General features: G+C 56.1%; 51 protein-coding genes, 1 tRNA gene and 1 pseudogene (2 of these 53 cut by a window edge). 32 read left to right on the top strand and 21 right to left on the bottom strand.

The window, feature by feature from the left end; translation table 11 throughout:
* Positions 1 to 197 carry the 3' portion of a phage virion morphogenesis protein gene (locus C7123_RS12665; protein ID WP_069175302.1) on the top strand. 304 nt of this gene lie to the left of the window's left edge, so only the last 197 of its 501 coding nucleotides appear in the window; its start codon lies beyond the left edge, outside the window; the stop codon is at positions 195 to 197.
* Positions 198 to 215: 18 nt separating this feature from the next.
* Positions 216 to 662: a hypothetical protein gene (locus C7123_RS12660; RefSeq protein ID WP_038001089.1), complete on the top strand. Its 447-nt coding sequence runs from the start codon at positions 216 to 218 to the stop codon at positions 660 to 662.
* A 130-nt stretch (positions 663 to 792) separates the two neighbouring features.
* Here the strand turns inward: C7123_RS12660 and C7123_RS12655 are convergent.
* Both C7123_RS12655 and C7123_RS12650 read right to left on the bottom strand, forming a co-directional pair.
* Positions 793 to 969: pseudogene (locus tag C7123_RS12655) on the bottom strand (DNA-binding protein); the annotation flags it as partial.
* Positions 970 to 971: 2 nt separating this feature from the next.
* Positions 972 to 1,262, bottom strand: a complete 291-nt coding sequence (locus tag C7123_RS12650; RefSeq protein ID WP_037979350.1) for a helix-turn-helix domain-containing protein — start codon at positions 1,260 to 1,262, stop codon at positions 972 to 974.
* A 392-nt stretch (positions 1,263 to 1,654) separates the two neighbouring features.
* On the opposite strand from C7123_RS12650, the gene C7123_RS12645 reads away from it, so the two are divergent.
* The 11 genes from C7123_RS12645 to C7123_RS13065 all read left to right on the top strand — a co-directional run bounded on the left by C7123_RS12645 (position 1,655) and on the right by C7123_RS13065 (position 12,016).
* On the top strand, positions 1,655 to 2,908 hold the full coding sequence (locus C7123_RS12645; RefSeq protein WP_069175301.1) for a VapE domain-containing protein: 1,254 nt from the start codon (positions 1,655 to 1,657) through the stop codon (positions 2,906 to 2,908).
* Positions 2,909 to 3,079: 171 nt separating this feature from the next.
* Positions 3,080 to 4,024, top strand: coding sequence for a toprim domain-containing protein (locus tag C7123_RS12640; RefSeq protein ID WP_069175300.1), 945 nt, complete (start codon positions 3,080 to 3,082; stop codon positions 4,022 to 4,024).
* Entirely contained in the window at positions 3,994 to 4,395 is a 402-nt protein-coding gene (locus C7123_RS12635; RefSeq protein WP_394365943.1) for a DUF3408 domain-containing protein, read from the top strand. The genes C7123_RS12640 and C7123_RS12635 overlap by 31 nt, the downstream gene beginning before the upstream one ends.
* Before the next feature lie 264 nt (positions 4,396 to 4,659).
* Positions 4,660 to 5,064, top strand: coding sequence for a plasmid mobilization protein (locus C7123_RS12630; RefSeq protein WP_069175298.1), 405 nt, complete (start codon positions 4,660 to 4,662; stop codon positions 5,062 to 5,064).
* The gene (locus C7123_RS12625) at positions 5,048 to 6,031 is read left to right on the top strand and encodes a relaxase/mobilization nuclease domain-containing protein (RefSeq protein ID WP_069175297.1); all 984 of its coding nucleotides are present in this window, start codon (positions 5,048 to 5,050) and stop codon (positions 6,029 to 6,031) included. The genes C7123_RS12630 and C7123_RS12625 overlap by 17 nt, the downstream gene beginning before the upstream one ends.
* A gap of 529 nt (positions 6,032 to 6,560) precedes the next feature.
* On the top strand, positions 6,561 to 8,276 hold the full coding sequence (locus C7123_RS12620) for a glutamine--tRNA ligase/YqeY domain fusion protein (RefSeq protein ID WP_069175296.1): 1,716 nt from the start codon (positions 6,561 to 6,563) through the stop codon (positions 8,274 to 8,276).
* Positions 8,273 to 9,418, top strand: a complete 1,146-nt coding sequence (locus tag C7123_RS12615) for a tetratricopeptide repeat protein (protein ID WP_069175295.1) — start codon at positions 8,273 to 8,275, stop codon at positions 9,416 to 9,418. The genes C7123_RS12620 and C7123_RS12615 overlap by 4 nt, the downstream gene beginning before the upstream one ends.
* Before the next feature lie 6 nt (positions 9,419 to 9,424).
* On the top strand, positions 9,425 to 10,345 hold the full coding sequence (locus C7123_RS12610) for a DUF368 domain-containing protein (RefSeq protein ID WP_038012185.1): 921 nt from the start codon (positions 9,425 to 9,427) through the stop codon (positions 10,343 to 10,345).
* 106 nt (positions 10,346 to 10,451) lie between these two features.
* A complete protein-coding gene (locus tag C7123_RS13070) occupies positions 10,452 to 11,027 on the top strand; it encodes a CD225/dispanin family protein (RefSeq protein WP_159049945.1) in 576 nt (191 codons plus the stop codon).
* A 97-nt stretch (positions 11,028 to 11,124) separates the two neighbouring features.
* On the top strand, positions 11,125 to 11,517 hold the full coding sequence (locus C7123_RS12600; protein ID WP_069175294.1) for a DUF2752 domain-containing protein: 393 nt from the start codon (positions 11,125 to 11,127) through the stop codon (positions 11,515 to 11,517).
* 133 nt (positions 11,518 to 11,650) lie between these two features.
* On the top strand, positions 11,651 to 12,016 hold the full coding sequence (locus tag C7123_RS13065) for a hypothetical protein (protein WP_159049944.1): 366 nt from the start codon (positions 11,651 to 11,653) through the stop codon (positions 12,014 to 12,016).
* A 91-nt stretch (positions 12,017 to 12,107) separates the two neighbouring features.
* Here C7123_RS13065 and C7123_RS12595 read toward each other — a convergent pair whose 3' ends face one another.
* The gene (locus tag C7123_RS12595) at positions 12,108 to 12,395 is read right to left on the bottom strand and encodes a DUF4834 family protein (protein WP_069175293.1); all 288 of its coding nucleotides are present in this window, start codon (positions 12,393 to 12,395) and stop codon (positions 12,108 to 12,110) included.
* Positions 12,396 to 12,507: 112 nt separating this feature from the next.
* Between C7123_RS12595 and C7123_RS12590 the strand changes: the two genes are divergently transcribed.
* Entirely contained in the window at positions 12,508 to 13,203 is a 696-nt protein-coding gene (locus tag C7123_RS12590) for an MIP/aquaporin family protein (RefSeq protein ID WP_037983640.1), read from the top strand.
* Positions 13,204 to 13,294: 91 nt separating this feature from the next.
* On the opposite strand, the gene C7123_RS12585 is transcribed toward C7123_RS12590, so the two are convergent.
* The 3 genes from C7123_RS12585 to C7123_RS12575 all read right to left on the bottom strand — a co-directional run bounded on the left by C7123_RS12585 (position 13,295) and on the right by C7123_RS12575 (position 17,562).
* Complete coding sequence (locus C7123_RS12585; protein WP_069175292.1) at positions 13,295 to 14,776, bottom strand: leucine-rich repeat domain-containing protein; 1,482 nt, start codon at positions 14,774 to 14,776, stop codon at positions 13,295 to 13,297.
* 12 nt (positions 14,777 to 14,788) lie between these two features.
* Positions 14,789 to 16,831 (bottom strand): M13 family metallopeptidase, encoded by a 2,043-nt coding sequence (locus C7123_RS12580; protein WP_069175291.1) that lies wholly within the window; start codon positions 16,829 to 16,831, stop codon positions 14,789 to 14,791.
* A 68-nt stretch (positions 16,832 to 16,899) separates the two neighbouring features.
* Positions 16,900 to 17,562: a DUF3256 family protein gene (locus tag C7123_RS12575; protein ID WP_159049943.1), complete on the bottom strand. Its 663-nt coding sequence runs from the start codon at positions 17,560 to 17,562 to the stop codon at positions 16,900 to 16,902.
* Positions 17,563 to 17,620: 58 nt separating this feature from the next.
* Here C7123_RS12575 and C7123_RS13060 point away from each other — a divergent pair, with 58 nt between their 5' ends.
* The 5 genes from C7123_RS13060 to C7123_RS12560 all read left to right on the top strand — a co-directional run bounded on the left by C7123_RS13060 (position 17,621) and on the right by C7123_RS12560 (position 22,906).
* On the top strand, positions 17,621 to 17,863 hold the full coding sequence (locus C7123_RS13060; protein WP_159049942.1) for a hypothetical protein: 243 nt from the start codon (positions 17,621 to 17,623) through the stop codon (positions 17,861 to 17,863).
* Between the two features lie 765 nt (positions 17,864 to 18,628).
* Positions 18,629 to 18,701 (top strand) — tRNA-Phe (locus C7123_RS12570).
* A 161-nt stretch (positions 18,702 to 18,862) separates the two neighbouring features.
* The gene (gene tgt / locus C7123_RS13235) at positions 18,863 to 19,993 is read left to right on the top strand and encodes a tRNA guanosine(34) transglycosylase Tgt (protein ID WP_069175290.1); all 1,131 of its coding nucleotides are present in this window, start codon (positions 18,863 to 18,865) and stop codon (positions 19,991 to 19,993) included.
* A complete protein-coding gene (locus C7123_RS13230) occupies positions 19,994 to 21,097 on the top strand; it encodes an LptF/LptG family permease (protein WP_037983647.1) in 1,104 nt (367 codons plus the stop codon).
* A gap of 21 nt (positions 21,098 to 21,118) precedes the next feature.
* The gene (locus C7123_RS12560) at positions 21,119 to 22,906 is read left to right on the top strand and encodes an ArnT family glycosyltransferase (RefSeq protein WP_069175289.1); all 1,788 of its coding nucleotides are present in this window, start codon (positions 21,119 to 21,121) and stop codon (positions 22,904 to 22,906) included.
* A 144-nt stretch (positions 22,907 to 23,050) separates the two neighbouring features.
* On the opposite strand, the gene C7123_RS12555 is transcribed toward C7123_RS12560, so the two are convergent.
* Together C7123_RS12555 and C7123_RS12550 are read right to left on the bottom strand one after the other, a co-directional pair.
* Positions 23,051 to 23,689 carry an RloB family protein gene (locus C7123_RS12555; RefSeq protein WP_069175288.1) on the bottom strand — a complete coding sequence of 213 codons (639 nt, stop codon included), beginning with the start codon at positions 23,687 to 23,689 and terminating at the stop codon, positions 23,051 to 23,053.
* Complete coding sequence (locus tag C7123_RS12550; protein WP_069175287.1) at positions 23,676 to 24,998, bottom strand: ATP-binding protein; 1,323 nt, start codon at positions 24,996 to 24,998, stop codon at positions 23,676 to 23,678. The genes C7123_RS12555 and C7123_RS12550 overlap by 14 nt, the downstream gene beginning before the upstream one ends.
* A gap of 694 nt (positions 24,999 to 25,692) precedes the next feature.
* Between C7123_RS12550 and C7123_RS12540 the strand changes: the two genes are divergently transcribed.
* From C7123_RS12540 to C7123_RS12515, 6 genes are all read left to right on the top strand, one after another.
* The gene (locus tag C7123_RS12540) at positions 25,693 to 26,526 is read left to right on the top strand and encodes a DUF6261 family protein (protein ID WP_159049941.1); all 834 of its coding nucleotides are present in this window, start codon (positions 25,693 to 25,695) and stop codon (positions 26,524 to 26,526) included.
* Between the two features lie 97 nt (positions 26,527 to 26,623).
* On the top strand, positions 26,624 to 28,684 hold the full coding sequence (uvrB, locus tag C7123_RS12535; protein WP_069175285.1) for an excinuclease ABC subunit UvrB: 2,061 nt from the start codon (positions 26,624 to 26,626) through the stop codon (positions 28,682 to 28,684).
* Entirely contained in the window at positions 28,681 to 29,544 is an 864-nt protein-coding gene (locus C7123_RS12530) for an N-acetylmuramoyl-L-alanine amidase-like domain-containing protein (RefSeq protein ID WP_069175284.1), read from the top strand. The genes uvrB and C7123_RS12530 overlap by 4 nt, the downstream gene beginning before the upstream one ends.
* A gap of 261 nt (positions 29,545 to 29,805) precedes the next feature.
* Positions 29,806 to 30,249 carry a MoaF-related domain-containing protein gene (locus C7123_RS12525; protein WP_069175283.1) on the top strand — a complete coding sequence of 148 codons (444 nt, stop codon included), beginning with the start codon at positions 29,806 to 29,808 and terminating at the stop codon, positions 30,247 to 30,249.
* 276 nt (positions 30,250 to 30,525) lie between these two features.
* On the top strand, positions 30,526 to 31,677 hold the full coding sequence (locus tag C7123_RS12520; RefSeq protein WP_069175282.1) for a glycoside hydrolase family 5 protein: 1,152 nt from the start codon (positions 30,526 to 30,528) through the stop codon (positions 31,675 to 31,677).
* A gap of 69 nt (positions 31,678 to 31,746) precedes the next feature.
* Entirely contained in the window at positions 31,747 to 33,081 is a 1,335-nt protein-coding gene (locus C7123_RS12515) for an MATE family efflux transporter (RefSeq protein ID WP_069175281.1), read from the top strand.
* 14 nt (positions 33,082 to 33,095) lie between these two features.
* Here C7123_RS12515 and C7123_RS12510 read toward each other — a convergent pair whose 3' ends face one another.
* The 7 genes from C7123_RS12510 to C7123_RS12480 all read right to left on the bottom strand — a co-directional run bounded on the left by C7123_RS12510 (position 33,096) and on the right by C7123_RS12480 (position 39,686).
* Complete coding sequence (locus C7123_RS12510) at positions 33,096 to 33,872, bottom strand: DUF6261 family protein (protein ID WP_159049940.1); 777 nt, start codon at positions 33,870 to 33,872, stop codon at positions 33,096 to 33,098.
* A 605-nt stretch (positions 33,873 to 34,477) separates the two neighbouring features.
* Positions 34,478 to 35,143 carry a lipoyl(octanoyl) transferase LipB gene (gene lipB, locus C7123_RS12505; RefSeq protein ID WP_069175279.1) on the bottom strand — a complete coding sequence of 222 codons (666 nt, stop codon included), beginning with the start codon at positions 35,141 to 35,143 and terminating at the stop codon, positions 34,478 to 34,480.
* A gap of 265 nt (positions 35,144 to 35,408) precedes the next feature.
* Positions 35,409 to 36,254, bottom strand: coding sequence for a monofunctional biosynthetic peptidoglycan transglycosylase (gene mtgA / locus C7123_RS12500; RefSeq protein WP_083206864.1), 846 nt, complete (start codon positions 36,252 to 36,254; stop codon positions 35,409 to 35,411).
* 34 nt (positions 36,255 to 36,288) lie between these two features.
* The gene (locus C7123_RS12495; RefSeq protein WP_037984858.1) at positions 36,289 to 36,753 is read right to left on the bottom strand and encodes a DUF4293 domain-containing protein; all 465 of its coding nucleotides are present in this window, start codon (positions 36,751 to 36,753) and stop codon (positions 36,289 to 36,291) included.
* An 18-nt stretch (positions 36,754 to 36,771) separates the two neighbouring features.
* Positions 36,772 to 37,104, bottom strand: a complete 333-nt coding sequence (locus C7123_RS12490; protein ID WP_037983664.1) for a DNA-directed RNA polymerase subunit omega — start codon at positions 37,102 to 37,104, stop codon at positions 36,772 to 36,774.
* 33 nt (positions 37,105 to 37,137) lie between these two features.
* Complete coding sequence (locus tag C7123_RS12485; RefSeq protein WP_037983666.1) at positions 37,138 to 37,944, bottom strand: outer membrane protein assembly factor BamD; 807 nt, start codon at positions 37,942 to 37,944, stop codon at positions 37,138 to 37,140.
* A 77-nt stretch (positions 37,945 to 38,021) separates the two neighbouring features.
* Positions 38,022 to 39,686: a putative transporter gene (locus C7123_RS12480; RefSeq protein WP_069175278.1), complete on the bottom strand. Its 1,665-nt coding sequence runs from the start codon at positions 39,684 to 39,686 to the stop codon at positions 38,022 to 38,024.
* 233 nt (positions 39,687 to 39,919) lie between these two features.
* Between C7123_RS12480 and C7123_RS12475 the strand changes: the two genes are divergently transcribed.
* The 7 genes from C7123_RS12475 to C7123_RS12445 all read left to right on the top strand — a co-directional run bounded on the left by C7123_RS12475 (position 39,920) and on the right by C7123_RS12445 (position 49,778).
* Entirely contained in the window at positions 39,920 to 42,493 is a 2,574-nt protein-coding gene (locus C7123_RS12475; protein WP_069175277.1) for a DUF5686 and carboxypeptidase-like regulatory domain-containing protein, read from the top strand.
* 40 nt (positions 42,494 to 42,533) lie between these two features.
* Entirely contained in the window at positions 42,534 to 43,112 is a 579-nt protein-coding gene (locus C7123_RS12470; protein ID WP_069175276.1) for a hypothetical protein, read from the top strand.
* A gap of 143 nt (positions 43,113 to 43,255) precedes the next feature.
* Entirely contained in the window at positions 43,256 to 46,720 is a 3,465-nt protein-coding gene (gene ileS, locus C7123_RS12465) for an isoleucine--tRNA ligase (RefSeq protein WP_069175275.1), read from the top strand.
* Positions 46,721 to 46,791: 71 nt separating this feature from the next.
* Positions 46,792 to 47,172 (top strand): TraR/DksA family transcriptional regulator, encoded by a 381-nt coding sequence (locus C7123_RS12460; RefSeq protein WP_037984848.1) that lies wholly within the window; start codon positions 46,792 to 46,794, stop codon positions 47,170 to 47,172.
* On the top strand, positions 47,169 to 47,819 hold the full coding sequence (locus tag C7123_RS12455) for a lipoprotein signal peptidase (RefSeq protein ID WP_069175274.1): 651 nt from the start codon (positions 47,169 to 47,171) through the stop codon (positions 47,817 to 47,819). The genes C7123_RS12460 and C7123_RS12455 overlap by 4 nt, the downstream gene beginning before the upstream one ends.
* Positions 47,820 to 47,839: 20 nt before the next feature.
* Positions 47,840 to 48,640 (top strand): DUF4296 domain-containing protein, encoded by an 801-nt coding sequence (locus C7123_RS12450; RefSeq protein ID WP_037997677.1) that lies wholly within the window; start codon positions 47,840 to 47,842, stop codon positions 48,638 to 48,640.
* A 433-nt stretch (positions 48,641 to 49,073) separates the two neighbouring features.
* Positions 49,074 to 49,778: a nitroreductase gene (locus C7123_RS12445; RefSeq protein WP_069175273.1), complete on the top strand. Its 705-nt coding sequence runs from the start codon at positions 49,074 to 49,076 to the stop codon at positions 49,776 to 49,778.
* Positions 49,779 to 49,872: 94 nt separating this feature from the next.
* Here C7123_RS12445 and C7123_RS12440 read toward each other — a convergent pair whose 3' ends face one another.
* The 6 genes from C7123_RS12440 to C7123_RS12415 form a co-directional block, all read right to left on the bottom strand.
* Positions 49,873 to 51,321 carry a flotillin family protein gene (locus C7123_RS12440; protein ID WP_069175272.1) on the bottom strand — a complete coding sequence of 483 codons (1,449 nt, stop codon included), beginning with the start codon at positions 51,319 to 51,321 and terminating at the stop codon, positions 49,873 to 49,875.
* 49 nt (positions 51,322 to 51,370) lie between these two features.
* Positions 51,371 to 51,718 (bottom strand): VOC family protein, encoded by a 348-nt coding sequence (locus C7123_RS12435; RefSeq protein ID WP_069175271.1) that lies wholly within the window; start codon positions 51,716 to 51,718, stop codon positions 51,371 to 51,373.
* 20 nt (positions 51,719 to 51,738) lie between these two features.
* A complete protein-coding gene (locus tag C7123_RS12430; RefSeq protein ID WP_069175270.1) occupies positions 51,739 to 52,320 on the bottom strand; it encodes a hypothetical protein in 582 nt (193 codons plus the stop codon).
* Positions 52,321 to 52,902: 582 nt separating this feature from the next.
* The gene (locus C7123_RS12425) at positions 52,903 to 55,101 is read right to left on the bottom strand and encodes a S9 family peptidase (RefSeq protein WP_069175269.1); all 2,199 of its coding nucleotides are present in this window, start codon (positions 55,099 to 55,101) and stop codon (positions 52,903 to 52,905) included.
* 139 nt (positions 55,102 to 55,240) lie between these two features.
* Positions 55,241 to 57,511: a TonB-dependent receptor gene (locus C7123_RS12420; RefSeq protein WP_069175268.1), complete on the bottom strand. Its 2,271-nt coding sequence runs from the start codon at positions 57,509 to 57,511 to the stop codon at positions 55,241 to 55,243.
* A 128-nt stretch (positions 57,512 to 57,639) separates the two neighbouring features.
* Positions 57,640 to 57,671, bottom strand: the end of a protein-coding gene (locus C7123_RS12415) for a M64 family metallopeptidase (protein ID WP_069175267.1). Its footprint extends 1,240 nt past the window's final position; the window shows 32 of its 1,272 coding nt (coding positions 1,241-1,272); its start codon lies off the right edge, out of view — the gene reads right to left on this strand; the stop codon is at positions 57,640 to 57,642.

Genomic DNA, 57,671 nt, shown 5'->3' with positions numbered 1-57,671 from the left:
TGGCTATACAGTCCTACGTGCGCAGCACGAAGGGCAAAGCGAATAAGAAAAAGGTGGATGCCGGCGACGCCCCGGGCACGGTAAAGGCGCACACGCGTCACATGAATATCCCCAAGCGGCAATTCATGGGCTATTCTCGAGACATGGCCGACCGCATCAAAAAGCGTCTCGATGAGGCCATCGATGGCATACTGTAATCAAATAGAATAGAGGCAATGAATAAGGAACTGTTTATCGCTTTATGCGACCGAATCGGGCAGTGTGTGCCCGAGATTCGTTTTATAGACTTCGACCGCGGGCAGCTGAGCGCATCCAGCGAACGCCCGCCCGTGGAATGGCCTTGCTGTCTGCTGAGCATCGACTACACGAATTGCCGTGACCTTGCCGTGGAGGTGAATACGCAATTGGTAATGGCTGACATCACCCTACGCGTGGCCTTTCCACCGGCTGGCGAAACGCACAACCACGCCCCTGAAAAGGTGCGCGACATGGCCCTGCAAATGCTCGATACGGTGGAAAAGCTACATGATGCCCTCCAAGGTGAGACGCTGGGCGATACGGTTTCCGCCCTCAGCCGCAGCCGTGCCACAATGCAGACGCGCAGCAATAAGATCGTCGTGTTCAATCTGATCTACTCGACAACCTTCCAAGAAGTAAAGTAGACGATCAAAAGGGGCGAAAATGCCCCCTTTCGAGGTGTGAAAGGGATACAAAAAACGGGGCGCGAAAAACACGTCCCGTTTTTGTACTTTTTGATTGGAAACCTTGTACTTTTTGATTGGCGGATTATATACGGGGGCTGATGTAGAGTCGTTCACATACTTCTTTACCCGTGAGGAAATGCTCTCCACAGAAGAGTGGCCGGTGTGTCTCGGACACTTCCCGAATCCTTCCTCTTACTCGTTGCAAGGCTGAGATGACCACCTGCATCTCGCCTGCCTCTAAACTCAACTCTTGAATCGCTTCCATCATCATGCTTTCGTGTTTGTCGTTTTGTCAGACTTCACGCAGAGTAGTCGCTCCACGTCCTCCCGCTTGTAATAGCACTTATGCCCGATCTGCGCAAAAGGTAGCACGTTCGTATCCCGGTAATGTTGCAGAGTGCGTTTGCTGATGCCGAGCAGTCGGCAGACGTCCCCGTTGTGTAGCCAGTCCGTGTGTTTGGATGGTTCTCCGAAAGCCTTCAGGCAACATGCGGCAAGGCTCAGCACTTCATCTCGCAGGCTCAGCCAATCGGCTTCTGTAATAATCAAATACTTCATGGTCTCACGTATTCGTTTTCTGGTTAGTATTTTAGGTTTTACTGTTTTCGGCGGCAAACGTAGTCGTACAAAAAACGCTGCCTATGCAATCGGGAACAGGAGGGATGCAAATGGAACAGTAAGGAAACAGCCGGTGTAGCATGGACTCCGCTTCCGTCCATTCGGAAAACTGCCGCAAGTGAAAGCAGATAGCAGCCTGCGAATTGTCCCCGGCCTCCTTTCCTTTCACGGCCGTTTTGTCTTATCGGAGGGGCGAATCACTCCCTTGTAAAGCCTATTCTCTGAAGAAATCGGCCGCAAACGGATGCAACATTATGCCGGACAACGTTGCATGCTTGGATGCCGGGGATGCTCATCACACTTTCACCCCCGAAAACTCATCCCAGCCAGCCATGAAGAAACAGGCAGATAGAAGCAACATAAACACCGATAAAACACCGGACAACGGCGGGCGTTCATCAAAGAACGGGGAGATCGAGGCCTACCTCGCCCGGCATTACACGTTCCGATACAATACCGTTTGGGGACGGGCGGAATATCGCGGCCGCGGGGAGGAGCGATTCGTGAAGGTCAGTCGCTATGAGATCAACACGCTGCGCCGCGAACTCGATAGCGAAGCCGGGATCATGACCTCCCCAGACAATCTCTACTCGATCATCGAAAGCAGTTTTTCGCCCCGCGTCAATCCCATACAGGAATATTTCAAAGCCCTGCCCACCGCTGCATTGGATGACCCAAACGCGCACGCCATCCGTGAATTGGCTGACTGCGTCGTCGTCCGTAACCCGGAGAAATGGCTGCTGTACCTGACAAAATGGCTTGTAGCTGTAGTCGCCAACGCGATGGACGACCGCGAGTGTCGCAACCACACCTGCCTGGTCTTAACCGGTGAACAAGGGCGATTCAAGACGACGTTTCTCGACCTGCTTTGCCCGCCTAAACTGCAGGGCTACAGCTATACCGGCAAGATCTATCCGCAGGAAAAAGACACGCTGACCTACATCGGGCAGAATCTCATTATCAACATCGACGACCAGCTCAAGGCGCTCAACAAGCGAGACGAAAACGAGTTGAAGAACCTGATCACCTGTTCAATGGTCAAGTATCGCATGCCTTACGATAAGCACATGGAGGAGCACCCCCACATGGCGAGCTTCGTGGCCTCAGTGAATGGCAACGACTTCCTCACCGACCCCACCGGCAGCAGGCGTTTCCTGCCCTTCGAGGTGCTCTCCATCGACATCAATCGGGCAAGGGCCGTCTCGATGGACGCCGTTTATGCGGAGGCCAAATCGCTGTTGCAATCGGGCTATCGGTATTGGTTCAACGACGAGGAGATCGCGGAGTTATACCGCGAAAGTGAGGCGTTCCAAGTGCAGACCGCGGAGATGGAGCTCCTGTTGCGCTGTTTCGAGCTGCCGACCACCGACAGTGATTGTTCCTACCTGACAACGACCGAAATCTTGACTTACCTCGGCGCCTACACGCGCCAGCCGCTCACGGCCAAACGTATGGGAGAGGCGCTGAAAAAGGCCGGATACATCAAGGTCAGCCGGCGGCGGAACGGCGGCAGCCCGCTGTATGTCTACAAAGTCCGAAAGATCCTCCCCTGTCCGCTCCTTCAAATCTGTAGTAGTAACATGTAGTCAGCTGCGTAGTGACTTCTATCTGCATGAATGCTATTGGCAAACAATCGATTATGGCAATTGTAGTTTGTAGTAAGAAGAAACCAAAAAGTACGGGTGTTTGATCCTAAATCACTTGCATTCCAATAAAACACCACACCATTTCATTACCCATCTCAATGTTTGATCAGTATGAAAAAAGAAGAAAACCTATCGGCCATCAGGCGGTACCCCATCACGGCGTACTTGGAAAGTAAAGGCATCACGCCCGTCCGGTGGCTGGCATTCTACGCGATGTACCGCTCACCGCTGCGGGACGAGCACCATCCGAGCTTCAAAGTGGACACCGAAAAGAACCTGTGGATTGACTATGCCGAAGGCTGCGGAGGAAGCATCATCGACCTCTATATGCGACTCGAGGGGTGCACCCTTCCAGAGGCCATCCGCTGTTTGGGGCAGATGATTTTCGGTCGCACGATAAGTGATTACCCGCGGACGGAATCCCACCGTCATAGCCCCGAGAGAACAGACAGAGGAAGAAAATTGATCGGCATATCGGATGACCTTCCGCCACATTTGCAAGACTACCTGAGCAAAGTGCGATGCATCGACCTCGGTCGGGCACGATCCTTCCTCCGATGTGTCCGCTACGAGGTGAGGGGACGAACGTACGAAGTCATCGGCTTTCCCAATGCCTCGGGCGGCTATGAGCTACGGGGCGCCGGGTTATTCAAAGGGACACTAGCGCCGAAGGACATCACACCCATCTTTCCCGACGGGCGGCAGCCAGTCTGCCTCTTCGAAGGCTTCATGGACTTCCTTTCCTTCCTTTCAATGAAAGAAAAGGTCGGTAGCCATTGCCTTGTAATGAACTCCGTGGCTAATGTTGGGCGGTGCATCCGTTACTTGCGCGAGCGGCACATCACGGCCCTCCGTGCGTTCCTTGATAACGACGACGCTGGAAGGCGAACCTTGAGCACGTTCATCGAAGCTGGGTTCCAGGTGGAAGACATGTCCGTACACTACCAAGGATGCAAGGATCTCAACGAGTTTCATGCTAGCCGCATCCGTCGCCTACAAGAACAAGCACCAATCACAACCAAACCATCCCACACAATCAAACAGAAAAGGAGATAGCAACCATGAAAAAGAAAAACACCAACAAAGCGGACCGGGCGTTCCTTGACGTCTATCCGGAAGAAACGCATCCACAGGAAGCAGAGCCATCCGAGCAAGCTGTGCATGCCGAGAGTGCACCCACACCGAAACGCATCAGCGCCAAAATGAGACGAGGGACGTTGGAGGCTTACAAGCAGACCTTCCTCGTCCCCGCCAAGCTGATCGAACGTCGGGCAGTCTATTTGAGTCGGGCGACTCAGGAGCGCGCCGACTTCGTTGTCCGTCGATTGGGAGACAGGGGCGCCAATCTGTCGAGCTTCGTGGAGCGTATCGTGCGCGCCCATTTGGAGGACTACGCCGAGGAAATCGAGGAATGGCGAAAGCTGTAATCCAAGCACACTGATTCATCAAAGAGTTCACGAACGATATGCATACCTAACAAGCAGTAACCATCTGAATGCAGGGCACGCAGTGATCTCAAGAATCACATAGGGTTTGTAACGAAGCGTGACGACGGTAATGCAAGACGTCAGTTTGTTCCCACAAACTGCGCTTGCTCCCCCGCCCCTGTCAGTCGGTGGAGAGGGCCGTAATCACATCCGTTCTCATCGGCCTAAACCATAGGATAAGTACCACGAAAAGAGACAACACACATGAAAAGACACACCAAAACGGAAGACAAGAAGACGAACAAGACGGCCTTTATCAAGGTTCGATGCACGGCCGAGGAGAAGGAACGGATCCGTTCGAGAGCCACGAACGCGGGGCGGAAATACTCCGACTACTGCCGCGAGATGTTACTGGGTGGATCCGTCATCGCCGTTCCTCCGATGGGTGACAACGAGAAGGAGGCGCTCGCCATCCTCCGTCAGACAGCGCTATTCTACGCGCACATTTCTAACCTGATTAAGGTCAAGGACGCCTCCTGGGTAGACGCCACGAAGGCACTTGCCACCTACGCCAAGATCGCTTTTAAGCGGTTCTTCAACCCTCGCTATCGGGTCAATGAAGAGGTATTTAAGCGCTTAAATATCGAAGATCATGATCGCAAAGTGTAAGGCTATCGCGCACGGAGGCAACGCGCTGGAGTACGTTTTCCGAGAAGGAAAGCTCGGCCGGATCCTCGCCCTCCACAACCTGTGTAGCGAAACGCCGAAGGAGATTCACGAGGAAATGAAGCTCATCAGCGACTATAACAGCCGTTGCAAAAACAAGTTCTTGCGCATCGAAATCGGCATCGCCCCGAAGGACGAGCCGCAGATGACGTTCAAGACCCTGAACCGCCTCGCCTTGCTCTTTGCCAAGCAGATGGGGCTGGACGATCACCAGTGGGTGGCCGTCACACATAAGGACACCGACAATCTACACATCCACATCATCGCCAATCGGATCAGCCTCGGTGGGCAGGTCTACGACACCACCTTCGTCAGTAACCGAGCCGCGAGAGTGGCCGAAGAACTCAGCCGCAAGTATGGGCTGACCATCGCCAACGAAGTCCGATCCGCACGACTACATCGGAAAGCCCAAGCCGATCCGAGAAGAGAGCGGACAAAGCTGCAGGTTCGGAGCATCTGCTACGCCCTGCTCGAGAAGCACAAAGGGAAAGGCCTGTCGGGTCACTCCATGTTCCTCTATGAACTCCACCGAAGTGGCGTCACGATCGACCGCATGAAGAACAAGCAGGGGAAAGTCTACGGGCTGAAGTTTACCTACGACGGCTACAGTTTCAAGGCCTCCGAGATCGGCCGTGAGTTCGGTTTCCGCACCCTGCCGAAACAGTTCGAGTCCGGCAACACACTGAAGCCAATCATTATTCCATCAAGCCATTCCTCCCTCCGGCCAACAAATGATTCCCCTATTGCACAAGTCGCAAGATCCGCTTTAGACACTGCGGAAAGCCTTCTTTCGGAGACTGGAGAGGTCACAGCTCTACAGACACACGGCGCAGACTACGCTGAGATCGCATGGCAGCGACGCTTAAGAAACCAAGCCGGGAAAAAGAAGAAGCGAGGGAGGGGGATATGATGTTTGACGTTCATCCGCTCCATCCATCCCGACCTTTCCCAAACTGAAAGCCAAATCGAGAGAATCGCATCAAAAACGCCTGTAATTCAAATAGTCATAGTAACATTGCACCCTCAAATGACAAGCGCCCTTTGTTTGTGCAGATTCCAGCAACCTCAAGCGCTTCGCTCGTTTCCACTTCGTTACCTATCCAATGCTTACGATTGAGTAACTTCTTCTTTTTCAGGAGGATATTTGCTGATAATTTTCTCCCGAACCTATTAGAACCACCTCACCAACGTATTCCAATAGGTTCGGAACGTATTCCGACCACCTCGGAACCTATTAGAATACGTTCCGAACCTATTAGAACCACCTCATCAACGTATCACAATAGGTTCCGAACGTATTACGACCGCCTCCCTAACGTATTCCGACCACCTCGGAACGTATTACGGGGGTGCAAATTCGCCCCCAGTGAGACTCGATTCGCATGCTACATTTGCGCCCTCAATTAAACAGGATTCGTAACGCATAGCACATCATCACAATGGCTGAACAGATTACCCCCCAAGAGGAAGGCAAAAAGAGCCTCAACTTCATCGAACAAATGGTAGAAAAAGACCTCGCTGAAGGTCGCAACGGCGGACGCGTACAGACGCGCTTCCCACCCGAGCCGAACGGTTATTTACACATCGGTCACGCCAAGGCCATCTGCCTCGACTTCGGCATCGCCCGCAAGTATGGCGGCACGTGCAACCTGCGCTTCGACGACACCAACCCCATCAAAGAAGACGTCGAGTATGTCGACTCCATCCAGGAGGACATCCAGTGGCTCGGCTTCCGCTGGGAAAACATCTATTACGCCTCCGACTATTTCGGTCAGCTCTTTGAGTTTGCCCTCTGGCTCATCGATCACGGTCATGCTTATGTGGATGAACAGACGGCCGAGGTCATCGCCGAGCAGAAGGGATCGCCCACGCAGCCCGGCCGCGAAAGCCCCTTCCGCAACCGTCCCACGGCGGAGAGTCGAGACCTTTTCCTGCGCATGAACAGCGGCGAGTTTGACGAAGGAGCCATGACCCTCCGCGCCAAAATCGATATGGCATCGCCCAACATGCACTTCCGCGACCCGATCATCTATCGCATCATCAAAACGCCGCACCACCGCACAGGCCGCACCTGGAACGTCTACCCGATGTACGACTTCGCCCACGGCCAGAGCGACTATTTCGAGGGTGTCACCCACTCGCTCTGCACGCTCGAGTTCGAGGTGCACCGCCCGCTCTACGACTACTTCATCGACCGCCTCATCGAAAGTCCCTTCAAGACCGAGGACAATTACCGCACCCGTCAGACGGAGTTCAACCGCCTCAACCTGACCTACACCGTCATGAGCAAGCGCAAACTGTTGCAGCTCGTCAAGGAGCACCGCGTCAACGGTTGGGACGACCCCCGCATGCCGACCATCTGTGGCTATCGCCGCCGCGGCTTCACCCCCGCCTCGATCCGCAATTTCGTGGACATGATCGGCTACACGAAGTACGACGGCGTCATCGACGTAGCCCTGCTTGAGCATGCCGTGCGCGAGGATCTGAACGCCACCGCCCGCCGCGTAGCCGCTGTGCTCCACCCCGTGAAGCTCATCATCACCAACTACCCCGAGGGGCAAGTCGAGATGATGGAGTCCGTCAACAACCCGGAGAACCCCGCCGAGGGTACACACCCGATCGCCTTCACCCGCGAACTCTATATCGAGCGCGAGGACTTCATGGAGGAGGCCCCGAAGAATTACTATCGCCTCACGCCCGGCCAAGAGGTACGTCTGCGCTGCGCCTACATCGTCCGCTGCACCGGTTGCAAGAAGAACGAAGCGGGCGAGGTGACGGAGGTTTATGCCGAATATGATCCGCAGACAAAGACCGGTATGCCCGAAAGTAACCGTCGCGTCAAGGGCACCATCCATTGGGTGTCGACCTCGCATGCACTCAAGGCCGAGGTGCGCCTCTACGACCGACTCTTCACCGTCGAGAACCCGATGGAGGAGAAGGATCGTGACTTCCTCGAGCTGCTCAATCCGAACTCCCTCGAGGTGCTCACCGACTGCTACGTAGAGGAGGATCTGGCCACGGCCCGTCCCTACGATCATTTCCAATTCCAGCGCGTGGGTTACTTCAACCTCGATCCCGACAGCCACGACGGACGTCTCATCTTCAACCGCACCGTCTCCCTGCGCGATACCTGGAGCAAGAAGAAGAACCGATGACCGCCCTGGAACGATTTAACGAGATGCGCGAGCAAGGTTCGGAGGTCTACTTCGATACCGACGAGATCATCGAACTGCTCGAGTATTTCGATGAGAAGGACGACCGCGAAGGCTACACCCAAGCCCTGGAATTGGGGCTTAGGCTCCACCCCGAGGATGTGGAGATCCGGACTATGGAATGCCGGCTCTACATGTACGACCGTGACTATGACAAGGCCCTGCAAATGATCCGCTCCCTGCGTAAGCAGGCCGACGCAGAGACGACGCTCCTCAACGCCATGGAGTTGGAATGTCTCTATGGCACCAACCGCGCCGACGAGGCCACTGCCATACTCCGCGCCCTGCCCACGGACGAGAACACGGAGGCAATCTACGAGGCCCTGTCCGGCTTGCTTGTCGAGATGGATCGCGACGAAGAGGCCCTGCTGGTCGTGAACCTCGGTCTGGAGCTTTTCCCGGAAAACCTCACCCTCAAGGAGGAGCGTTGCTATCACACCGAGCGCCAGAAGCGTTGGCAAGAAGCCGCCGAACAGTGCGAGGAGCTGATCGACCTCGACCCCTACTCCGGCGATTACTGGTTCATGCACGGCCGCATTATGATTAAGCTCGGCGAATACGACCGTGCCATCCGCTCGCTGGAGTTCGCTCAGACTTGCGACGAGGACGACATCGAGGCCAAGCTGCTCCGCACCTTCCTGCTCTACTTCACTCACAACTACGAGAAGGCCGTCGAGGCCTACTTCGAACTCATCGCCGACGAGCGGTTCGTCAACGAGCAACTGCGCAGCTTCACCGAGAAATACGATCTCAGCTACGACGACCTGGAGAAGGCCAGTCAGGAGTTTTATCGCCTTTTCGGTTCGCTGCAAGACCTGGCCAAGACGCTCGTTGGTACATCGAGCGCCGCAGAGGCCACGGAGGCGTTCGACTTGGATCTCAAAAAGCGGATCGAGTACATCGTCGGTAAACTCATCCTCGAGGCCCGTGCTATTCGTAAGGGCGGGCGAGAGTGGGACGCAGAGCTGCTGGAGGATCTGCGCTTCCTCCGCTTCGGCGATCTGGAGCGCTCTGATCCGGGCAACAGCCCCGAGGGCAACCACCTCTTCGACGACATTTTGAATCATAAATTCTATCAGAACTGACCACACATGGGACGTACAATTAAAGACTACGCCCTGCTGACCCTCAAGGGTATTGGCATGGGCGCAGCGGACGTCATCCCGGGCGTATCCGGCGGCACGATCGCCTTCATCGTCGGCATCTACGGCGAACTGATCGACTCCATCAAGCGCATCGGATCGCCCGCCTCGCTACGGCTACTCTTCACCTTCCGCCTCGGCGCCTTCTGGCAGGCCATCAACGGCAACTTCCTGCTGGCCATCGTGGCCGGTATCGGCATCAGCATCTTCTCGTTAGCCCGACTGGTGACTTATCTGCTCGTCCACCAACCTGTGCTCGTATGGGCCTTCTTCTTCGGGCTTGTACTGGCATCCACGTGGTTTGTCTCGCGCGAAGTCACCCGATGGGACGTCAAGAGCATTGCGGGATTCGTGGTGGGAGCTGTGGCCGCGTGGTTCATCACCGTCATGACACCGGCCGAAACGCCCTCCGCGCTGTGGTTCATCTTCCTCTGCGGCGCCATTGCCATCTGCGCCATGATCCTGCCCGGCATCTCGGGCAGCTTCATCCTCGTACTGCTGGGCAAATACTTCTACATCATGGAGGCCGTCAAGACGCTCAACCTGCCCGTCATGCTTGTCTTCATCGCCGGTGCAGCCATTGGCATCTCACTCTTTTCGCACGCCCTATCATACGCCCTGCATCGGTTTCACAACGTCACCATTGCCGTCCTGAGCGGCTTTATGCTCGGGTCGCTCAATAAGGTATGGCCGTGGAAAGAGACGATCGAGACCTATGTAGACAGTCACGGCGAAGTGCGTCCGCTGATCGAGGCCAACATCCTGCCCGACCACCTCGTCTGGGAAGGCATCGCCCTGGCCGTAGCCGGATTCGCCCTTGTCTGCGTGCTCGAACTTACAGCCGGGAGAAAAGCGAAAAATGCCGGATAGCCGTGAGTAGCCGTGAACATCTACCTGGCCTTTTTCGTTTCCCTGACATGCGCAGCGAGCGCGCTTAGTTTTTCTCCTGATTATTCATCAACCCCCTAAACTCATAATGGAAAAGGAATATTATTACCTCAAGAACGGCATGAAGCAGGGCCCTTTCACCCTCGATGCTTTGAAGAAAGAACCTATCGATCCCGACACGCAAGTGTATCATTCCGAGGCGCTGGACTTTGCGCCTGCACGCACGTTCCCCGAGTTGCAGTCCTTCTTCGCCGAGGACCGCGGTACCACCGTCGACGAGTCGAACTACAACCGTCGCGAGCCAAACTACAACACCTCGGCCAGCACCCCGTCGCCACAGACGGCTTTCGAGGCTGCCGGTAACAGTGCCTCCTCCTCTACGACCTACAACCCGAACATGCAGCGCCCGCCGATGCCGGAGAACTACCTCGTTTGGGCCATCATCGTCACCATCTGCTGCTGCCTTCCTCTCGGCATTGTGTCCATCATCAATGCAACAAAGGTCAGCTCGGCCTATGCCGTAGGTGACTATGTGGGCGCCGAAAAGGCCTCGAAAGACGCTAAGAAGTGGGCCATCTGGGGAGCCGTCTCCGGAGGCGTCTTTGTGTTACTCTACCTCCTCTTTGTTGTTGTAGTCGCCGCTGCAGGGTTCATGGATGCCTAATCCGTCATACTCGCCATCGGTTTCACTTACGCGGTGCGCCTGTCTTCTTCACTCAATCGATAGACGGGCGTGCCGCTCGCTTTTTGCCCCTCCCCCAATGCCACACCCTACTCGTCGACGACTGCTGATCCTTAGCCTGCCGCTACTGCTGATCGCGCTGACCATCATCTACTACCGCGTCAGCCCGACCACCTCGGTCTTCTTCCCCAAATGCGCGTTCCTCCTGCTGACTGGACTCAAATGCCCCGGCTGCGGTTCGCAGCGCGCAGTCCACGCCCTGCTGCACGCTGACCTCGCGTCGGCCTTCGCGCACAATGCCCTGCTCGTCCTCTCCCTGCCCTACCTCGCCCTACTGATCGGCGCCCGCCTCTATGTCTATCTCCACCCCGCGAGCAGCCTCCGATCCACCCTCGAGAGCCCTCTGGCCATCCGCACCTACTTCGTCATCACCATTGCCTTTTGGATCGCCCGCAACGTGTTCGGGTTCTGAAGTCGGTGAGAGCGACAAAATGGCGCTCCACAAAAAAGCCCGAGGCGATGTAACCCCGGGCTTTAATCGTAAAACAAGTAGCAGAAAGATGTCTTAGCGGACGGCAGCCTTGTAAGCACGACCGTTACTCAGTATGATGATTGGTCAAACGGCTTGCGGCAGACTGAAAAACGTTTGCGGAAGTTCCGCAAATCAAGAAGAGGACGTTTTGGCGTTTGCGGAAGTTCCGCAAATCAAAAAGAGGACGTTTTGGTGCTTGCGGAGGTTCCGCAAATCAAAAAGAGGGCGTTTTGGCGCTTGCGGAAGTTCCGCAAATCAAGAAAAGGACGTTTTGGCGCTTGCGGAAGTTCCGCAAATCAAAAAGAGGACGTTTTGGCGTTTGCGGAAGTTCCGCAAATCAAAAAGAGGACGTTTTGGCGTTTGCGGAAGTTCCGCAAATCGAAAAGAGAACGTTTTGGCGCTTGCGGAAGTCCCGCAAATCGAAAAGAGGACGTTTTGACGTTTGCGGAAGTTCCGCAAGCACTGTTTTCTTCATTTTGATGTATGCGGAAGGTCCGTACGTTCTTCGTACGAGACTACAGAGTGCTGCATCAGCGTATCTCCTCATAATCGACGTATTCGCCTTCATCGTCGGCGAAGACTTTCTTCCGGTGGGGCACCGTTTCGTCTTCCTCAATAAAGGTGCGAGACGAATACGACCGCGACGAGGTGTCTGAGGCGCCACCAGCGGATGTGCCGCCCGAGGCATACGGATTGCCCGCGCTATAGGGACCACGGCCGCCGAAGAAGAGCGCCCGGATGATCCGTAACACAGACGTGCCGAGCATCACAACGAGGAAGACAACGACGAAGACGAAGAATAGAAAAAACGTAAGCATATAATTTGGGTTCTGGTTTTTGTGCGGGCAAAAGTAGGGTGTTAAATCCGGGAAGACAGGATAAGGCCCCTTACCTTTGCCGCGATTCAAAACCATTAACTGTTTTCCTATTATGAAGAAGTATTTAGCTGAGATGATCGGCACGATGGTGCTGGTCTTGATGGGCTGCGGCGTGGCTGTCAGCCTGAATTGTTCGTCCGACTGTGCCGACACGGCCAACGCAGGCACAGTCCTCGGTACGGCACTGGCGTTCGGCCTCTCCGTGGTAGCGATGGCCTACACCATTGGCGGCATCTCGGGGTGCCACATCAACCCGGCCATTACGCTGGGCATGCTCCTCAGCCGACGGATAAGCGCCAAGGACGCGGGCATGTACATGCTGTTTCAGGTCATTGGTGCCATCATCGGCGCGTGTGTGCTGTGGCTGCTGACGTCGGGCACCGAGTCGCTTGCAGGCGGCACGGGCGCTAACGATCTCCAAGGCGGTATTTCGGTCACGAGCGGACTGCTGGCCGAGATCTTCTTTACCTGTGTCTTTGTGCTGGTTGTGCTGGGCGCAACGGCTCGGACGAACGGCGCCACGTCGGGCTTTGCTGGCCTGGCCATCGGCCTGTCGCTCGTGCTTGTCCACCTCGTCTGCATCCGTTATACGGGTACGTCCGTCAACCCGGCACGTTCCATCGGCCCGGCGCTCTTCCAAGGCGGATCGGCACTGGCTAACCTGTGGATCTTCATCGTCGGCCCGTTCGTCGGTGCAGCGTTGGCGGCCTTTATATGGCGCGTCATCGATCCAGATAAAGCGGCCTAACCTTCGCGAGGGCAACTCGAACCTATGAAAAGCCCCGGCATACAAGGACGTATGTCGGGGCTTTCTCTTGTCTATACTATAAGGGTCGGAGTCACTCCACCACCACCTTGCGCGCCGTGCCATCGCTCAGGGAGACGATATAGAGGCCGGGCGGGAGCGCCAGACTGGCTTCGCCGCGCTGTACACGGAGCGTGCCGACTTGCACGCCCGTCAAGGTGTACACACGCGCCGTCAAAGGGCGTTCGGAGGTGACGATGAGCAGTCCGCGCTCGGAGTGCACCGTCGGACGGGCATCGTTGGCGACGAGGAGCACGTTGGCCGTGGGCGCGGTAAGCGTCACGTCGTACGTGAGGGTGAGCTTCGGGTAGGCCGCGTTTGTCACCTCGCAAGTGAGCGTATGGCCAGACAGTGCGGCGGGGAAGGAGAAGCGTCCCTCGTGCGACTGGGTCGGGGTGACCTCCGTCGTGCCGTCGCGCCAGGTGTAGACCGACGTGGCGCCCTGCACGGTGTATTCGCTCGAAAGATCGACCCTGTCAGCCGGCGCCGTAATCGTCCTCCGCGCCTGCGGCGTGTAAGAGCGGAGATACATCGGCTTGGGCAGCGCGGAGAAGGTGAAACGGTTCGACTCGCACATGATCTCCAACGTCTTGAGCGGCAGCAGGGGTAGCTTGAGCGTGTGCATGCCGTTGTTCATGGTGGAAATGAAGTCGATGTAGGGGCAGGCCGAGACGTCAAGCTCGGCGATGGCGTTGTTGTAGAGCGGCAGGTTTTGCAGCGCGCGACAATCGGAGAGGTCGAGCCTCGTCAGTCGGTTGTCGTAGGCAGCCAGGCGCAGGAGCGACTTGCACCCCTTGACGTTCAGCTCCGTCAGCTGGTTGTCGTAGCAAAAGAGCTGCTGCAGGTTGGCCAGGTTCGATACGTCGAGGCGCTTCAGTTTGTTGCTGCGCACAGAGACGAGTTTGAGGAGCGGATTGCGCGAGAAATCAATCTCCTCCAGACTGCATTTGGCGGCGTAAAACTCCGTCAGAAGGGGGTTGTTTGAGAGATCGAAACGCGTGAATGGGTTGCCGCTCAGGCAGAGGAACGTGAGGCGCGGGTTGCGCGTCACGTCGAGCGTGGCGATGCGGTTGTAGCGACAGCAGAAGTGCTGGAGATTGACGTTCGTGGTGATGTCCATGCGCGTCAGCAGGTTGTCGTAACAGTCCACATGCACCAGTGCTGAATCGCGCGTCAGGAGCAGCGACGTGAGGTTGTTCACCTGGCAACGCAGCACGCGCAGCGAGTCGAAGCCGGAGAGATCCAGATCGCCCGCCAGATACTTGTCATTCCAAATGATCGCCGTCAGTCGTCCACCCGGCCCCCACGTCAGGCCCGTCACCGTAGCCCAATCGATGGCGTTGGTGTCGGCTATGCCTAACTGCTGAAAGTTTTTCCGGCCCTCGTCGGCGGCGTTTTGCCGCAGGAAGGCCCTCAGTTGAGCTATCTCACCGGCATGAAAAGGCTGCCCCACGAGGCGCGCGGCACACGTGAGGCAGACCATGACGGCGAGCAGCATGATGGCTCGCTTTTTCATATCAAGAATGTGTTACCAAATCGTTACCCGCTTCTCTTTCGGGATAAACATCGGGCTGCTTTCGGTGATGCCGAAAGCCTTATACCAGGCGTCGATCTGCGGCAGTTCGCCGTTAACGCGCCACTTGCCCAGCGCGTGCGGATCGGTCTTCGTGCGACGCAGGATCTCCTCATCGCGGATGTTGCCCGCCCAGACGAAGGAGTAAGCCAAGAAGAAGCGCTGATCGGGCGTGAAGCCGAGCTTATCCTCTTGCGGCTGGCCGGCCGTAGCCTCCTTGAAGGCTTGGTAAGCGATCTGCAAACCGCCGAAGTCGGCCAGCGTTTCGCCGAGCGTGAACTTGCCGTTGGCGTGTACTCCGGGCGCTACGTAGATGCTGTCGTAGAAGTCTGACATCACCTTGGCGCGCTCGTTGAACTTCTTCGCGTCGGCTTCCGTCCACCAGTTCTTCAGGTTGCCGTCCTTGTCGAACTGGCGACCCTGATCGTCGAATCCGTGCGTCATCTCGTGACCGATCACAACACCGATAGCGCCGTAATTGAAGGCGTCGTCGGCCTGCATGTCGAAGAAGGGGTATTGCAGGATGCCGGCCGGGAAGCAGATCTCGTTCGTCGTCGGGTTATAGTAGGCGTTGACCGTCTGCGGCGTCATGTACCATTTGTCGCGGTCCACCGGCTTGGTGGCCTTGTCCAGCATTTCGCGCACCGCAAAGCGACTCACGCGATCCATGTTGGCCAGATACGTCTCCTCGGGTTTGATCTCCAGCGACGAATAGTCTTTCCACTTGTCCGGGTATCCGATCTTGACATAGAAGGCGTTCAGCTTCTCCAGCGCCCGTTGCTTCGTCTCGGCGCTCATCCAGTCTAATTTCTCGATGCGTGCGGCGTAAGCCTTTTGCAGGTTATGCACCAAGTTCACCATGCGCTCTTTGGCCTCGGGTGGGAAATATTTCGCCACATAGAGCTCGCCCACGGCCTCGCCTAAGCCACCGCTCACGCTGCCCTGCGCGCGCTTCCATCGCGGCTGCATCTCGGTCTTTCCGGAGAGCACGCGGCCGTAGAAATCGAAGTTTAGCGCGTACACCTCATCGCTCAGCGACGAGGCTGCGTTGTCGATCAGCTTCCACTCCAAATACGACTTGATGGCCGAGAGCGGTTCGGCGGCGATCACCTTCGAGACCTCCTTCATCGGCTCCTCTTGTGAGACGGACAGCTCCTTGATGTCCACCTTCAGCGTGGCCAGGAATTTCGTCCAGTCGATGTTCGGCACCAGCTTTTGCAGGCCGCTGACGGGCATCTTGTGATAGTTCGCGTACGGATCGCGGCGCTTGACCTTGTCGAAGTGCGACCGGGCCAAGCGCGTCTCAATGCGCATCACGTCCTCCATGCGCTTCCGCGCGTCGGCCTTCGAGTAGCCGAACATCTCGAACATCTTCACCACATGCGCCTTGAAGGCCTCGCGGACCTTTGTCGTGCTCTCGTCGTTCTCGAGGTAATAATCCCGCTCGCCGAGCGAGAGGCCGCCCTGATACGTGCCGAAAAGGTTCTGCTTGCTGTCCATCACGTCCGCCTCTACATAGACGCTGAAGAAGGGGTCTATGCCGATCAGCATCAACTCCGGCAGGAAGGTCGAGAGCTCCCTTTTGTCCTTGATCGCGCCCACGCGGTCGAGCCACGGCTTGAGCGGCGCCACACCCTCGGCATTGCGCCGCGTGCTGTCCATCGCCAGGTTGTAGAGGTCGCCAATCTTCTGCGCCACCGTCCCCGGCTCATTCTTCCGCCCCGCTATCTCCTCGATCAGCGACTTGAGCTGTTCGCGGTTATTCTCGGCCAGCATGTCGAACGATCCGAAGCGCGAATACTCGCCCGTCAGCGGGTGCGTCTTCATCCAGCCGCCGCAGGCGTACTGATAAAAATCGACGGCAGGATCCGCCGTCTTGTCCAAATTCTCAATGCGGATACCCGCATCTCCGGCCGGCGTCGCTGCCGGCTGCGCTTGTGCATTTCCTGTCATCATCAGTGGAATGATTGCTGCTACTTGTAAATACTTTCGATTCATGTGATATGTAGTATGATTAAAAGAACGTCTCTCTTGTCTTGAGGCTTCCATGCCTCATTCTTCGCTTCTCATTTTGCGGTTATCCCGCTCTCCTCAAACCGCCCGTTGCGCCAGGTGTAGACCTTCCATCCGTCGATGAAAAACCGATTCGCCTTCTCCTGCAACGCCTGGTCGAAATATTTCGGCGTGTTGTATCGCACGCTCATCGTCAGATCGTCGGGCGACAGCTTGTAGTGAAACAAATCGATGTCCGCCGCCGCGCAGATCTCCTTGAAATCCTCCGACGTCGTGTCCGCATCCGCCCGGAGGAAGTCCCTCATCGTGGCCGGGCGATACATCCCCTCGGTCGGCAGCGGCGTCCAGTCCGTGGTGAAAAATTCCACCCTCGAGTCCTGCCCCTGCCTCACGATCCCCACCGACGTGATCAGGCAGATCACATACGTATGGTTCACCAACGGCAGCCGCCGTATTTGGATGAAATTTCCCATGCTCGTCTCCAGCCACAGGTAGTCGTCCGTCATCTTCCAGATCTCGGCCATACCGCCCATCTCGTTGTTCACGGTCGCCTTTTCGCCAGCCCGATGCATGTCCACGAGCGTCTTCCGACTCGCCTCATTGAGTAAAACCAATTGCGTATCGGGCATCTTCACAAACAGCTCCGCTACGTCCTGCGCCTGCGCAGCTGCCGACATAGCCGCCGCCAAAACCATTGCGATCCAACGCTTCCTCATTGTCATTATCCTTCAAATTGCTGATTTTTTACGGGTGCCAAAAGTACAAACTCCCCCTTTGCCCAGCCCGCGACCCATCCCAGCCCGTCGCCGCCCCACCATCTCGCCCGACACGTCATCCCTCCGCGTCGAAGCCTCGCCATGCCACTCGACTCGCCATCCCAACCCGTCGCCGCCCCGCCAAGTCGCCCGACACGCCATCCCCTCGCGTCGCAACCCCGTCATGCCACTCGATGCGCCATCCCTCCGAGTCGAAGCCCCCCAATTTATCCCCCGCGGGCATCCCCTCATGTATGGCTAAACCATCCTACATATATCCTACATCTACACCATGAGCGCCTCTTCATTCTCTCCATTTAATCTGATCTACACCATGTATGGCCTATCATTCTAATTGATCTATCGGATAAGCATACTGTAAGCCCATTCTTCCGTCCGTCATTTCCGCATATACATAGTGTCTAAGTATACACGCCGCCATCAATTTATCTTATACACACTGTCTAAGTCAGATATACACCAGAAAGAATAGCCATACATGGTGTATGAGCCAAAAATCCATCGTCTTTTATACTCATACACCATGACTATCTCTATTATCCAGCGGATTTTATGTTCATACACCATGTCTAAGCCATAAATCCGGCGTATCTATTTTCTATACATTGATTGAAGCCTCCTCAAGAGACTTGATGAGGCCTCAACGCGTAGGCATGTCCCCTCGTGTCACACGACGAGACTGCGACAGCCCGCTATGCCCCGCAGACTCGGTCGACAGCTCTTCGACGACATTCCATGACCCGCCGTGTCGCTCGATGCCGATCCGAGGACGTGAGCAGTCGCTCCGAGACAAAAAATGAGGGTGCTGCGGCCAAAATTCTGTCCTCGGTCACGTTTTTCGCGGAAAAATCCTCCGGTGACCCCTCTCCGCAAAGCGTTCAGAATAAAACGGTTCGGTTGCAGGGAAACAAGTCACCGTTTCTTTTGTGATTTTTTTAGTGTTGCAGATTTGGCGTAGAGTCAAAGATTCGTTCATCTTTGCGGCCGCTAAGAAAAAACAAGGCACGGTGCCATAGCTCAGTTGGTAGAGCAAAGGACTGAAAATCCTTGTGTCCCTGGTTCGATTCCCGGTGGCACCACTTCAAAAACCTTCATAAGCAGTACACAAATTAAGTGTGCTGCTTTTTTTATTTCCCCCCACCGAACCGCGGCGCCCATCGGGTGCGCCATCGTCCTTGCCTATACGTTTACACAAACGCCTCCCCCACCCGATTGCTCACCACACCTTACTTTTGCCGCCATGAATTTTGAAGTGATCCAAACGGACAGCCGATCCAAGGCACGCGCGGGACGCATCACGACCGACCATGGCGTGATCGAAACGCCCATCTTTATGCCCGTCGGCACCCAAGGCGCGGTCAAGGCCGTGCATATGGCCGAACTCCAAAGTGAGGTCGGCGCGCAAATCATCTTAGGAAATACGTATCATCTCTACCTCCGCCCGGGTGTCGACACGCTCGAGCGCGCCGGTGGGCTGCACCGCTTCAACGGTTGGGGCGGCCCGATACTGACGGATAGCGGCGGCTTCCAAGTCTTTTCGTTGGCCGATCGCCGCAAGCTGACGGCCGAGGGCGCGGAGTTCCGCTCGCATATCGACGGCAGCAAGCATCTCTTCTCGCCCGAGCGTGTGATGGACATTGAGCGCTCCATCGGCGCGGACATCATCATGGCCTTTGACGAATGCTGCCCCGGCGACGCCGACCATGCCTATGCCGAGCGCTCGCTGAACCTTACCGAGCAATGGCTCGGCCGCTGCCTCAAACGTTTCAAGGAAACGGAGCCGCGCTACGGCTACCACCAAAGCCTCTTCCCGATTGTGCAGGGCTGCGTCTATCCCGACCTGCGCACCAGGGCAGCCGAACGCGTGGCGGAGGCTGGCGCAGACGGCAACGCGATCGGTGGGCTGTCGGTGGGTGAGCCTACGGAAGTCATGTACGAGATGATCGAGCTGGTCAACGCCATCCTACCTGCGGACAAGCCGCGCTACCTGATGGGCGTCGGTACGCCGGTGAATATCCTGGAGGCCATCGAGCGAGGCGTCGACATGTTCGACTGCATCATGCCGACGCGCAACGGACGCAATGGCCAACTCTTCACCGCCCGCGGCACGATGAACATGCGCAATCGCAAATGGGCCGACGATTTCTCTCCCATCGATCCGGACGGCCACTGCGTCGTGGACTTGCTCCATAGTCGCGCCTACCTGCACCACCTTTTCCGTGCCGAAGAGCTGCTGGCATTGCAGATCGCCTCGGTGCACAACCTCGCGTTCTACCTCTGGCTCGTCGGCGAGGCTCGACGACACATCTTGGCGGGCAACTTCACGACGTGGAAGGCCGGCATGGTGAAACAACTCTCGGAACGGATCTAAATGCTACGTATCCCCTCTCTCAAACTCACGCGGATAGACCGATACATCATCGGTAAATTCCTCGGCACGTATGTCTTCACCATCCTGCTGGTGATCGCCATCACCGTCGTCTTCGACTTCAACGAGAAGATTGACCATTTCGTCGGCGCCCGCGCCACGGCTACGTTGCGCGGCATCGTCTTCGAATACTACCTCAACTTCATCCCCTACTTCATCAGCATTTTCAGCCCGCTTTTCACCTTCATTGCCGTCATCTTCTTCACCTCGAAGTTGGCCGACAAGTCGGAGATCATCGCCACGCTGGCTTGCGGCGTCAGCTTCCGTCGCCTGATGCGCCCCTACCTCATCGCTGCGGCCATCATCGCCTCGGCGAACTATCTGCTGAACGCCTACATCATCCCCCCGGCTAACATCGTCAGGATCAACTTTCAGAACAAGCACATCCGCGACAAGAAAGTCTCGTCGGCCCACAACATCCAGCTCGAGGTCGAGCCGGACGTCTTCGCCTACTTCGATCGCTACGACGCCATCGCCTCGATGGGCTATCGCTTCTCCCTCGACCGCTTCAAGGACAAGAACCTCGTTTCGCGCCTCACCGCCGAATCCATCCAGTACGACTCGCTCTACCGGTGGACCATCCTCAACTACGTCATCCGCGACTTCGACGGCATGCGCGAGCATATCACCACCGGCGAACGTAAGGACACGACGCTCACCTTCATGCCCTCCGACTTCCTCATCTCCGAGGGCGACTGCGAGACGATGACCATGCCGCAACTTGCCGCCCACATCCGCCGACAGAAGGAGCGCAAGCTGAGCAACACCCAGTTTTTCGAGATCGAGTATCACCAACGCATTGCCACCACGCTCTCCTTCTTCATCCTCACCGTCATCGGCGCCTCGCTTTCCTCGCGGAAGATCAAGGGCGGAATGGGCCTCAACATCGGCATCGGCTTCGCCCTCAGCTTCTCCTACATCCTCTTCTCCAAAATCACCTCCACCTTCGCCATCAGCGGCTATGTCAGCCCCATGATCGCAGTCTGGATCCCGAACATTATCTACCTCTTTATCACCATCCACCTTTACCGCAAAGCCCCGCGGTAAAACTTAATCATCCCCTACCCTATGCGCGCCTCCGCCCTTCAATACCTCTATTTGCAGAAGCCCGTGACGACGATCATCGTGCTTTGCCTCGTCACCATCCTGCCCTGGATCGCCACCGGCGACTTTTCCACCAAAGGCGAGCCGCGCGAAGCCTCCGTGGCCGTCTCCATGCTCGAAACCGGCAACTGGACCCTGCCGAAGGTCTACGCCGACGAGTTCGCCTACAAGCCGCCGATGGCGCACTGGATGATGGCCCTTGCCTCCCTGCCTGGCGGCCGCGTCACGGAGCTGACCGCCCGCCTCCCCTCAGCAGTGGCCTACACCGTGCTCGGCGCCATGATGCTCATCTTCTTGGGGCGGCGTGTGCGCTTTCAGGAAGCCTTCATCGCCGTCTGTGTCATGCTCACGTGCGTCGAGATCCACCGCGCCGGCATGACTGCCCGGGTCGACATGGTGCTCACCGGCTTCATCGTCGCCGCCCTCCTGCAGATGTACCGGTGGGAAGAAAAGCTCGCCCTGAAAGGCCTACCCGTCATCATCCCGCTTTTACTCAGCGGCGCCGTGCTCACCAAGGGGCCGGTCGGCATCATCCTGCCGCTTTTCATTTTCGGCACGTACCTCATCCTGCTCCGCCGCCACAGCGCCTTGCAGATCTTCAAGGCCCTGCTTTACATCGGAGTCAGCGCCGCCTTTCTGCCCCTGCTCTGGTACATCGCTGCGTGGCGCCAGGGTGGCGACGCGTTCCTCAACGTCGTTTTAGCTGAAAACTTCGGCCGCTTCTTCCACCTCAGCGAGGCCGCCATCTCCTACGACCTGGGGCACAAGGAACCCATTTGGTACAACTTCGTCACGCTCGTGGCCGGCTTCCTGCCCTGGACGCTCCTCCTTGCCTTCTCCCTCTTCGGCTTCAACCGCAAGCCGAACGACAAACGCGGCGAGCGCCCCACGCTCAGCGGCCGCGTGCGCCACATCGGCGGCGCCCTTCTGGCGATGGATCGCGTACGCCTTTTCAGCCTCGTCGCCGCCGTCTGCACGCTCGTCTTCTACACCATCCCGGGCAGCAAGCGGAACGTCTACCTGATGCCCGCCTATCCCTTTATCTCCCTCTTTGTGGCGCAGGCGATGCTCTACGTGGCCGAACACCGCTCCCGCTGCACACGCGTCTTTGCCGCCGTTCTGGCCGTCGTCGGCTGTGCCGCATTCGGCGTGGCCGTGCTCACCGCTGCCGGTGCCCTGCGCCCGGTGGAGATCGTCGCCAAATTCACTGACCGCGCCGACACGCTCGAGACGGTCAGCGCCGTTGCGCAAGGCTTTGCCCATCCCTCGGCCGGCACGATCGTCATCCTCGCCATCTTAGTCCTGGCCCTGCTGACGGTCGGCTATCAAATGTCGCGGCGGATCAACATCAAGATCCTCTACGCCTCGCTTTTCCTGAGCGTCGCCCTGAACCTCTTCGTCGACGGCGCCATCATGCACAACTTGCGCAACCTCACCTCCTCGCGCGAGTTTGCCGACCGCATCCGCAGCGAGTTTCCGGCCGAGCGGGATCGGATCTACGTCATGAACGACCTCCGCGCGGGCTTCACCAACCTCTACGGCCTCAATTTTTACCTCGGCAACCGCTTCCGCAACTTCGACGCCGAACGTCCCGCCGAGGGTGCCCTCCTCTTGGCCGACTGCGACGAAGATCTGCTCACTGAGCGCTTCGGCCGGCTGTACACCTTCCGCCGCATCGCCCACTCCACGCGCAGGCTCTCCGACGTACGCAGCAGCGTGACGCTCTACCGCTTCGAGCGCATTCGCCCGTAATGCTTCGAGAGGGCAGCCAATCATTGTCCGCCCATAAACGGCAAATCGGGTAGGGAAATCTTTAATTGTCCGCCCATAAACGGCAAATCGGGTAGGGAAATCTTTATAGGATCTCTCTACCCGATTTGCTGTTTGGGGAACACCTCAAAAGAGCCCGTTCAACTCTTCGGTTCGGAAGAATTGCGGCATTTCGCTTACCGCTCTCGAAGAATCTTTCGGCTCAAATGAGCCGAGGCGATCGGAATGCTCCATGGCCTTCTTTAAGCGCGGCTTTAGCTTCAAATAGATGTCATTGTTTTTCTGCTTGAAATAGCCTTCCGACTTATTGTAGTCTTTCATGTGCTTCTTCAGTGCTTTTGCCAATTCCTCGTAGCCCCCGAAAGATTTGTCCGTATGTGTGTAATGAAGCAGGAACCAGAACTCAAGGCAGGGGTTATTCACGATCACCCGGACCCGCTTCGCGTATTTCTTACCATGAAGCACTTTCTCTCGGCATTCGATAAACGTCCGCATCGGGTCTTTTTTACCCCCGGTTGCTTCTCGCTGCTCCTTTGTGATCTGGTCCAAGTCGACGATCCAAAAGACCTTATCGTACTCCCCTTGGGCCAGCTTACAAACAAGCTCGCATTGGTCTTCGATACGCTTCTTCTTAGGGAGTTCTGGCTTGATGGTGAGGCGCACCTGCCGCTCATTCTGCTTCATCATTTGCAGGTACCAGATCTCTGTCTCCCCGTCGGCCACGATGGCAAACGCCGGATTCGTTTTTCGCTTAATTCTTCCCATGATTCAAATCGATATGCGTGTCACCGAGGATTGGCGTGCCGCTCAGTTTGCCGCTTTTGTAGGCGTTCAGCACGTTGGTCTTTTTTCCAATTACCGAACGGTCGAAGTCGGCCAGCGAATAGAGTTCGGTAGCATCGGCGTTAGACTTATCCGTAAACCAAATGGCATCGTTTCGGAAGAGGTCGCGGTCGTCCAGCAGCTCCCGATTGTGCGTCGTGGCGAGGATCTGTGAATCCTTCGTGTTGAGCAGGTAGGAGACGATGAAATGCCGATAGAGATCGGGGTGTAGTGAAGATTCTAATTCGTCGATGAGCATGGCACGCGGGTCTTTGATAAAGAGGGCCAGCAAGCCAGCAAAATCATAATACCGCTTTGTTCCGCGCGACTCTTCAGCCAATGGCAACTGATATTTCTCGCCGTTTACGGTATGCTCGAGCATGACCTTTTTAATGACCGCTTTTGCTTCTTCTCTAAACTCTATTACATCCCCCTTAGACATCACAGAATGATGATCATTGATTAATGACAGGAAATCCTCAACCTCCTGTCTATCCACTATTTCTCGACTTTGGATGACAATATCAGAGATATGCAGGTCTGCTTGTTGTAGAATAGGGATCATATCCGACGAGAGGATCTCCCCGTCTTCCATCTGAAATAAGATGAGATCTTCGAAAGAGGTTTGCGGCTGCACCATGCGCTTTAGGTAAAGCTTGAACCAGTCCACCACCTCTTGCAGCTCTTTGGAGTCGACGTTGGTTTTCAGATACCCCCCCAGCACCGTGTTGTTCCATAATGTGTTTGCAGTAAGACTCTGCTTCACGGCTTTGCTTTTCGTCATCTTGCTGCCGAATTTGATTTCGACAAATTGCCGCTCGAGGTCCGTCGTCCGTTGGTAGATGCGGGCTTTGTTGGAGGTATAATAGGCATAGAGTTCCTCGGCCACGACGGCCTCCTGCGTGAACTCCACCCGGTAGGCGTACCGCACCTCGTTACGGATAAATTCGATGGAGAGGACGGTGGGCTGTTTCGGGGTGTCGGGATCGAAGAGGTAGGGTTCGAAGTCCAGGCGCTCTGTCTTCTTGCTTTTGGGTTCGACTACCAACTTCCGGAGGAAGTCGAGCGCTTTGAGCACCGTCGTTTTACCCGAGGCGTTGGCTCCGTAGAGGAGGGCCAGCTTGAGTATTCGTCGGCCTCCGCAACGGGTGACGTACGCCTCTTCGAGGTGGTCGGACTTATCGGCCTCGAACGAAAGCGTCTGCTTGTCTTTAATCGAACCGAAGTTCTGTATGCTGAAATTGAGAATCATGGGTCTACTGCTTTTACTTGGCGGCAAAAATAGGCCGGGGCGGGGGACTGAACGCATACAAGGGGCGGCCGGTTCACGAATCTTTCTACATTCGCCGCCGGCTCGGGCGGAAAGATGCCCTCCGGAGCGCGTTGTTTGATTTGATTTTTCTCCAAAACCGGGTTTTGGACGCGTTGCAACGGTCTGCAATCCTCCAGAATCAGATTCTGAGCCTTTGCAACGGTCTGCAATCCTCCAGAATCAGATTCTGAGCCTTTGCAAGGGTCTGCAATCTTCCAGAATCAGATTCTGAGCCTTTGCAACGGTCTGCAATCCTCCAGAATCTGATTCTGAGCCTTTGCAACGGTCTGCAATCCTCCAGAATCAGATTCTGAGCCTTTGCAAGGGTCTGCAATCTTCCAGAATCGGATTCTGAGCCTTTGCAAGGGTCTGCAATCTTCCAGAATCGGATTCTGAGCCTTTGCAACGGTCTGCAATCTTCCAGAATCGGATTCTGAGCCTTTGCAACGGCCTGCAATCCTTCGGAATCGGATTCTGAGCCTTTGCAACGGTCTGCAATCCTTCGGAATCAGATTCTGAAGCACATTGCAAGGCTTGCTTTCACGCACAACCTCTTATGCAGCTATAATTCAATATTCATATGATCGATAACACCAATTTGACAAGGGTCCGCATGCTGAATTTCTATCAGATAATGGACAACGTAATCACCTATTTGAATCAGGAAGACTTGGAAACTTTGAAGTTGAAGGATCCAGTTAAGGTCTTCACTGACAAGTTCAACGATTTCGATAAGCTCATCCAGCCGATGCGTAGCAGTGGGCTGTCGAAAGATCTGTACGAACTCGACGATCGGCGTGACAGGGCCATGGGGCGGCTCTCTACACACCTGCGTCTCTTCTCCGATTATCCCGAAGCAGACAAGGCCAAGGCGGCTAAGGAGCTGCTTCAGATCTATCGTAAGTACGGGAGTTTGCCGCAGAACAAGCCGAATCGTGAAGAGACGGCCCTCATCAAAAACCTCCTGCAAGACTTTGAGCCGGCCGACATCAAAGCGAAGCTTGCCCTGATTGGCGCCGATAAGTGGGTCAGCGTGCTCAAGGAGGCGAACGACGCATTCAGCGTCATGTATGGCCGGCAGGTTAAGCACGAGTCCATGCTTGATCCGGGCGCCGTGAAAGAGAAACGCGACGCGGTGTACGACGAGTTCAAGAAGCTCACGAACGTCATCAACGCGCTGGCAACGCTCGGTGGCGAGGCGGCATACAAGTCGATCATTGACATGATCAATACCGAGATGAAGAAAGCCGTCCTGGCCGAGCGCCCGGAGACCAAGAAGCCGTCTGACCCTAAGCAGCCCAAGACTCCGAAGGAGCCTAAGGAGCCGAAACAACCCAAGGAACCGAAGCAACCTGAGCAGCCGAAGGATCCGAAGCAGCCGGAGACGCCTCAGCCGCCTAAACCGGGCGGTGAGAAACCAAAGCCGGGCGGCGACGGTAATCCCGACATTACGCTGCCCGAGGAATAAGATACCCGACAAATTTTACTGGCGGCCGCAGCCGTCTATCCGGGTAGGGGCGAATGGCGTTCGCCCCTACTTTCATTTTCCCTCCCCCTTTCCCCTTATGGATTTCAAACTCGTCTCTTCATACCGGCCGACGGGCGACCAACCCGAGGCCATCGATGCCCTATCGCGGGGCATCGAGAGCGGCGTGCCGTATCAGACCCTTCTCGGCGTCACCGGCTCCGGCAAAACGTTCACCATCGCAAACGTCGTGGAGCGGGTCCGCAAACCCACGCTCGTTTTGAGTCACAACAAGACGCTGGCCGCCCAACTCTACAGCGAATTCAAGTCCTTCTTCCCGCAGAACGCCGTCGAGTACTTCGTTTCCTACTACGACTACTATCAGCCCGAGGCTTACCTGCCCACCACCGATACGTACATCGAGAAGGATATGGCCATCAATCAAGAAATCGACAAGCTTCGCCTGCGCGCCACGGCTTCGCTCCTCTCCGGGCGTCGCGACGTGCTGGTCGTCTCGTCCGTCTCCTGCCTTTATGGCATGGCCGACCCGCGGGCCTTCGAAGAGCAAGTCGTGCACGTGGAGCGCGGCATGCGCATCGCCCGCGACAAGTTGCTCCGCCGCTTCGTAGACGCGCTCTACGTCAATAATAAAGTAGAATTCAACTCCGGCAGCTTCCGGGTCAATGGCGACACGGTCGACATCTTCCCCGCCATCGAGGGCTATGACGGAATGGCATACCGCATCGAGTTCTGGGGCGACGAGGTCGAGCGCATCTCCTCATTTAACCCTGTCGACGGGCGCGAGTATGACGAACAAGACACGCTTCAGATCTATCCCACCAACCTCTTCGTCACCACCCAAGAGCGCATCCACTCGGCGCTCGGGCAGATTCGCCTCGACCTCGGCGAACGCGTGCAGCAGCTGCAGGAGATGGGCAAACCCTTCGAGGCCAAGCGTCTCGAGGAGCGCGTCACGTACGATCTGGAGATGATTCAGGAGCTGGGCCACTGCGCGGGCATCGAAAACTATTCGCGTTACCTGGACGGACGCCAACCGGGTGAGCGCCCATTTTGTTTGCTGGACTATTTTCCGAAGGACTTTCTGCTCGTCATCGACGAAAGCCATGTCACTGTACCGCAGATTCGCGCCATGTATGGCGGCGACCGCTCGCGCAAGGAGACGCTCGTCGAATACGGCTTCAGACTGCCGGCCGCACTCGACAACAGGCCGCAAACGTTCGACGAATTTGAGTCCCTCACGCCGCAAGCCGTCTACGTCAGCGCCACTCCGGCCGAGTACGAGCTGGCCAAGAGCGGCGGCATCGTCGTGGAGCAGGTGATCCGCCCGACGGGCCTGCCCGACCCGGTCATCGAGGTCCGCCCGAGCCAAAACCAGATCGACGACCTGATGGAGGAGATCTCGCAACGGACGGAGGTCAACGAACGCGTGCTCGTCACGACCCTCACCAAGCGCATGGCCGAAGAATTAACGGACTATCTCAAGCGCATGAACGTGCGCTGCAACTATATCCATAGCGACGTCGACACGCTCGAGCGCATCCGCATCATGGACGACCTCCGCAGCGGAGAGTTCGACGTGCTCATCGGCGTCAACCTCCTCCGCGAGGGCCTCGACCTGCCGGAGGTCTCGCTCGTGGCCGTCATCGACGCAGACAAAGAGGGCTTCCTCCGCTCCCACCGCTCGCTCACGCAGACGGCCGGGCGCGCGGCCCGTAACCTCAACGGCCGCGTGATCTTCTATGCCGACAAGATCACCGACAGCATGCGCATGACGATCGACGAAACGAATCGCCGACGCGAAAAACAGCTCAATTACAACCGCGCACACGGCATCACCCCCCGCACCGCCATCAAACAGAGCTCCGCCTCCGTGCTGGGCGATCGCGCACAAGCATCCGCCGTGCCCTACGCCTACACCGAGCCCGAACCCTCGCTCGTTGCCGAGCCGGTAGTGAGCTACATGACGCGTCCACAACTTGAAAAGGCCATCGAACGCGCGCGCCGTCGGATGACGGAGGCGGCTCGCAAACTGGAGTTCATCGAGGCAGCCCAATACCGCGACGAAATGCTGAAGCTCCAGGAGCTGCTCGACGGAAAACCGAAGGACGACGAACCGCAACCGAAGGAGGGTCGGCGATGAAACGTGTGATCAGCATCTTGCTCTGCGCCTGGTGGGCGATCGCGTCGAGTTCGGCAGACGATTGGTCGGGAAACTTGACGTTTTCCGTGGAAGATATGACCGCCTTCAACGGCTGCATGGGGACACTCCGATCTGTCACCAGCCCGCGCCCCGTCGGCGACGCCACACTCGCCGCCGCGCGATACTTCGTCGGCCGTCCCTACGTCGCCTCCACGCTCGAACGGGAGCCGGAACGCTTAGTGATCAACCTCCGCGAATGGGATTGCACCACGCTCGTCGAGTCGGCCGTCGCCTTAGCCCGCACCGCCCAAAGTCCCACGCCGACGTTTGACGTTTACCTCCGCGAACTCTCCCGCCTACGTTACCGCACGGCCGTCATCACCGACTATACCGACCGCCTGCACTACTTCACCGACTGGATCTACGAAAACGCCCGCCGCGGACTCGTGCGCGACGTCACCGCCGAGATCGGCGGCCGCCCCTATCAGCCGCGGCTCTCCTTCATGTCCACTCACCCCGACCGTTACGCGGCGCTACGCTCCCACCCCACGCGCGTCAACCTGCTGCGCGTCAAGGAGGCCGAGATCTCCGCCCGCACCGGTTATGCCCTCCTCCCGACGGCCGCCATCCCCTCTGCCGCCGGCTACCTGCGCGACGGCGACATCGTCTGCTTCGTGACCAACGTCCCTGGCTTAGACATCTCGCACGTCGGCATCATTTGCAGACGCGGGCGTACGGTAACGTTCGTTCACGCCTCCTCCTCCGCCGGACGTGTCATCGTCGAGCCGACCTCCCTCCACGCCTACGCCGCCCGTAACCCGCGCACGATAGGTATCATGGTCGTTAGGCCCGTGGATTAGGTACGCTCAGCGGCTTATTCTCTGCGTTTTTTTCTCGAAGGCCCCTCTCCGGGGGATCTCCTTGAACCAAGAATCGGGGAGCACGCTCTCCGGATGGATCATTTTGAACAAAGATTTGGGGAGCACGCTCTCCGGATGAACTATTTTGAGTCGAATGAGGAGAATCACGCTTTTCAAGGACTACTTATTGAAAGGGTCATGCGAAAAGCTGCGCTGCCGGGGGTACCTTTGCCGGTGATTAAACATTAAAGTGATCAGGCAATGAAAAAGAAAACAGTTAGGATTGCGTTAGCCCTATGCGGCCTCTTCTTTGTCGCAAGCAACAACGCCAAGCGGAAAAAACTGCTCTCCTCTGAAAACGTTGAAGCGGCTCAAGCTGAACCGACGTACGAGCTGATCGGACAACGCGTCCAGTTGCTCTATGACGGAGGGATGAAGGCTGAAGTACAATATCTGAATGATACGACGCTGCACAGGAAAACCACCGTGAACGGTAGCGTGGCAGAAGAGCGCAACACAATGGTTCAACGACGCATCGACAACAGCCGCTTCTTCGTGAACTGGATAGAAAACGACGGCACGACTGCGAGCCAAGTGATCGACTTCAAAGAAAAAACGGTGACCGTCTTTCTGACATTTACGGGCCCTGATGGCAAACGCAATTCGCAACTGCTCACTGGGCGCCTTGAGCTGCTCAGAGAATAACGGGAATCGCCCAATCGGCAGGGTGACGGCCTATTCTGAAAATTGTTTAGAGGCTTACTGCGGAGCGCATCCTGAGGATGTTTTTGACCGCTCTTTTTGTCAGACGATAGACGTTGCGTGCGATGGGAGGAGATGAAACGGACGAGGATCCCCTCCGGAATAAACTTCAAACAATCCCGAACACCCGAACAATTTCGTCGCATTGTGCGTTTTCATTCCGTCGAAGGTTCACTAAAGCACTTTCGACGAAATCATTCATTCCTAACCCTTATTGAAATGAGAACTACAAAACAATTCCTACTGACGGCGCTGGCCATTTGCGCACTTTCAGCTTGCGGGAAGAAGGACACGCCCGAACCCGAGCCCAAACCAAATCCCGGCACAGAACAACCCGTGCGACCAGCCCGCTTACGCGGTTTTATGGTAGCCCGCGTGGAGGATGTGAGCGAACGTACATTGGACGACGTGGCCGCATGGGGCGCGAACATCATCCGACTTCAAATTTGCCCGGTGGCATATGCCACGAAGAACAATCGCAACATCTGGGAGGCCCTCCCGGTCTACTTGATCCGTATCGACGAACGCCTCAAGTGGGCCAAAGCCCGCGGCCTAAAGGTTGTGCTCGACTTACACGAGCCGCCCGTCAACGGCTACACCGATCCCGGATTCCCCGCCTTCTGGGACAACCCGCAGACTCGCGACGGCTTCCTCCGCTTCTGGACCGCAGTGGCCAACAAGTTCAAAGACCCCGCCTACAACGACCTCATCTACGGCTACGACATCTATAACGAGCCCGCCGAATGGGTTCAAGGCACCGACCACGTCCCCCACAAGTGGCGGGCCATGGCCCCCGAGATTGTCAAGGCCATTCGCGCCATCGATCGCGACGTCTGGATCATCTACGAGCCCGGCCCCTGGAACGGCCCGGACAACTACCGCAACCTGCAGCCTCTCGCCGACAAACGCGTGATGTATAGTCTGCATTTCTACCTCCCCGGAAAATTTACTCATCAAGGTGTGAACATGGCGACAAAAGCCGAAGCCATCGCATCACTTGGCGTGGAGTATCCCGGCAAGATAAAAGGCAAGCAATGGGATCGCGCCGCGCTGGAGCGCGAGCTTGAAGTTGTAGACGACTTCCAGCGTCGGTACAACGTGCCCATTTTCGTCGGCGAGTTTAGTGTCGTGCGTTGGGCCCCTTTTCCGTCGTCTGCACGCTGGCTGACGGACGTCGTATCGCTCTTCGAAGAGCGCAAATGGACGTGGTGCTACCACGCCTTCCGCGAATGGGACGGCTGGAGCTTAGAGCACCCCGAGGGAAGGCACACCTTCCGTTACAAAGGCGATCCTGCCGCATCGCCGGCTAAGACCGAAACGGAGCGCGCCAAAGTGATCCGCGCTGCACTGCGCAAAAACGCGCAGAAATAGAGGCATCAATCCATGAGGTAGGGGCGAAAATCTTTCGTCCCTACCTTTTATCTATACCCGTCAAATCAAATGGAACAACGCAGAGACAATTACGCCTTCTTGACCGAAGGCCCCGTTCATCGCGTGATCGGGACGATGGCCGTGCCCACGATCATTAGCATGCTCGTGATTTCGCTTTACAACATGGCCGACACCTTTTTCGTGGGCCGTATCGACACGCAGTCCACGGCCGCCATCGGTATCGTCTTCTCTGTCATGTTCCTCGTGCAGGCCATCAGCTTCTTTTTCGGTAACGGATCTGGCAACTACATCTCCCGCGAGCTCGGCGCCAAACGTCGCCGCAATGCCGAGGTCATGGCTACCACAGGCTTCGTATATGCCTTGGCCGGCGGGCTACTTATTCTCATCGTCGGCGAACTCTTCCTCACCCCACTCTCACGCTGGCTCGGCAGCACGCCTACCATATTGCCCTATACCCGTACTTATCTCGGAATTACACTGCTCGGGACACCCCTCGTCACCGGGGCCTTTACGCTAAACAACCAAATGCGCTTCCAGGGCAACGCCATTTATGCCATGCGAGGCATCGCGACGGGTGCCATCCTCAATGTGGCGCTCGATCCGCTGTTCATTTTTGTCTTCAACATGGGAATTGCCGGCGCCGCGGTGGCCACGGTAATCGGACAAGCTGTCAGCTTCGTTATTCTCCTGCGCATGACCCATCGCGGTGGTAGTATTCGCATTCGCCTACAGAATTTTTCCCCCTCCAAGGTCTATATTCAAGAAATTATGGCCGGCGGAACCCCTTCGCTCTCCCGTCAGGGACTCAGCAGCCTGGCCACGGTTATGCTTAACTATGGCGCCGGTGCGTATGGCGATGCGGCTATTGCCGGCATGTCTGTCGTGAATCGTTTTACGATGATCCTACTGGCTGCCGTCATCGGTTTTGGACAGGGATTCCAGCCTTTTTGTGGCTTCTGCTATGGCGCCCGCCTCTACGAGCGAGTCAAGGATGGCTTCTGGTATGCGGTGCGTGTCAGCACGTTATTCCTACTCGTCTGTAGTGTCATCGGGTGGATTTTTTCGGATCACATTATCGTTCTTTTCCGTCGTGATCCGGCGGTCGTAGCTGTCGGCACTGTGGCACTGAAATGGCAGTTGGCTTCGCTACCTCTGACGGGGCTGATTATCCTTGGCAATATGTTCACGCAGACCATCCGCAAGACGATACGGGCCAATATTTTAGCGGCGGCACGTAGCGGACTTTTCTTCATTCCGCTGATGATGATTTTGCCGAATACGTTCGGTTTGATGGGTGTAGAGATGTGTCAAACTGTCAGTGATGTGCTTGCCTTCTCCCTTACGTTGCCCATTCTCCATAGCGCTTTCCGCGAGATGCGGTGAAACTTTCTGAACATTCAATCCGATATCTCCTCCGACTCCTCTTTTTGATTGCTGCGGGACTTCCGTTGTGCCTGACTCTGCCGATGTACCATGCGCACGTTGTTCGTGTGTTCATTGAGGTATCTCACCAGATTTTCAATCGATTCCCGGTCTACTGGCGCCTGTCCCTGAATATAAGCCACCTCTAAAAGTCGGAGTATTTCGTAATAAGCTTTGTCCGTTTTGGGACGAATTTGAGTAGCTGAAGGCCGTTTTTTTTCGGCTCGCTCATTGGTGCGTTCTGCTACCAGCGTACGCAATTCCTTATAGGACTTTTCGAGTAGTCCGATCCCCTCCTCGAGTCTGAGTCGGGAGATATGCTCGGTGCACTCAGGCTTTTTTAGATCGATAAGCAAGGATTCGATACGTGCGGGCTTACGTGTGACACCTTCCGCTTGGATGCGCTTACCCACACGCATAATAATGTACAGTTTTTCGGCCGACTCGACCTCCTCCGGCTTCGGAGATAGGCGCATTGTGCGTACCATGCTGAGTATGAACGACAATAAGCGATCGCATTCGAAGTTTTTTTTCTTTATTTCTCTCGTGTTGTAACTCTCGCGCGCCTCGGAAATCATGTCAAGTTCTTCGTCGACCCATTTTTTATATTCCTCTGATTGCAATTTGGGTACACCGATTTTATCCGGGTCTTCGTTCATCATGCGACTACAAACATCGCCATGAAAAAAGGCATGCAGCGCAAGGCTTAGTCTATGCTGACTGATTTTTTCGATATGAATGGTTTCTATCATACTGTTATTCTCCGACTTGATGAAGGGTAGGCATTCGGGTAATAGCACATGAAATTCATTTTCTATGCTTATTCAGGCGCGAAGATAATCATTTGTAGTTGATCGGAAATTATCGCACATAGAATCTTTAGATTACGCCGTAATCTTGAGTTCCCACCATTAATCAGATCAAAATTCCAGTGAGATCTTATATCCATCATATTCGTGATATGAAGATTACGACGTTATTATCTATCTATCATATTCATAACTCAAAAATTACGACGTAATTAAAGCATAACCATATCGAAAGCCATAAGATTACACCGTAATCGTGACATAATCACACACTCAGAATTTCAATAACGACGTAATCTTGGATATGAATATGCGATAATATAAAGAATACATCGTAATTTGAGATCAATTTATGTATTTGATTTCAGATTACGGTATATGATAGGGTGTACGATGTAATTGGAGCACATCAAACTAAAAATGATAGTATTGAATTTGTACTTACATAGAGAACGGGGGACAAAGTAGCAGAAAACGAAAGTGCCAGACACATGCAAATCATGTATCTGGCACTTCTCTATTTTCTTGAGGTTACTTTTAGCGCTTCGTTAACTGCCAAAGATGGATCGAAAATCCTCGAGGAGAAGCTGCTTGGAGGTCTCCATATCGGGTGATTCGGACGGAGAGAGCTCTTTGGCTAACGAGGTGACTCCCTTATCGATAAATCCGCAGGGGTGGATGAGTGAGAAGTAGCTGAGATCTGTCGATATATTCAGTGCGAACCCGTGCATGGTGACGAACCTTCGACTACGGACGCCAATGGCGCATATCTTCCGGGCACGTGTTTTCCCGACGTCTAACCAGACTCCCGTAGCGCCTGCCATACGTTCGGCATGGAGATCGAAGCGTGCGAGGAAACGGATGACGGTCTCTTCGAGAGCTTCGATATAGGCGCGTAATCCGAGGTGCAGCGGCTCAAGGTCGAAGACGGGATAACCGGTGATTTGGCCGGGGCCGTGATACGTGATGTCTCCTCCGCGATTGGTGTGGTAGAAGGCTACGCCGCGACGACGGAGCACGTCTTCCGAGACAAGTAAATTGGCATCCAGACCGTGTTTGCCAAGGGTGAGAACGGGGTTGTGTTCGCAAAAAAAGAGTCGACTTGTGCCGGTCTCTCCGCGTTCTTTGAGGGCGAGGAGTTCGTCGAAGGCGGCGGTTTGTATCGCCAGTGCTTCGGCGTAGTCTATGCGTTTGAGATCTTGATAAATGAACATAAGTGTGGGGGTTAAATGGTCTTCTTTTCTTCTCTTGATAGAAGAAAAGAATCAAAAGAAAATCAAGGCCTCTGCCGAGGCCGGGGAAGCTGGCCGGGTACATGAGATTCTCCGTTATGTATCTGGCAAACTTCGCCGGCGGCCGCAGCCGCCTTCTCTTGATAGAAGAAAAGAATCAAAAGAAAATCAAGGCCTCAGGGACGCCGGCCAATTTGGCTTGGTACGTGATGTGTACTTGATCTGCTTTTTATTTTTCGTCTTTACGTTATTCCTCGTCATCGTCTTCTTCCTCGTCGTCGACTGTAACGTTTTCGGGAAGTTCGTCTTTGGGCGCTGGTTCGACTGTCTGAGGGGTGGGTTTGGGACGGGACGACGGCGCGGCGGGTTGGGGCTTTTCGGCTGGTGCCGCATCGACTGCCGCAGGGCTACCCGAACCGATGGGAACTGCGCCTACTTTGCCCATGAGCGAGAGGATAGCGCCCTGACGTTTACGCATATAGGCCGAAGGGGCTCCGGGATTGCGTTTACGTGGATTGGGCAACGCAGCGGCGATGAGCGCGGCTTCTGGGCGGGTCAACGAGGCGGCTGACTTAGAAAAGTAGGTTCTGGAAGCGGCCTCGACGCCGAAAATGCCACGTCCCATCTCGATGGAGTTGAGATAGACTTCCATAATGCGCTCCTTGCCCCACACGAACTCGATGAGGACGGTAAAATAGGCCTCCAAGCCTTTGCGGATCCACGATCGACCGGGCCAGAGGAAGACGTTTTTAGCCGTCTGCTGCGATATGGTGCTGGCTCCGCGCTTCCGTCCGCCTCGCTTGGCTTCTTCCATCGCTTGACGGATCTGCTCATGGTCGAAACCATGATGCGTCATAAAACGATTGTCTTCCGAAGCCACCACAGCTAGTGGCATGGCATGCGAAATCTTATCAATGGATACCCAATGGTGTTTCATTTGCGGCGTTTCGGGGTCGAGGGCACGGATGAACATCAGCGGCGTGAACGGAACGGGCAACCACTTATATACGAGCACCATAAAGAGGCTAAAAACAAACAACGCCAGCACCGCGTTGCGGCACCAGCGTAGTATGCGTTTGAAACGTAGTTTCATCAGATGAAAAAATGAGATCGAGGGGCTCTTCGAATCATTTCCGAAGCCTGTCGAGCGAGCGAACGAGCATCTCGTCAGCACCGATAGCTCGGATAGCCAACCAATTTAGGATGAGCGAAATAAGTGGGAAGGCTAGGGCGATCCGAAAATTGAAGGTGAAGGCATCCATCGAGCCTGCAAGTCGCCAGAGATAGAAGGCGAAGAGGCCATAAAAGCCTACGATGAGCAGCGTATTGAAGGTGCAAAGCCTAATCTGCAGCATGCGTCGGCGAAAAAGGAAGATGGTGACAAGTGCCAACAGCGAAATGAGTGCCGAAAGAGCCATCAAGGCCCACGTGGGATAGACGAGCGCCTCGGGAGAAGCCATTGTGCTCATTCCCGAGGCGTCGAACGAATAAAAAATGCCGTCAAACTGCACCGTAGCCAGCGGCATGAACACCACAAGGAGGTTAAGTGCGGCTACGATCAGCAAATAGACGGTCTGAATACGTTGAATCATATCTGAATATCAGAACGATTAGAAACTCTTCTCGCGCGAGGGATTTTTGTAGTAAATCTTGTCCTCGAGATACTCCTGAGTAGCGATGAGGGTCGGTTTGGGCATTTTTTCGTAGGATCGGGAGATTTCGATCTGCTCGTGGTTTTCAAAAACCTCCTCCAGGTTGTCGCTGAGATTCGTAAACTCCTCGAGTTTCTTCTCCAGATCCTGCTTCATTTCGTTACTGATCTGATTGGCGCGTTTGGCAATCACCATGACGGTTTCGTACACGTTGTCTTGATTGTCGTGACAGAGTTTAATCATGTCTCGCGTGACGGTATTCGTCGGCGCCGTTGTCTTGCGGTAATCCATTTCTCGTTATGCTCTTGTTAAAGAATTGATGTGTCAATATTTCGTTGTGATGTGTGAGTTGGCCTCGTTGAAGTACTTCTGTACTTGTCGGCTGTACTTCCCGTCGGGGAACTCGTTCTTATAATTGTAATATTCGTCTACTACGTCACGATAGCGGCCCTGCAAACGATCTTCTACGCTGACCGAGGCTAACTCGAACTTCGATTTGATCTTCAGGAAGATAAAATCCTCACGGTACTTAGTGTAGGGATAATCGCGGAGAGCATTATCGGCCGTGATGACGCACGATCTGTAATTATTTCCCATGTAGGTGCCTAAGTTGTAGTATAATTCGGCGGCAAGAAGCTCCTTGTAGGCCAATTTTTCCTGCAATTGAAAGAGGATTTCTTGAGCTTGTTTGGCACGCTCACTCTGCGGATAATATTCCATGTAGAGTTGGAGTTGCGCAATGGCCTCGTAGGTTTGCGATTGGTCAAGTCGAGGGTCCGGGGAGTCCAAATAGAGCCCATAACCGGAGTAAAAACGGGCCTGCTCGGCGTATTCGCCTTTGGGATACGTGGTGTAATAGGTTTTGAAATACTCTGCCGCCGTTTCATAGTCCTTCTGGCTATAATAAGTTTGAGCCAGCAGGTAAAGCGACTCCTCGGCGTGCGTTGTACCCTTAAAAATGGGCACAAGCTCCTCCAGCAGCGTGGCTGCTTTGGCGTATTTCTTTTCGTCGAAGTATTTTTTAGCGTAGGAGTACTTCAATTCGTAGTCCGTGCTCTTGAGGATCTTGTTGTATTCGCCGCACGAGGCAAACAGGAGCATGATCCCAATAACCCATCCGATATTCTTCATTCTGCTATAGTTAGGCGCTGTTTTTTAACGGCGGCAAAAGTAATTCATCCCCCGAAACCGGAAAGTGACGCTGTCTTTCAGCCCAAAAGGGCCATCAGCAACACCTGCACCAGGATCACACGGGCAAACATGCTTAGCGGGTAGACCGTGGCATAGGCAACGGCGGGGTTATCGCCCGAGACGGTATCGTTGACATAGTTCAGCGCCATCGGATTGGCCATGCTGCCACACAGCATGCCGAATACGCTGGCAAAATCGATCTTCAGCCACTTCATAGCTATCGCACCGACGATCAAAGTGGGGATAAGTGTCAACACGAAGCCCAATCCGATCCACAACAAGCCCTCGGGACGAAACACGGTCTCGAAAAAATGCGCTCCCGCGTCGAGTCCGAGACATGCGAGGTACATCGACAGTCCCAAGGCGCGCAACATGAGGTTCGCACTACGCGTGGTGTACGTAATCATGTGCAACCGTGGGCCAAACGTGCCCAAAAGAATGCCTACGATGATCGGTCCGCCGGCCAGACCTAACTTAACGGGCGTAGAAATGCCTGGAATGGCGATGGGTAATGATCCCAGCACGAGCCCCAGCACTATACCTATAAATATGACTACCAGATTCGGTTCATTGAGGCTTTTCACCGCATTGCCAAGTACCTTTTCGACGTTCCGAATGGCTGCCGACTCACCCACAACGGTCAATCGGTCGCCAAGTTGGAGCACCAGCTCGGGCGTAGCCAGTAGTTGCACCCCGGAACGATAGACGCGGCTGATATTGATGCCGTAATGATTGCGTAGGCGGAGGGATCCGAGGCGCTTGCCGTTCAATTCGGGGCGTGTAACAACGATCCGCTCCGACGCGAGCTCGCTATCGATGGCGTTCCAGTCGATGTCGTCCTTATTCCAGTCCTTATTTTCCTGTTCGCCGAAGAGTACGGTCAACGCGGGTACGTCTTTTTCGGACGTAATGACCAGCAGACGGTCGCCCTCACGGAGCGTAGAGGCCGATGTAGGGATGCTGACATGCCCGTCACGCCAAAGACGAGAGATGACGAAGCGTGTGGTACTGATGGCCCCAATGTCCTTCACGCTTTTGCCGAAGACGGCGGGGTTGTGCACCTGAAAGGCGGCCATATAGACCTTGTTCGCGTCCTCCTTCTCCTGAGCGCCTGTGTCGCCGGGCTTCACGAGTGTCTTGCGCATGAGCATGACGGCGATAATGACGCCCACGACACCCAGTGGGTAAGTCACGGCGCAACCGAGGGCTGCCGTCGATCCGTCGAGTCCGAGTTGCACGAGCGTCTGCTGTGCAGCACCGAGCGCGGGTGTATTCGTCGTGGCGCCACAGAGTATGCCGACCATGTCAGGCAGGGAAACGCCCGTAGCGTACGAAAAGGTGACGGCCATAAGCGTGCCGAGCACAACGACGCCCATCGAAAGCATGTTAAGCGTCAATCCGCCCGTATGAAACGAGCTGAAGAAGCCCGGGCCGACCTGTAGCCCGAGGGCGTAAACGAAAATGACGAGGCCGAAACTCTCGGCGTAGGTGCGCATGGCCGGATCGACGGTAAAGCCGAGGTGGCCAGCCAGAATGCCCACAAAAAAGACAAACGTGACGCCGAGTGAGATGCCCATAAGGCGCACTTTGCCCAGTCCCAATCCGATGGCGGAGATAAAAGAGATCACCACCATCGCTTGTAGTGCAGTGTGTTCGCTGAATAAACTGATAAACCAATCCATTGTTCTTCTCTCTGAGTTCGGCCGCAAAGGTAGAGGGTGAATAAGACTTAGATTTTTTTCTAAGCACTGAAATTGCTGATTTCAGGGTCATGCCAAAAAACATAGCCCCCGGTCGCATTTTCTATTCTTCCTTTCTCTATTTATGTCCGTATGCTTACAAATCCCCACGCCCTCGAATGAAAAGCTCGACTTTCGCGACCCATTTTTTCTGATCCTCTACCCATTGATCCAAAATGACAAGAAGAATTTTCTGCGCTCTGCTCATGCTTCTGGGGCTCTGTGGCCCGTGGACGACACGAACGCAGGCGCAACACACGGTGCACGTCGAGGGTATCGTAAAAGACTCCGTCACAGGTGAGGCGCTGCCGGCCGTCGCCGTGATGCTGAAAGGAACGACCATCGGTACCGTCACCGACAACAACGGCCGCTTCACCCTCGAGGCTGAATCCGCCGCACGGACCCTCAGCGTCTCGTATTTGGGATACGAAACTTATGAGCGCTCCCTTAGCGGCACGAACCGCCTCACCATTCGGCTCCAGCCCATGACGTACACGCTGAATGATGTTGTGGTGCGGCCCGGACACGAGCGTTACTCCCGTCGCAACCAGGCGGTGGACTTCGTCCGGAACGTGATCGAACGCCGCGAGCTTAATGCCCCTCGCAACCACGACTACTTCAGCTTCAGCACTTACGACCGTAAGATTTTCGCCAAAAACGACTTCGAGGAGGCCGAGGAGCGCGGCAAGAAGCGTTACCGTCGCATCGACTTCATCTTCGACTATATCGATACCTCGCACGTCTCCGGAAAGCCCATCCTGCCGCTCTACAACGAGGAAGTGATCGAACAGACCTACTTCCGCCGCACGCCGCGCACGGAGCGTCGCTTGGTGCAGGGCGTCAAGCGGGCGGGGCTCGTAGAGATCTTCTCTGAGGACGGCATCACGCAGTTCGTCAATGAGGTGTTCCGTGAGCCGGACGTCTTTCAGGACAACATTCCCCTCTTCCTCCAGCGCTTCGTCAGTCCGCTGGCCTCCTTCGGCCCTACCTTTTATAAGTACTATCTCACGGACACCGTCGAGATCGATGGCGAGCGCTGTGCCGACCTCAGCTTCGTGCCCTTCAACGCCGAATCGTTTGGCTTCACAGGCCACCTCTACGTCACGCTCGACTCCACCTACTTCGTCCGCCGCGTCCGCCTGAATGTGCCTAAACACATCAATCTGAACTACGTCGACTTCATGCAGATTGAGCAGGATTTCCGCCGCACCGACGACGGCACACGGCTCATCCTCAAGAACGACATCACGGTCGAGTTCCGCCTCCATGCCAAGAGCAAGGGCACCTATGCGCGTCGCATCTGCCTCTACCGCAACCAATCGTTCCGGGCGCCCGACGACTCGTCCGTCTTTCGCGAAAACAACCCCGTGATGGAGACCGAGGAGGCACGCCGCCGGTCGGACGACTACTGGCAGCAGCAACGCGCGCAGCAGGGCGACAGCACCAGCGACGCCACCCGCCAGACGTCGGTCGAGCGAATGATGGCCCAGCTGCGGCGCGTCCCCGTCTTCTACTGGACGGAGAAGGTGGCCAGCGCACTGATCGGCGGCTACGTGCAGCCGATGGAGAAGAATAGCCCCGTGGAGTTCGGCCCGGTCAACACCTTCATCAGTGGCAACGTCCTCGAGGGGGCCCGCTATCGCTTCGGTGGAACAACGACCACGGCCCTCAGCAACCGCTTCTTCATCGATGGTTACGCGGCCTACGGGGCGGGCGACAGGAAGCTGAAGGGTGACATTTTGGCCGAATATTCCTTCAACAAGAAGCGCAACTTCCGCAAGGAATTCCCCTTCCATTACCTACGCGCCGAGTATCGTTACGACATCAATCAGATCGGCCAACACTACCTCTACACCAACCCCGACAACATCTTTATGATGCCCAAGCGTCGCCGCAACGACCTCATCACCTACATGCGCAACGCCGAGCTGAGCTACTACCATGAGCATTACAACGGCCTCGGCTATGGCCTCACCCTGCGCCACCGCACCGAGTGGGCCACCCGCTACGTGCCTTTCCAGCGCTTCCTTCCCGACGCCACCACCGTGCCCGTAAAGAGCTATCAATCGGCACAGTTAGAGGTCAGCATACGCTGGGCGCCCAACGAAAAGTTCTACCAGTCGCGCAACTACCGCTATCCCATCACGCTCGACGCGCCCATCATCACCCTCACCCACACGCTGGCCCGCCGCGGCATCCTCGGCACCGAGCATAATTACAACCGCACCGAGCTCGGCGTCCGCAAGCGCTTCTGGCTCTCGCCCTTTGGCTACATCGACCTCTACGGCCAGGCGGGCGCCGTCTGGAATCGTGTGCCCTACCCGCTACTGATCATTCCGAATGCCAACTTGTCATACTCCATCGAGCCCGAGAGCTACGCCCTAATGGATCCGATGGAGTTCATCAACGACCGCTTCGTCTCCTGGGAAGCCACCTACTTTCTTAATGGCGCGCTGCTCAACCGCCTGCCGCTCCTCAAGCGCCTGCAACTGCGCGAGGTCGTTGCCTTCCGCGGCTGGTACGGCACGCTCACGGATAAGAACAACCCCTTCCTCGCCGACAACGCCGGCCTCTACGCCTTCCCCTCGAACACCTACCTCATGGGCCGCCGTCCCTACATGGAGCTAAGCGTCGGCCTCGACAACATCTTCAAGCTCGTCCGCGTGGACTACGTCTGGCGCCTCTCCTACCGCGACCACCCGCACACGCCCAACAGCGGCGTCCGCTTCAAGGTGCAATTCTCGTTTTGAGGCACTGTTTGGGCGCAGGGGCGTTCATTCACTCGGCAGAATGTCTGCCGGCATACTCATGGGGTGTGATAGTCGCGGCAGAATGTCTGCCGGCACGATCATGGGGTGTGATAGTCGCGGCAGAATGTCTGCCGGCGTACTCATGGGGTGTGATAGTCGCGGCAGAATGTCTGCCAGCACGATCATGGGGTGTGATAGTCGCGGCAGAATGTCTGCCGGCACGATCATGGGGTGTGATGGTCGCGGCAGAATGTCTGCCGACGTACTCATGGGGTGTGATAGCCTCGGCAGAATGTCTGCCGGCACGATCATGGGGTGTGATGGTCGCGGCAGAATGTCTGCCGGCACGATCATGGGGTGTGATAGCCCCGGCGACACTGTCGCCAGCATGATCATGGGGTATGGTAGCCCCGGCGACACTGTCGCCAGCACGATCATGGGGTGTAGTAGCCCCGGCGACACTGTCGCCAGCACGATCATGGGGTATGGTAGCCCCGGCGACACTGTCGCCAGCATGATCATGGGGTGTGGTAGCCCCGGCGACACTGTCGCCGGCACGATCATGGGGTGTGATAGCCCCGGCGACACTGTCGCCAGCACGATCATGCCTTGGGCGTAGCTATATAGCCCATCCAAATCACTGGCTCCAAGCCGCAATAAGCCACCCGTCGGGGGCCACTTCTCACCTTTTTCAATTCACTCGAAAGATTACTTTTGCGGCGATTTTCCAAGAAGATAACAGATTAAGTAGATATACGCAAGATGAAGAATCGATTTGCCGAGTATGATTCATTCGATTTGTCGGAGATCAATCGTGAAGTGTTGAAGAAGTGGCAAGAGGGCGACCTCTTCCACAAGAGCCTATCTATACGTACGGGAGCGCCTGATTTCGTGTTCTACGAGGGCCCGCCCTCGGCCAACGGCATGCCGGGCATCCACCACGTCATCGCCCGCACGATCAAAGACATCTTCTGCCGATACAAAACGATGAAAGGCTTCCGCGTCGATCGCAAAGCCGGTTGGGACACCCACGGACTGCCCGTGGAGCTCGGCGTCGAAAAAGAATTAGGCATCACCAAAGAGGACATCGGGCGCAAGGTCAGCGTGGCCGAATACAACGCCGCCTGCCGCAAGAACGTGATGACCTACACCAAGGAGTGGGAAGACCTCACGCAGCAGATGGGCTACTGGGTCGACATGGAGCACCCCTACATCACCTACGACAACCGCTACATCGAAACCCTTTGGTACCTGCTCAAGGCCCTCTACGAAAAAGGACTCCTCTATAAAGGATACACCATACAACCCTACTCGCCTGCGGCGGGCACGGGGCTCAGCTCGCACGAGCTGAACCAGCCCGGTTGCTACCGCGACGTGAAGGATACGACCGTGACGGCGCAGTTCCGGGCCGTAAAGCCCGAGCAGCTCGCCAACGACTTCCAGAGAAGTGTGTTCGCCGGCAGTGACGCGCCGTCGGACGTTTATTTTCTTGCGTGGACCACAACGCCGTGGACGTTATCATCGAATACGGCGCTGTGCGTCGGCGCAGACATCGACTACGTGGCTGTTCGCTCCTTCAACCCCTACACGGGCGCCCCAAACACCTACATCTTGGCCGAGGCACGCCTCGCGGCTTACTTCAACCCCAAGGCCGCAGACATGCCCCTCAGCGCCTACAAGCCGGGCGACAAACTGATCCCTTACGAGGTGATCGGCCGATGCAAAGGCCGCGACCTTGTCGGGCTCTCTTACGAGCAACTCATCCCTTGGTTCAACCCCGGCGACGGTGCCTTCCGCCTCATCTCCGACAGTTACGTCACGACGGAAGATGGTACAGGCATCGTGCACATCGCTCCCACCTTTGGTGCTGACGACGCCCGCGTGGGTAAAGCCTTCGGCATCCCACCGTTGCAACTTGTCGATAAGGCTGGAAATCTTCGCCCAGCCGTCGACCTCAAGGGGCGCTTCTATCGCCTCGAAGACCTCGACGAGACCTACGTGAAGGAGCGCGTAAACACAGCCTTATATAAGGAATACGCAGGGCGCTACGTGAAGAACGATTACGATCCCGCCCTCACCAACCCCAACGACAAGGATCCGCTCGACGTCGACCTCTGTGTCATGCTCAAGCAGCAGGGGCAGGCTTTCAAGATCGAGAAATACGTGCACAACTATCCGCACTGCTGGCGCACCGATAAGTCCATCCTTTACTATCCGCTTGACAGCTGGTTTATCCGCACCACCGCCTGCCGCGATCGCATGATCGAGCTCAACAACACGATCAACTGGAAGCCACAAAGCACAGGCACGGGTCGCTTCGGCAAATGGCTCGAGAACTTGCAAGATTGGAACCTGAGCCGTAGCCGCTATTGGGGCACGCCGCTGCCCATTTGGCGCACGGAAGACAATGCGGAAGAGAAGTGCATCGGCTCCGTCAGCGAACTCTACGCCGAGATCGAACGCTCCGTTGAAGCGGGCTTCATGAAGAGCAATCCCTATAAGGACAACGGCTTCGTGCCCGATACTTACACGGCCGAGAATTACGACCGTATCGACCTGCATCGCCCTTACGTGGACGACATCGTGCTCGTCTCCCCCACAGGGCGCCCGATGAAGCGTGAGACGGACCTCATCGACGTATGGTTCGACTCCGGCGCCATGCCTTACGCACAGATCCATTATCCGTTCGAGAATAAGGAGGCCTTCGACGCACGCAAAGTCTACCCCGCTGACTTTATCGCCGAAGGGGTCGACCAGACACGTGGCTGGTTCTTCACGCTCCATGCACTGGGCACCATGCTCTTCGATAGTGTGGCCTTCAAAAACGTTGTCTCCAACGGCCTCGTGCTCGATAAGAATGGCAACAAGATGTCCAAGCGCCTCGGCAACGCCGTCGATCCGTTTGCGACCATTCGGCAGTACGGCTCCGATCCGCTGCGCTGGTACATGATCACGAACGCCTCGCCGTGGGACAACCTGAAATTCGATCCAGACGGTGTCGAAGAGATGCGTCGCAAGTTCTTCGGCACCTTATACAATACGTACTCCTTCTTTGCCCTCTACGCCAATGTCGACGGCTTCACCTACAGCGAGCCAGACGTGCCGATGGCCGAGCGCCCGGAGATCGATCGTTGGATCTTGTCACTGCTCCACTCGCTCGTTAAGGACGTGGACGGCTATCTGAATACGTACGATCCGACCCGCGCGGGCCGTGCCATAGCGGACTTCATCAACGACCACCTGAGTAACTGGTACGTGCGGCTCAATCGTCGACGTTTCTGGGGCGGCGGCATGACAACCGATAAGTTGTCGGCTTATCAGACGCTCTATACCTGCTTGGAGACGGTGGCCAAGTTGATGGCGCCCATCGCACCCTTCTATGCCGATCGTCTCTATGGCGACCTGATCGCCGTGACGGGACGCGAGAGCGCCGAATCGGTGCATTTGGCCGACTTCCCCGTGTGCGACGAGGCGATGATCGATAAGGAGTTGGAGGAACGGATGCAGATCGCACAGGACATCTCTTCGATGACGTTGGCGCTGCGTCGGAAGGTGAATATCAAGGTGCGCCAACCCCTGCACACCCTGCTCGTCTCTGCTGTCGACGAACATCAGCGCGCAGCCGTGGAGGCGGTGCAGGACATCATCCTGAACGAGGTCAACGTGAAGGAGCTGAAGTTCGCCGATGCCGGATCGAACATCCTTGTGAAGAAGGTGAAGCCCGACTTCAAGAAGCTCGGCCCACGTTACGGCAAGGTGATGAAGGCACTCGCGGCGGCTATCCAAGCGATGACACAAGCGGAGATCGCCACGTTCGAACGCGACGGATCGTTCACCTTCCCCATCGAAGGCAACGCCTGCACGGTGCTGACGGACGACGTGGAGATCATCTCCGAGGACATCCCCGGATGGCTCGTAGCCAATGAAGGTCGCTTGACTATTGCGCTCGACATCACGGTGACGGACGAGTTGCGCCGCGAGGGACTTGCTCGCGAGTTGGTGAACCGCTTACAGAACCTGCGCAAGAGCAGCGGATTGGAAATCACGGATCATATCCGCGTTACCCTCGCTCCGGCAGAAGAGATGGAGGGCGTGCTCGAAACGTATGGCGACTATATCCGTCGGCAGGTGTTGGCCGATGCCATAACCACCACGGAACGCTCTGCCAACATGACGGACTTGGAGTTTGACGACTTCCAACTGCCCGTCAAGATCGAGAAGGTGTAACCACACACTCACGGAATAAACAGTAGAACAACAGGAAACGAAACATTATATCAATCAAGGAGACTGGAGTCATGGCTGAGAAAACACGATACTCGGATGCGGAGCTCGAGGAGTTTCGCACCATCATTATGGAGAAGTTAGATAAGGCAAAGAGGGATTACGACCTCCTGCGCGAAGGCATTTCCAACTCGGAAGGCAATGATGTATCCGACACCTCGCCCACGTTTAAGGTGATGGAAGAGGGTGCCTCGACACTCTCGAAAGAGGAAGTCGGACGGTTGGCGCAGCGCCAGATGAAGTTCATTCAGAACCTGCAAGCGGCATTGATCCGTATCGAAAACAAGACCTACGGCATCTGTCGTGAGACGGGCAAACTGATCTCGAAAGAACGACTGCGGGCGGTGCCCCACGCCACATTGAGCATCGAAGCCAAACAAAGCGGCGTGAAATGAACGAACAGACACGAGCAACTAAGGCTTGGGGAGCAGCGGCGATCATCCTGCTGCTCCTTTTTTTGGACCAAGCCTTCAAGATTTGGGTGAAGACGCACATGACGTTGGGTGAGAGCATCACCATCTTCCCTTGGTTCCAACTCTATTTCACGGAGAACCCCGGCATGGCGTTCGGCATGGAGTTCTTCAACAAACTCGTCCTCTCCGTCTTCCGCATCGTGGCCGTGGTGGGCATCGGCTACTACTTGGTGCAACTCATTCGGAAGGAGTACCCCATGGGCTACATCGTCTGCATCGCCATGATCTTCGCGGGCGCCCTGGGGAACATCATCGACAGCGTCTTCTACGGCGTCATCTTCAATCACAGCTATGGGCAGGTGGCCACACTAATGCCCGCGAGCGGCGGCTACGCACCCCTGTTGCACGGTAAAGTCGTGGACATGCTCTACTTCCCGCTGATCGAGACCACACTGCCCGCGTGGGTGCCCATCTTCGGTGGGCAGGAGTTCGTCTTCTTTCGGCCCATTTTCAACCTGGCCGATTCGAGCATCTGCGTCGGTGTCTTCCTGCTGCTCATCTTCCACAGCCGTACGCTGAGCTTCAGCCTTTCTAAGAAACCCTCCTCCTCGAAGGACGAAAAAGAATAGTCCCCCTCCCCCATTCTTACATGACTATCTCCGGATTTCAGACCTTCCTTGTAGTGAGTCTGTCGGCCCTCATCGGCCTTTCGGCGTGCAGCCATACGCCCGAGGGTGTGCTCACAGAAAAGCAGATGCGTGACGTGATGATCGACCTCTACACCGCCGAGGCGATGATCTACGACGAACCCCAGCGTTACGAGACCTTCGAACAGCGACGCGCACTCTTCAACGATGTTTTCGCCAAACACCACCTCACCGAAGCCCAGTATGACAGCTCGTTGATGTGGTACGGCCGCAACTTGGACCTTTACATGGGCGTCTGTGACATGGCGCTCGAGGAGGTGGACCGCCGACTGAAATCGGCCGGTAGTGAGGTCAGCAGCGACGTGACCGTCCGACGGTCGTCGAGCCCCGCCACTCCGGATCTCTGGTCGGGCAAGCGTTACTACGCCTTCTCTCCCAGCGACCTTTCGGACCGCGTCGTGTTTGAAACCTCGCCCGGTGGCGGGGCGCACGCTACGGCCGCTGAGTATGTGCTGGAAATGCAGATTTGGGGATTACAACCGGCTGCGAACGAGCGGATCGTGGTTAGCCTGCGCGCCGATGTGGAAAACGATTCCACCCTCATCCAGCGTGACACGATCACCGCCGACGGCCCGCATCGCGTTGCGCTCATCAATCCGCCCGGCAACTATGTGCGGCGCATCTATGGCTACCTGCGCGTGATTGCCCCCTCGAGCAAAGTTTACGTAGACAGCCTCCGCCTCACTCCCGGCGAGTCCGTGTCCGTCGACCAACTCGAGCCCCCACTCCCACCGCTGGAATAACATGGGCACGACGTGGGGGAATGCCGCTTTTTGCTCGTCGTCATGTCGCATTCCGGCGCCGCTGGCACGCAGGCTTCCCAAAATGTCGCATGACGGCGCCGCTGGCACGCAGGCTTCCCAAAATGTCGCATTCTGGCGCCGCTGGCTCACAGGCTCCCCAGAATGTCGCATGACGGCGCCGCTGGCACGCAGGCTTCTCAAAATGTCGCATGACGGCGTCGCTGGCACGCAGGCTTCCCAGAATGTCGCATGACGGCATCGCTGGCACGCAGGCTTCCCAAAATGTCGCATGACGGCGCCCATCTCTTACGTAGGACCCACGTTTAGAAGAAGGATCAGTTGGCGGGCTTGTCATTCGGCCTCCTCCGGCTGGAAATTTCACCGATAACAACCGAGGGCTTGTGCCCTCATCATTATTTATAGCACAAACGAAATGAAGTATTCAAACAAGACGTGGAGAGCGTGCGCTCTCTGCATGTTGGCTGCCCTCGCGATGACAACGGGCTGCCAAAACAAGCCGGCAGAAACGGCTGACTCAACGAATGCTGCCACGGATTCGGTCGTGGCCGAAAGCCCACTGGACAATGCTGTCGTCCGCGCCATCATGGATCGCCGCAGTGTGCGTAAATACAAGCCTGAACCGGTGCCGAAAGAGATGTTGGACGTCATCCTGCACTGCGGCATCAACGCCCCGAACGCCATGAACGAACAGCGGTGGGAGGTGCGTGTGACGAACAGCAAGGCCTTCATCGATGGCGTCACGAAGGTCTTTGTCGAGTCAGCCGAAAACGACGAGCGGGTGAAGAAAATGGTCGAGAATCCGGACTTCCACAACATGTTTCGCAACGCCCCGACGGTGATCTTCGTGGCCGGTAAGGCTGACGAAAAGTCGTCGCCGATCGACTGCGGACTGCTTGGCGAAAATATCATGCTGGCCGCCCAGTCGATGGGCCTCGGCACGTGTTGTCTGGGCAGTGCGGCGGGCTTCCTGAACAGCAACCCCGGCGCAGCGAACTACCTCAAGCAGCTGGCTTTCTCCGACGGCTACGAACTGCTCTACGCCATCGCCATCGGCTATCCCGACGAGTCGCCCGAGGCCAAGCCCCGCGATGCGTCGAAGATTCGCTACATCGAATAGGTCTATCGAGGCGGGAAAGAAAGACGGCCGGGTACCGGAGGCATGTGCCTCGCAGGTACCCGGCCTTCTTCTTTTAAGGGGGGATAGGTCCTTACTACTTCGCTGGCGGCGTCTCAGGCGACTTGCTGTCGGTGGGGCGCAGGGGGATCGTCGGGCGATCGGCGCCTTTGAGGTAGGTCGGCAGGTTCAGGCCGGCCATGTTGAAGAGGTCGTTGAGCGGCGGCACGGACTTCATCATGCCAGAGATAAAGTTGGCTGTCGACGTCATGCCGTTGCCGTCGGCATTGTTGCCGTCCCAGACGGTGATCTTGTCGATCTTGATGTTCTTGACGGCCTCGACCTGCGTGCGAACCAGCTCGGGCAACTTGTCCGTGATGAGCATCAGCACGGCCTTGTCCGGGTCGCCGCCGGCCGCGCGGACGAGTCGGTCGTAACCCTCGGCCTGCTTGGTGAGGAGCTCGTACGTACCGCGCGCTTCGGCGTCCATCTTGGCGAAGATGGCGTCCGCCTGACCTTTGGCTATGCGGCGCATCTTCTCGGCCTCTGCTTCGGCGTTGATGATGGCTTTCTCCTTTTCGATCTCGGCGGGCACGACCACGTTGGCCGTCTGCGTCGCCTTCTCGCGCTCAGCACGCGTCATTTCAGCCTCGCGCTCCGACTGATAAGCCTCTTGCAGGGCCTTGGCCGTCTGTACTTTCTCGGCGGCTATGGCGCGACGGGCCGCTTCGGCCTCCTTCTCACGACGCGTGGCCTCAGAGTTGGCGATGGCAATCTTGGCGTTGTTCTCACCCTCGACCGCCAGCGCGTTGGCTTCGGAGGTGCGGATACGCGTGTCACGCAGTGTCTCGGCGATGCGGATGTCTTTGTCACGGTCGGCCTCGGCCTTACCGATTTCACCGAAACGGTTCTGTTCGGCGACGCTTTTCTTGGCCTCGTTGATGGCTTTGGCGGCAGCTTCCTTACCGAGCGCCTCGATGTAGCCCGACTCGTCGCGGATGTCGGTCACGTTGACGTTGATCAGCTTCAGACCGATCTTCCGCAGCTCAGCCTCGACGTTGGCGCTGACGTTGGCCAGAAACTTGTCGCGGTCGGAGTTGATCTCCTCGATGTCCATCGTGGCGATGACGAGGCGCAGCTGACCGAAGAGGATGTCGGTGGCAATGTTTTGGATGTTGTGCGTGTTCTGGCCGAGCAGTCGTTCGGCCGCGTTGGTCATGCTCTCCGGTTCGGTGGAAATACCGACGGTGAATCGGCAGGGCACATCCACGCGGATGTTCTGCTTACTCAGCGCGTTGGTTAGGTTACACTCGATGGAGATGGGCGTGAGGTCGAGGAAGGCATAGTTCTGAAACACGGGCCAGATGAAGGCGGCGCCGCCGTGGATACAGCGTGCGGAGCTGACGCCCCCCTCTTTGTTGCGACCGGTTTTACCATAAACGACCAGGACTTTGTCCGACGGACAGCGTTTGTAACGCGAAAGGATCGATGCGAACGTCACGAAAAGGACGCCTGCGATCACTACGATTAAATATAAACTGGGCATAAGCTATTGAATTAAGATTGTTTCGAATGATTGCTGATGATACGGTTTGTCACGCTTTATAATCGGTTATTCCTAACCGGTTGCCCGATGGATCCTCAAACTCGACGGCCCAACCCGTTTGGATTGGGAAGGGCTCGGAGAGGAATCGGACACCTCTCTCTTTCATTTTGGCATACTCGGCGGCCACATCTTCTACCTCTATCCACAAAGCCGGTTTGGCATCCGGGAATCGCGCCGTATCCTTGAGGATAAGTGCTGGCTCGTCGTCGCCGATACGATAGGCCACCATGCCCATAGAGGAAAAATCAAACTTCACTGCCAACCCCAACACTTCGGCATAAAAGTGTTTGGTCGCTTCAAAATCCTTTGCGGGGAAGAAATAATTATCTGTTTTCATAGGATGGATGATGATGTAAACTATATTTTCTCCACCAGCACCGTGTGTCCGTTCAGGACGGCGACGACGCGGATGGGAGCTTCGTTCGGCAGGCGATCGCCGTCGGTCATGGCGTTGTACTCGCGGATGGCGCTGCGGACGGTGATTTGCACTTTGCCTTCGCCCGTGCGGCCGGCCGGAATGGTCAGGTAGACCGACCCCTTGCAGCCGACGAGCGCCTCCGGCTCGATGGTGCCCGACTGCTGCATGCCGCTCATCCACTTAAATAGGTACATCACGACGCAGACGAGCAACACGCCGACCACCACGCCGCCGACGAGCATCAGGGAGGTGCTCTCCGTCGAGGCACGCAGGGCGATGGCCGTCCAGCTGAAGCCGAGCATGAAATTGATCAGGTTCCGAAACGTGAAGAGTTGGAAGGGGGTCGATTCGCCCGCGCCATCGGCGGACATGTCGCCGTCGAAATCGCCGTCGAAATTCGTTTCCGAATCCATCCCCACGAACGTCATGATACTTTGAATGATGAACACCGCCGACGCGACAATGGCGATGCCCCAAAGGGTTTGCATAAACGGATCCAAGGATCCCCACCAGGTTTGCATAGGTCTTCTGTTTTTAGATCGTTAAAAAATCACGGGCAAACGTAATGAATAAGCCCTGAAAATCGCATGGCCAATCGGAAATGGGTGATCCCATCAATAAATGAACACTCATCCCCAAGCTGCCGATCCGAAAATACAAGCAGAGAAGCGGGATCTGCGGTCGGTGCGTTAAAATACTTAACAGATCACCCATTGACAGCAGTCAGAGGCATGCCAAACGCATTTTTTACCCCTCTGACAGTTGTCAATGAGCCGAAAAACGCATTTTAGGTGCCTCTGACTGCTGTCAATGGGCCGAAAAACACGTTTTGGATGCCTCTGACTGTTGTCAACGGGCCGAAAAACGCGTTTTGGATGCCGCTGCCAATAGGAAATAGGTGATCTCATAAACAACGTGAGTTAGACGAAGGAAAGAGATTCTTTATCTCTGGAGAATGTCTTTGATCGCGCACTTTGGCCATCGCGTGACTTCCATAGAAACTCTTTGCTGGCTTTATTCTTTCGTCGAACTCACCGCAAAAAAAGGGGGCGCACCACTTTCATGGAGACGCCCCCTCTAAAGATTGATCGGCTGCGCTTACGCTACTTCAGGTAATCGATGAAGTATTGCGTGATGCGCTCGTGCAGGTGTACGCTCTGATGGCCGCGCATGTTGTGCGGCTCGCCAGGGTAGACGAAGAAGTCGGGCTGTGTGCCGGCGGAGATGCATTCCTTGAGGAAGCGCAGGGCGTTCTGCGGCAAAACGACGGGGTCGTTCATGCCGATAATGATCTGCAACTTGCCCTTCAGGTTCTTGGCCTTGGGCAGTAAGGAGCCGGCCGCGTAACCCTCGGGATTGTCCTGCGGGGTGCCCATGTAGAGCTCGCCGTACTGAACTTCGTACCAATTCCAGTCGATGACCGGGCCGCCGGCCACGCCCACTTTGAAGACGTCCGGATAGGTGGTCATCAGGTTGATGGTCATGAAGCCACCGAAGCTCCAACCGTGGATGCCGAGGCGATTGGCGTCGACGTAGGGCAAGGTCTTGAGGAAATCCACGCCCTTCATCTGATCCTTCATCTCCTCGGTGCCGAGGTGGCGGTAGGTGGCCTGCTCGAAGTCGCGGCCTCGGTCGCTACTGCCACGGTTGTCGAGGACGAAGACGATGAATCCCTTCTGCGCCATGTAGGCCTCCCAGCCGCGCAGGCGATAGTGCCAATAGGCGTCGACGTTGCGCGTCATGGGGCCTCCGTAAACGTAAACGACGGTGGGATACTTCTTCGAGGCATCGAAGTCGGCGGGTTTCACCAGGCGATAGTAAAGATCCGTGCGACCGTCGGCGGCCTTGATCGTTCCGGAGGAGATCTGCGGCTCGGCGTAGTCCTTCCACGGGTTGTCGGCGGTGAAGTAACGCGTGCCTTTGTCGGTCTTCAGGTTGATAAAGTCGATATTACGCGGCACCGTTGGCTCGGCGTAGTTGTCGATGATCCATCCTCCGTCGGGCGAGAGGGCGCGGTCGTGGAAGCCGCTTGGGGAGATGATGTTGGCGTGCACGCCGCGACCATTGTCGAGTAGTGTGCGCTTGCCCGTGGCGATGTCCACGGCGTAGAGATTGCTTTGGATCGGGCTACTCTCGGCCGAGAGGATGATAGCGCGTTTCCTCGCCTTATCAAAGCCGAGCAGGTCATAAACGACGAAGTTGCCGCTGGTCAGCTGACGCAGCATCTCACCCTTGGTGTTGAAAAGGTAGAGGTGGTTGTAGCCGTCCTTCTGGCTTTGGAGGATGAACTTGTCGGCGTCCCACGGCAGGAAGGCCACGGAGGTGTAAGAAGTGATATACTTCTCGTGGCGCTCGGTGTAGAGCGTGGCACGTTTGTCGCCCGTCTCGGCGTCGTAAGCGTCGAGCGACATCTCGTTCTGCTTGCGGTTGAACTCCTTGAGGTAAATGGTCTTGCCGTCGGGGCTCCAGCCGATGTTGACGAAGTAGCGGTCTTTGGGGTTGCCCACCTTGAGGTAGATCGTCTTGTCGGACTTTACGTCGTAGACACCGATGGTCACTTCGTGGGTGGTGCGTCCGGCCATGGGATACTTCTCCGGAGCGAGCACAGCCATGCTATCCGGATCCACGTCGACGAGAGGATAATCGGGCACCATCGTTTGGTCCATGCGATAGAAGGCGAGGCGTGAGCCGTCGGGGTTCCAGAAAGTGCCTTTGTAGATGCCGAACATCTCGCGGTAAGCGGTGACGCCGTAGACCATTTCGCGGCTACCGTCGGTGGAGATCTGTCGTACCCGACCCTCACCGTCGATCACGAAAAGGTTGTGGTCGCGTACGTAGGCCGTGGCGCGTGAGGCCGGAGCAAAGTCGGTATGTTCCTGTAAGGCGGAGGCTTGACGCCAAACTACACGATGCGCTTTCCAATCGACGAGCATGCGCTCCGTGAGGTTTTCGACCAGCACGAGCGACTGTTTGGCGTAGGGGAAAGTGGCGTATCGGAGGCTCTTCACACGATGGTTATCATCCTTGGCGCCGATCCACTGGTTGATGTCGGCGAGGGTGAAGAGGCGTGTTTCGCGTCCGGTGGTTTTGTTGATCAGGGCGCAGAAGTCTGCGTCGGTACGCACGGCTTCCTCGCCCCACCAAACGATAGAGCGGTTCTGCGGCGTCATGTTGCGATAGTTCGTTCCGCCGAAGTTGAGATCCTCCAGCGTGAAGAGTTTCTTCTGTGCCGCTCCCGTCTGAGGGATAGCTGCGGCGAGGGTCATGGTGAGTGCCAATGTGAAATACGATTTGAATCTCATGATGATGGTGTGATTGATGAGAATATAAAATAGAAGCCGGTGCAAGTCTGCCGATTTCGCAGCCCTGCACCGGCCATTCTTTCTTGGGTTAATCTGCTCTCCCGCTTGTCTTAATATTCAAGCGATGGGGAGCCATTCGTTAGAATCTGACTTTCGCTCCGAACGATACGGTGAACGGACGGATGTAGGAGCCTACGGCCAGATAGTTCTCTACGTTTTTCGGCTTCAGGTCAGAGGTCGATACGCCACCACTGGCACCGCTTACGTTAAGCAGGTTGACGAAGTTGACGGAGAAGTCTACGTTCTTGTTCAGTGCGTAGCTTACGCCAGCGAAGGTGGTCCAAAGGCCATTGAACTTGAGTGTGTTCATCTTGTTGACGTAGTAGGCGCTGGAGTAGCGTGCGCTCAGCCAGATGTTGAACTTGTCGTACGTATAGCTTGGGTTCAGCTCGATGATCACGTCGCTGACGCCGGTTGTCTTCTTGTTGCTGAAGCTGGCGTGGCTCTTCGTTCCGTCTTTGAACACGGGGTCGATCTCGTAGTTCTTGTAGCGCGGATCTTGCAGGGTGAAGAGGGCGTGGAAGGTGAAGCCCTTAGCCGGTTGCAGCACCATGTCGGTGGTCCAACCAAGCGTCTGTACGTCATAGTTCACGAACACGGTGGTGAAGTCCGTCTCGTTGGTCGGGTGGTTGAACTGCGTGCGCCATTTGTAATTGGTCTGGCGAACGAACGAGAACTGCGAAGCCAATTGAATCCAAGAGTTGTTCCAGAAGATACCGGCGCGGCCTAAGTGAATGCTCACGGGGTCGAGGTTCGGTATTTCTTCACCAGCAAAGTCATAAGCGTAGGGGCGACGCATCGCGAAGACGTATTCACCCGTCAGACCGAAGCCGTCAAGCAGCGTATAGCGGCCATTGATGGCAGCAGCGGGGTTGATCCAACCCTTAGAGAAGTCAACCAATTTGCCATCCTTGATGCTCCAGTTCTCTTTACGGACGTTCTCGGGGTGGTCGGGCTTCATACCGTCCAGCTTGGGATAGGTCATGTAAGCCAGCGTGGTGAGTCCACCGATGCCGTAGTATTCCATGCGGAGACCGCCAGAGAGCCAGAGGCGATCGGTAGCCTGCCAGTCATCAGAGAAATAAAGAGCGGCCTTCTCTTCGTGCATATCCATATACTCGCCTGTCCAGTTGCAACCGGTGATGAGCTCACCCTTTTGCTTCAACCATACGGGCGATGCCTCCAAGGTGTGCACCATTGTTCCGGCACTGGAGTTAACGAACGAACGTCCCCACCAGAAGTTCATACCCGCGCGCCAGCTGTGGCGTGCAGAAGCGCGAGAGAGTTCGGCTGTCGTCATCCAGGTGGACTCGAAACCCTTATCGCGGCTCAGGTAACGCTGCAAGTATTTGCCGGTGTACTCTTCGCCTGCCTTGTGGCCCTTGGCGTCGTAGGCATAAGTGAAGCCGTCGCCCGCCTTGGCTGTACCGAGACCGTTCTGGTCCGGACGCGCCTGATCGAGGTTACCGCGACGAATCTTACTGGAAACGTAGAGCTTCAGTTTGTTGTCGAACTCATAGTCGAGGCGGGCCAAGAGGTCGTTACTGTTGTTGGCGTTGTTGTGCAGACGGAGTACGTCTTTGAACTCGCCGTCCACTACGTCGTAGTAACGATAGCGGCCATTGTTCGGCAGCAGATTGTCTCGACCCAGCTTGAAACCGGGATATTCCTTCGATGTTCCGTCGCCCACGTAGTAGTACGGGCCAATGTTGTCGAAGAAGAGGCGGGTGTTGACATGCTTATAGAGGAGGCTGAAGACGCCCTTACCGTCTTTCCAAGTCTTGGTCAGACCGGCCTTGAAGATTTCCATCTTCTCGGCGATGTCGGCGTCTTCAATCTTGATTGTTCCTGGGTCGTGATTGACGTACATACCGGCGGTGTAGCTCCATCCTTTGCCGATGGGGCCGGAGAGAGCGATGTCGAAGCGCTGCAAACCGTAGATATTGGTGTTATAGGCGGCGCGGCCTTCAAACTTCTCCGATCCGCGGCGGGTGGTGGAGAGCACGGTGTAGTTGACGGTACCATTCGTGATGGCACTTTCGCTTAGGGACGAGAGGCCGATGTGGTCATGAATGCCCATGGCGGTCCAATAGAAATAGGGCACGCCTGGCCACTCGTCATAAGTGACGGGTAGACCGTCTTCGAAAATGGTTGCTGACACACCCGAGGGCAGTCCGATTGAGATCTGTCGAGGGCGGTTGTCGTAGGAAGCATTGAGCAACACATTGCGGTTCTTCACTTCCTTGGTGTTGGGCACCGCTGCGGTGTCCTTGCTCACTTCGTCATGCTGTGCATGTGCCGCAAAGGGCAAAGCGAGCGCTGCTGATAGAATGAAAATACTGGTTTTCACGTCGTGATTACTATAAAATGATTATCTCTAATTGGTTGTGTTCTGCGATATGTTTGTGGAAGAGGGACAAAAGGAAGCCCGAGGACTCCGACAGATCTGTTCTCTCTGCCAGCCTCGGGCCTTGACCATCACTTCGTGTAGAAGTCAATTAAATGCGTGA

It is taken from the genome of Tannerella serpentiformis, assembly GCF_003033925.1.
Lineage (GTDB): Bacteria > Bacteroidota > Bacteroidia > Bacteroidales > Tannerellaceae > Tannerella > Tannerella serpentiformis.
The sequence above is the reverse complement of the archived record's forward strand: the minus strand, read 5'-3'. Positions and strand labels throughout refer to the sequence as shown.

Excerpts from the sequence above, each read along its gene's own strand:
- C7123_RS12660 (WP_038001089.1), top strand. The coding sequence starts at position 216 with ATGAATAAGGAACTGTTTATCGCTTTATGCGACCGAATCGGGCAGTGT.
- C7123_RS12645 (WP_069175301.1), top strand. The coding sequence starts at position 1,655 with ATGAAGAAACAGGCAGATAGAAGCAACATAAACACCGATAAAACACCG.
- C7123_RS12630 (WP_069175298.1), top strand. The coding sequence starts at position 4,660 with ATGAAAAGACACACCAAAACGGAAGACAAGAAGACGAACAAGACGGCC.
- C7123_RS12540 (WP_159049941.1), top strand. The coding sequence starts at position 25,693 with ATGGACAACGTAATCACCTATTTGAATCAGGAAGACTTGGAAACTTTG.
- C7123_RS13065 (WP_159049944.1), top strand. The coding sequence starts at position 11,651 with ATGATGATTGGTCAAACGGCTTGCGGCAGACTGAAAAACGTTTGCGGA.
- C7123_RS12485 (WP_037983666.1), bottom strand. The coding sequence starts at position 37,944 with ATGAAGAATATCGGATGGGTTATTGGGATCATGCTCCTGTTTGCCTCG.
- C7123_RS12575 (WP_159049943.1), bottom strand. The coding sequence starts at position 17,562 with ATGAGGAAGCGTTGGATCGCAATGGTTTTGGCGGCGGCTATGTCGGCA.
- C7123_RS12480 (WP_069175278.1), bottom strand. The coding sequence starts at position 39,686 with ATGGATTGGTTTATCAGTTTATTCAGCGAACACACTGCACTACAAGCG.
- C7123_RS12610 (WP_038012185.1), top strand. The coding sequence starts at position 9,425 with ATGGGACGTACAATTAAAGACTACGCCCTGCTGACCCTCAAGGGTATT.
- C7123_RS12620 (WP_069175296.1), top strand. The coding sequence starts at position 6,561 with ATGGCTGAACAGATTACCCCCCAAGAGGAAGGCAAAAAGAGCCTCAAC.
- C7123_RS12450 (WP_037997677.1), top strand. The coding sequence starts at position 47,840 with ATGACTATCTCCGGATTTCAGACCTTCCTTGTAGTGAGTCTGTCGGCC.
- C7123_RS12550 (WP_069175287.1), bottom strand. The coding sequence starts at position 24,998 with ATGATTCTCAATTTCAGCATACAGAACTTCGGTTCGATTAAAGACAAG.
- C7123_RS12475 (WP_069175277.1), top strand. The coding sequence starts at position 39,920 with ATGACAAGAAGAATTTTCTGCGCTCTGCTCATGCTTCTGGGGCTCTGT.
- C7123_RS12530 (WP_069175284.1), top strand. The coding sequence starts at position 28,681 with ATGAAACGTGTGATCAGCATCTTGCTCTGCGCCTGGTGGGCGATCGCG.
- C7123_RS12460 (WP_037984848.1), top strand. The coding sequence starts at position 46,792 with ATGGCTGAGAAAACACGATACTCGGATGCGGAGCTCGAGGAGTTTCGC.
- C7123_RS12525 (WP_069175283.1), top strand. The coding sequence starts at position 29,806 with ATGAAAAAGAAAACAGTTAGGATTGCGTTAGCCCTATGCGGCCTCTTC.
- C7123_RS12600 (WP_069175294.1), top strand. The coding sequence starts at position 11,125 with ATGCCACACCCTACTCGTCGACGACTGCTGATCCTTAGCCTGCCGCTA.
- uvrB (WP_069175285.1), top strand. The coding sequence starts at position 26,624 with ATGGATTTCAAACTCGTCTCTTCATACCGGCCGACGGGCGACCAACCC.
- C7123_RS12510 (WP_159049940.1), bottom strand. The coding sequence starts at position 33,872 with ATGATAGAAACCATTCATATCGAAAAAATCAGTCAGCATAGACTAAGC.
- C7123_RS12445 (WP_069175273.1), top strand. The coding sequence starts at position 49,074 with ATGAAGTATTCAAACAAGACGTGGAGAGCGTGCGCTCTCTGCATGTTG.
- C7123_RS12640 (WP_069175300.1), top strand. The coding sequence starts at position 3,080 with ATGAAAAAAGAAGAAAACCTATCGGCCATCAGGCGGTACCCCATCACG.
- C7123_RS12625 (WP_069175297.1), top strand. The coding sequence starts at position 5,048 with ATGATCGCAAAGTGTAAGGCTATCGCGCACGGAGGCAACGCGCTGGAG.
- ileS (WP_069175275.1), top strand. The coding sequence starts at position 43,256 with ATGAAGAATCGATTTGCCGAGTATGATTCATTCGATTTGTCGGAGATC.
- C7123_RS12470 (WP_069175276.1), top strand. The coding sequence starts at position 42,534 with ATGTCTGCCGGCATACTCATGGGGTGTGATAGTCGCGGCAGAATGTCT.
- C7123_RS12590 (WP_037983640.1), top strand. The coding sequence starts at position 12,508 with ATGAAGAAGTATTTAGCTGAGATGATCGGCACGATGGTGCTGGTCTTG.
- C7123_RS12425 (WP_069175269.1), bottom strand. The coding sequence starts at position 55,101 with ATGAGATTCAAATCGTATTTCACATTGGCACTCACCATGACCCTCGCC.
- C7123_RS12560 (WP_069175289.1), top strand. The coding sequence starts at position 21,119 with ATGCGCGCCTCCGCCCTTCAATACCTCTATTTGCAGAAGCCCGTGACG.
- C7123_RS12495 (WP_037984858.1), bottom strand. The coding sequence starts at position 36,753 with ATGATTCAACGTATTCAGACCGTCTATTTGCTGATCGTAGCCGCACTT.
- C7123_RS12455 (WP_069175274.1), top strand. The coding sequence starts at position 47,169 with ATGAACGAACAGACACGAGCAACTAAGGCTTGGGGAGCAGCGGCGATC.
- C7123_RS12615 (WP_069175295.1), top strand. The coding sequence starts at position 8,273 with ATGACCGCCCTGGAACGATTTAACGAGATGCGCGAGCAAGGTTCGGAG.
- mtgA (WP_083206864.1), bottom strand. The coding sequence starts at position 36,254 with ATGAAACTACGTTTCAAACGCATACTACGCTGGTGCCGCAACGCGGTG.
- tgt (WP_069175290.1), top strand. The coding sequence starts at position 18,863 with ATGAATTTTGAAGTGATCCAAACGGACAGCCGATCCAAGGCACGCGCG.
- C7123_RS12490 (WP_037983664.1), bottom strand. The coding sequence starts at position 37,104 with ATGGATTACCGCAAGACAACGGCGCCGACGAATACCGTCACGCGAGAC.
- C7123_RS12440 (WP_069175272.1), bottom strand. The coding sequence starts at position 51,321 with ATGCCCAGTTTATATTTAATCGTAGTGATCGCAGGCGTCCTTTTCGTG.
- C7123_RS12595 (WP_069175293.1), bottom strand. The coding sequence starts at position 12,395 with ATGCTTACGTTTTTTCTATTCTTCGTCTTCGTCGTTGTCTTCCTCGTT.
- C7123_RS12580 (WP_069175291.1), bottom strand. The coding sequence starts at position 16,831 with ATGAATCGAAAGTATTTACAAGTAGCAGCAATCATTCCACTGATGATG.
- C7123_RS12555 (WP_069175288.1), bottom strand. The coding sequence starts at position 23,689 with ATGGGAAGAATTAAGCGAAAAACGAATCCGGCGTTTGCCATCGTGGCC.
- C7123_RS13230 (WP_037983647.1), top strand. The coding sequence starts at position 19,994 with ATGCTACGTATCCCCTCTCTCAAACTCACGCGGATAGACCGATACATC.
- C7123_RS12435 (WP_069175271.1), bottom strand. The coding sequence starts at position 51,718 with ATGAAAACAGATAATTATTTCTTCCCCGCAAAGGATTTTGAAGCGACC.
- C7123_RS12585 (WP_069175292.1), bottom strand. The coding sequence starts at position 14,776 with ATGAAAAAGCGAGCCATCATGCTGCTCGCCGTCATGGTCTGCCTCACG.
- C7123_RS12520 (WP_069175282.1), top strand. The coding sequence starts at position 30,526 with ATGAGAACTACAAAACAATTCCTACTGACGGCGCTGGCCATTTGCGCA.
- C7123_RS12430 (WP_069175270.1), bottom strand. The coding sequence starts at position 52,320 with ATGCAAACCTGGTGGGGATCCTTGGATCCGTTTATGCAAACCCTTTGG.
- C7123_RS13070 (WP_159049945.1), top strand. The coding sequence starts at position 10,452 with ATGGAAAAGGAATATTATTACCTCAAGAACGGCATGAAGCAGGGCCCT.
- lipB (WP_069175279.1), bottom strand. The coding sequence starts at position 35,143 with ATGTTCATTTATCAAGATCTCAAACGCATAGACTACGCCGAAGCACTG.
- C7123_RS12515 (WP_069175281.1), top strand. The coding sequence starts at position 31,747 with ATGGAACAACGCAGAGACAATTACGCCTTCTTGACCGAAGGCCCCGTT.
- C7123_RS12650 (WP_037979350.1), bottom strand. The coding sequence starts at position 1,262 with ATGAAGTATTTGATTATTACAGAAGCCGATTGGCTGAGCCTGCGAGAT.